The sequence below is a fragment of the Colwellia sp. BRX10-3 genome (assembly GCF_014077505.1).
In the GTDB taxonomy this organism is placed as follows: Bacteria; Pseudomonadota; Gammaproteobacteria; order Enterobacterales; family Alteromonadaceae; genus Cognaticolwellia.
In genome coordinates this window covers 1-42803 of record NZ_JACGWA010000015.1, presented here as the reverse complement: position 1 = coordinate 42803, position 42803 = coordinate 1, and the positions used below count along the sequence as shown (strand labels likewise).

Genomic DNA, 42803 nt, shown 5'->3' with positions numbered 1-42803 from the left:
CCAATACCAATACCAATACCAATACCAATACCAATACCAACACCTTTAATCTTGTAAGCTTTTAATTATTAGGGTGATTTAGTGTTGATTCGTTTTTTTAAGTGCTATTAATACTCAGCTTGAGGTAATTCATAATGCGCTTTAATACTTGAACGCTCTCAGCAATCTCATCAAAGGCTTACTGATAGGTTTGTATTACTTCATCGGGTGTATACTGCTCAAATGGTTACAACGTAAGTTTGGCCTTAGCGGGTAAAGTTGACGACATAAATCGACTTGCCAGTGCTATTATGCTTTGAAACTGACTTTTTAATACAATTGCATCAACACGTTAACTTATCTTAACTTAACTTTAATTTAGCTTTAACTTAGTTATAGGCACAAAAAAGCCAGCTAATGCTGGCTTCTCAATTATAGTTTAGCTTTTTATCGAAAAATTAGTCTTCTAATTCAGCTAAGCAAAGTTCGTCGTAAATTTGTTTAACCCAAGTATCAACACGCTCATCGGTTAATTCAGGTTGACGGTCTTCATCAATACATAAACCGATAAAGGTTTTTTCATCAATTAAGGCTTTAGAAGCTTCAAACTCATAACTTTCTGTCGACCAGTTGCCGACAACAATAGCGCCTTTTGATTCAACGATATCACGTAATGGTTCCATCGCATCACAGAAGTATTCAGCGTAATCTTCTTGATCGCCTAAACCAAAAATAGCCACTAGTTTATCGGTGAAATCAATTTCTTCTAATTCAGGTAAAAAATCATCCCAGTCACATTGGTTTTCACCGTAGTACCAAGTAGGAATACCTAAGATTAATAAATCGAACTCAGCGATTTCTTCTTTAGTACTTTTGGCGATATCTTTAACATCGACAAATTTCTTACCCAATTTTTTTTGGATCATTTTGCCTACGGCTTCGGTGTTACCTGTGTCACTTCCGAAAAATAAACCTACAATTGCCATGAATCTAACCTTTTATATCTAACTAAACTTTAATATCGTTGGCATCAAGCGACTGAACTAATAATATTTCTATTAGTTCACCGCGGCTAACACCTTTATCTTTTGCTAAAGCGTCTAAACGTTCAAATACATCTTGATGTAATTTAAACTCTACTCGCTTTAAGCCATTGTTCTTATCACGCTTAACTTGATTACGTTTGTTAATTTTAACTTGCACGCTGCGTGAATGAGGATTCGTTTTTGGTCGCCCCGGACGCTTTTCATCGCTAAATAAGTCAATGGTGGTTAAATCTGCTACTTCTTTTGCCATTTTAATTACTTACTTATCCGACACCTTGGCTTTCGAAAATAAACTGAATTACGCCTTTGGCAATAAATCCAGCACATCCTAAAAATAATACAAAATAAACAACCATCTTTCCCATTTTAGGGACATCGTTCTTATTCATTACATCATGGATTGATAACCCGATGAAAATAAAGATAAAAGCAAAGAACAAATTCAATCCAATGGTTTCAATTAATTCAAAGTGTTCAGCTAACATAATTGGCCCTAAAATTTTCAGGGCACACTATAGCATATCGTTGCTTTTAAACACATTGATTTTGTTAGCTTAGCCACTATTTTGTCAGTAATATTCTACTAACTGGGCGTTTATCAGACCGAGCACAAGATGATTTTATTGCATTGATTATACAAACTAATATTGCAAAGTTATAACTACAACAACTAGTTTGCTAAAAAACCTTCAACACTACGATTAAAGGCGATAGTTTTTTCAGCATGTAGCCAATGACCGGCCCCTTGTATAACGCGAGCTCGACTTTGGGGAAATAAACGTAATATTTCTGTGCGGTGTTCAGGCAGTATATAGTCAGAATTAGCCCCTTTGATAAACAACGTTGGGCCTTGATAACTATTACTGCCTTGGTAAGTTTTCATTATTTGTGGATAATTTTTAGCAATATTGTCAATGCTACATTTAAAGGTAAGTTGACCATTTTCAGTGCTTAAATTTCGTAATAAAAATTGCCGAACGCCTACGTCATCTACATATTTAGCTAGTTGTTTGTCAGCGTCTTTACGTTGCATTATTACTGAAAAGTCTAGTGATTTTAAACCCGCAATTATTTGGCTGTGGTGCGGTGGATATTCAACAGGTGCAATATCGGCAACAATTAATTTCTCCACTAGCTCTGGCGTTGTTAGGGCTAATTCCATGGCTATTTTTCCACCCATAGAATGCCCGAGCACCACGGCACTATTTATGGCTAAGTGTTGCATAACATCAGCAATGTCTTGCGCCATGGCTGGGTAGTTCATAACACTATGGTGAAATGAATTGCCATGGTTACGTACATCGACACTGGTAACTCGGAAGTTTTCAGCTAATGCTTTCGCCACCATATTGAGGTTTTCTAAGCGGCCAAATAAACCATGTATAAGAATAATGTCTTTACCGCTGCCAGATTGTTGATAGTTTAAAAGCTTCGCCATTATTGTCTCTTATAAGTATTATCTAATAGGGATAATTGTCCTTGTTTTAGCATTTTGATGCAATGAAAACCCAGGTAAATATCACTGTGCGCTACATGATATGAGATTAAAAACCTTACTTTTATATTGGTAATATTTGGTTTGAATAGACTATAAACTCACTTTTTGAAAAATATTTTCATCATTTGTTAATCCTCTATAGAGACTTCTTATTAACGTAAGTATAATCTTGCCGCGATCTATAATAATTTTCCTAGGGTCATTAATGAAAAACATCGAAATAGATGAAGAGCTATATCAACACATTGCGTCAAATACCCAGTATATTGGCGAAAGTGCATCGTCGATATTACGTCGTCTAATTAAGTTACCAACTGAACAAAATGATGAAGTTGTAAGCGCAGAAGCACCAGAATTTGTTGAAGAAATTGTCGAAGAAATTGTCGAAGAAATTGTCGAAGAGGTAGTTGAAAAGCAAGCAGTTACAACAACACTTGACGTTAATGGCACAGTATTTAACTATATTAATAGAGAAGAATTGGCTATGCAACGCGGTGCTGTTGGTCGATTTTTATTAATTCTCGCGGCATTATACCGAGTACATAATCAGCAGTTCTCTACTGTTTGCAATATAAGAGGCCGTGACCGTTTATATTTTGCTGCCAGCGAAGCTGAGTTAGCAGCTAGTGGTAGCAGTACAAAGCCACGCCAGATCCCAGACAGTCCATTTTGGGTAATTACCAACTCAAATACCACCCGCAAGAAGATGATGCTAACAGAAGTAGGCCGTGCGTTAGGTTATAACGAGCAAGATATAGAAGATATTCGCGACTTACTTTAGTTATTTGAGTTACTTTAGCTATATCAACTAACTTGGATACATGGGTTATATCAGCTAAATTAGTTATGTGACTATTTATTGCGCAAAAGAGCTGGCTTAAGTTTTTATAAAGGATAAGGAATTTAAATGACAATTCATCACCATGCTGGCAAACCGGCAAGACCGAAAGATAGAATTAACATTGGCCGTTTGGTCAGTGATTATTTTTTACTGGCTCCCAATGTTAATATTGCTGAGCAAAAAGTTACTTTTGGTACGTCTGGGCATCGTGGTAATGCGAGTAAATTAAGCTTTAATGAGCAGCATATTGAAGCTATTTGTCAGGCTGTAGCTGAATATCGTCAAGCGCAAGGATTTAAAGGGCCACTTTATTTAGGCAAAGACACTCATGCTTTATCAGAACCTGCTTTTGCTTCTGCTATTTCAGTATTAATTGCTAATAATGTTCCTGTTGTTATTCAAGACGATGAAGGTTTTACTCCAACACCGGTTATTTCACGTTTAATTATTGTTCATAATAAAACCCAATCAAGCCAAGCCGATGGTTTGATCATAACTCCTTCGCACAATCCTCCAACCGATGGTGGCATTAAATATAATCCTCCTCATGGTGGCCCAGCTGAAGGGGAAATAACGAAAGTTATTGAGCAACGCGCTAACGAAATTATTGCCAATAAGCTGGTTGATGTTAAACGCCTTGATTATGCTCAAGCACTAAATTGTGCATTACTGACTCGTGAAGATTTTATCAACTTTTATGTTGAGCAATTAAGTCAGGTTGTTGATATGGAAGCGATTGCAAAAGCGGGTGTACATATTGGTGTTGATCCATTAGGTGGTTCAGGTATTCATTATTGGCCCGTTATCGCTAAAAAATATGGTTTGAAATTAGATGTGGTAAATCCGGTGGTTGACGCCAGTTTTGCCTTTATGCCACTGGACAAAGATGGCAAAATTCGCATGGATTGTTCATCACCATATGCGATGTCGGGCTTAATTGCTTTAAAAGATAAGTTTGATCTTGCTGTGGGTAACGATCCTGATTTTGATCGCCATGGCATTGTTACTAAAACCGGCGGTTTGATGAATCCAAATCATTATTTAGCGGTTTCTATTCACTATTTAATGACCCATAGAAATTGGCCAAAAACCTGCAAAATAGGCAAAACATTAGTTTCTAGTTCGCTAATTGATCGTGTCGCCAAACTTATTGACCGGCCACTTTCAGAAGTTCCCGTTGGTTTTAAATGGTTTGTTGATGGCTTGCACGATTCAAGCTACGCCTTCGGTGGTGAAGAAAGCGCCGGTGCGACATTTCTTTCACTAGATGGCAGTTGTTGGACAACCGACAAAGACGGTTTTGTCATGACCTTATTAGCCGCTGAAATGCTAGCGGTAACCGGTAAAGACCCTTATCAATTATATCAAGCATTAGCTCAGCAATTAGGCGAACCTTGTTATGGGCGTGTTGAAGCTGTTGCAAACTTACAGCAAAAGCAGGTACTAACTTCGCTAACCCCTGATGCTATTACGACTGATGTTTTAGCGGGTGAAAAAATCACGCAAATACTGTCACATGCACCGGGTAATAATGCAGCCATTGGTGGGATTAAAGTCTGTACTGAAAACGGTTGGTTTGCTGCCCGTCCGTCAGGTACAGAAGATATATATAAAATATATGCAGAAAGCTTTATTGATGAAGCACATTTACAGCTAATTATTAGTCATGCACAAAAACTTGTTAGCGCTGCTTTCATAGCGGCAGATTTGTAGTGTTAAGTTAATATAATACCAGTGAAAAATTGTTAAAGATAAGGTGCTAATAGGCACCTTTATTTTTTACATTCTTAATAAGTGCCTAGCTCGGATTGATGGTGGTGATTCTGTTCAAGCAATGGCTTTTCAAGAATGAAAGGGCAATGAATAATAGGATTTAATATTATCATGTATAAGAGAAAGCCAAACGCCAAGCCACAAGTTATTTCTTATGAGCGTGTGAAATCATACATGCAGTGGATGATCGAGCGATATGGTGATTACTCGTCTAAAGCATTGCTGCAAAAAGCGAATTTATTATTTAAGGACGATACACAATTTAATCAACCCGCATTAGAATATCTTATTGAGCGAGACATTATTAATGATCTTCGTTATGCACAACGCTTGACGCTTAGTCTTTCAGAAAAAAATATCGGCCCAAATAAAATAAAAGAAAAACTCTATGCAAAAGGTTTTCCATCACAAATAATTAATGAGTGTATTAGTGCCATAGAGACAACAGATGAAGACTATTTTGATAAAGCACTGACACTAAAAATAAGAAAGTTTGGTGAAGCGCCAATTGAAGAACTGAAGTTAAAACAGAAAGCGTTACGTCATTTGATATCAAAGGGTTTTTCATATTCAATAGCCAATCAAGTTGTTGGCTATTCAGAAGATGAGGAATAATACCTCACCGCTTTAATTTAAACACTATGACGACGGTTAAAAATCTACTTCCAAAACACAAGCTGATGCAATCAAACGATGATAAGGTCTAGTGAGTAAAGTGATGACCTGAGTGACTGGAATGACTTTAACTCGCAAAAACAAGTCATTTCAGTATTTCAAATTTAAGACTCTGTTACTGCTATCACTTTATCCTCGACTTGTTTACTTTGGTTTATTCGCAAGGCTAAATACAAGTCAGAATGAACATAAATACCATCGATACCTGATTTAATATCTGCTTTTTCAAACCATCCAAGAAGTTGACGTTTTCTGCCGGCAAGTTCAAGGCGAACCCCGCGTTTTCTAAATATAATTTCTAAATCGGCCAGCATTGCCATTACACTTAAATCTAAGTGGGTGAAGCAGGGAACCGCATCAATAATTACGCACTCAATGTCATCTTTTTGTCTTGCATATTGCTCTAATAATCGACGTTTAAAAAAACTAGAGTTAAAGTAAGTTAATGGCGAATTAAAGCGATAGATAAAAATACCATCTACCGCTTTTGCTTTGTCACTGGCGTCTAAACTTCTCACCACACCGTTGATATCAACACCGAGTATATGGTCGGTTGGGCGCATAACTGTGCGGATAAATTGAAATAAACCCAGTAATACCGCCAGCGTTATGCCCGGAATAACACCGATAAATAGCACAGCAAATAAGGTGGTTAAGGTTAAGTAAAATGCTTGTCGGTCTTTTAATCTTAGTTGCCATACGACTTTCAAATCTAGCAAGTGAACAGAAGCAATAATTAACACAATACCCAATGCAGCACTGGGAATAAATTCAAGGGGTGCGGTGAAATAAAGCGCAATAACGGCAATGATGCCCGCAGCTATTATGGAGACTAATTGTGTTTTACCGCCATTGGCGTCATTCACTGCGGTGCGAGATGATGCACCACTGACCGCAAAACCTTGAGATAAAGCAGACGCCAAGTTAGCAATACCTAAAGCCATAAACTCTTTGTCGGCATCAATATCATAGCCATTTTTTGCTGCAAAACTGCGGGCAGTTAGCATCATACTGACAAAGCTTATTATTGCTAAGTTAAGTGCCGGCACAACTAGCTCACGAATAATACCAACATTAAAATAAGGGGTTTGAAATAAAGGTAGCCCGCCGTCGACAATACCAATGGTTTTTATGCCAAATTGCTCTAAATTTAATAGCCATACTAAGGTCGCCCCCAAAGCGATGGCGAACATAGAAGCTGGCCAAGAGGGCTTTAGGCGTTTAACAGCAAAATAAATACCTAGGGTAAGTAAGGCTATTGCTAAGGTTGGAAAGTGGGTTTGTTCTAGGTAAGTGGGCACGCCTCCTAAACGCTCAAGTAGATACCTTTCATCAAAGGTAAAGCCAAAAATTTTAGAGAATTGACCGACAATAACGGTAATCGCAACACCATTTAATAGGCCCATTAAAATAGGCTTGGACAAAAAGTCAGCCAATACTCCAAGCTTAAATCTACTGGCAATTATGCACCAAAAACCCGTCATGGCTGTCATGGTAATCACTAATTGCCAATGCTTAATGCTGTCACCCGCGGCCAATGGCGTTATAAGTGCCGCAATAACGGCACAAGTCGCGGCATCAGGGCCAACAATTAACTGTTTAGAGGTACCAAATAAAGCATATACCAACATAGGTAGTACGCAGGAATATAGGCCCACAGCTGCATTAACACCAGTGAGTTGGGCATAAGCTATGGCAACAGGTAACGCAACTGCGGCAACGGACAATGCAGCTTTAACATCATCAGCAAACCATTGTTTTTCATAGTTGCACAAGGTGTTTAAACCCGGCATGAAGTTATACAAACGTGACAACACTGTAGATCCCTACCGTTAATTCATCCTAAGTGACGCTATTCGTTTTGCTAATGGTGGATGACTTGAAAAAAGCGCATTCATTTTACCCGAGCTAATGGCTAAAGCTGACATTTCTGTAGGTAACTGTGGTGCGTTTTGTAGTTGCTCTAGTTTACTCAGTGCGGCAATCATATTTTGCCGACCTGCAAGACTGGCTCCGCCTTCATCCGCTCTAAATTCTCTATACCGAGAAAACCACATCATGATCATTGTTGCCAATAAACCTAATACCATTTGCGCCACAATTGAAACAATCCAATATGCAGGCCCGTGACCACTCTTTACGTTGAATACTGCACGGTCTACCACATGGCCAATAATGCGTGATAAGAAAACAACAAAAGTATTTAAAACACCTTGAAGCAGTGTCATGGTGACCATATCACCATTGGCTACATGGCTTACTTCATGAGCAAGTACTGCTTCTACTTCATTTTTATTCATGTGACTTAGCAAGCCAGTACTAACGGCTACGAGTGCATTATTTCTATTCCAACCAGTGGCAAAAGCGTTGGGTGAAGGATGATTAAATATTCCCACTTCAGGCATACCAATATTCGCTTTCTTGGCTTGTTCTTGCACTGTATTGAGCAACCAACGTTGTGTCTCATCACTTGGTGTATCAATTATTTGCACACCCATACTTCTTTTTGCCATAAACTTAGAGATAAACAAGGATATAAAAGAGCCGCTAAAGCCAATAACTGCGGCATAAATAAGTAGCGATTGTAGATTCAAATCGACACCATTTTCCGCTAATACCCCTTCAAGACCCAATAAGCTAAATGTAATACTTAAAATTGCCATAATGGCAATGTTAGTGGCTAAAAACAGTAAAATTCTCATCGTTCATACCTTAATTTTATAAATAATAACTTTATAGACAAGGCCGTTAAGCAAATAGTCACAAAGTAATTTAAACAAATAGCCATAAAGTAATCAAAGCATTTAATTTTTGATAAGCAAAGTATAAAAATAACCTTGTTCTTTCTATTTATTGTAAACCCTATATAAGGGAATAAAGCGATTAAAAATGAGTGGGATATACTCAAGTAATGTTTACATTATAGCGTTTCTGCCTTTGCTGCTCTAGAGATATTCTGTGCAACAGGGCAAATCGAGTCAGCTAAAATTAAACAGATCAACATTGAGACTAATCGTGAGGGTGTGTGAAAAATATCACGTTATGTTCAAAGATTGTTTTATTATTTTTGATTGTTAGAAGAAGCCATTAGCATCTTCAATAATTGAGCTTACATTCAGATTTTTGATGTTATGATTGAGGTTAGTTTAGTTACAGGTTACACAATGAAAACAATAGGGAAAATAGCGAAAGAGCTCAACTTAAGTGTTGAGACAATTCGTTTTTATGAGCGAGAAGGTATTATTCAACAACCACAGAAACCTCTCAACGGTTATCGATTATATGATGATTCTATTAGCAAACAATTACAGTTTATCTGCAAAGCGAAAGCCCTTGGTTTTTCGCTTAAAGAAGTTTCATCATTAATGTCAATGGATAGTAATTGTTCTCAAGTTGAGTCACTAGGATTGCAAAAATTAAATATTATCCAGAATAAAATATCTGACCTGCAACGGCTAGAGAAAGTCATCAAGGAAATGACGAACTCATGTCAATCTAATAACGACCAAGCAAACTGTCCGCTAATAGATTCTCTAAAATGGTCTTGACTCTGTACCCATGTACAGAGTTTATACTTATTTAATCTTTTCATAACTAGAAGTGTAAAATGATTAATAAAATTTTAGATAAGGTTGGCTCAGGTGGTGTTTGGGTTGCAGCCTTAAGTTGTACTGCATGTTTTCCTGCCCTTGGCTCACTAGCATCAGCTTTTGGGTTAGGCTTTCTATCGCACTTTGAAGGTATAGCTATAAATATCTTGTTACCCATATTTGCAACACTGGCTTTGGTAGTGAACTTATATAATTGGTATAAAAACCAAAATTATACCAGAGGTATACTGAGTGTTATTGGTCCGATAATAGTCTTGCTAACACTTTACCCATTGTGGCAATACAATTGGAGTACCTATTTATTTTATGTTGGTATCTGTCTTATGGTTATAGTGTCAATACTAGATATCGTTAAACCTGTTGAGGAGCCAATATGCAAAATATAGAGCCTAATTCAACCATAACTTGTCCAGAGTGTGGTCATAGTAAGATAGAAGTAATGCCGACTAATGCTTGTCAGTGGTTTTATGAATGTGAATCTTGCAAAACACTTCTTAAGCCTTTGAAAGGAGATTGCTGTGTTTATTGCTCCTATGGAACAGTAAAGTGTCCACCAATACAAGAGGGGGAAAGTTGTTGTAATGGTTAAGTCGTGACTTGTTAATTTATAAAAAAACGATTAAAAAATTTTTAGCCTGTAATTATTTATAACTAATAGCGCTGTTTTACGTTTTATCAATGGCTTAGTAATAGCTATTGTTGATGAATAAATGGCCACTTATTTTTGTATTAACTTTGTTCAAGTGGCAATTATTATAGGGTTAATAACGACGTTAATTTAAGTAACGAATCTTTGTTGGTTAAGGTCGATTGCCCCTATACCCAATAGGTTTGATTACGCCCGTTTTCTTTTGCTTTATACATTGCCATATCTGCTCTATTGAGGAATACCCTGACATCATCCGTTTTTGTTAATTGAGTGGCACCTATACTTACTGTAATTTTAACTTTATTGGGGCCCACTATAAGAGAGGAACTATCTACGGCAGCGCGTATGCGCTCAGCAACAATTAATGCAGAATCAATATTGCTAGCGGGCAAAACAAAGGCAAATTCTTCTCCACCAATCCGTCCCATTAAGTCATTTTCTCTGAGTGCCAATTGACTAACTTTACAAATAGTCTTTAAAACTTCATCGCCAATGCAATGGCCATAAGTATCATTAAATACCTTAAAATTATCTACATCTAACATTAATAAACTCAAGGGCAGTTGATAACGATGGGCACGTTCTAATTCAAGCTCTAAAGACTTAATAAAGGCTCGTCGGTTGCTGATGCCGACTAACTCATCAGTTGCTGCCAGTTGCTTAAATTTGTCAATATCTTGCTCAATATGGTTGGCCATTTCATTTAGACTTTGGCTGAGTGAGCCTATTTCATTTTTTACGTCTACTTTACTGCGAGCTTTATAATTTCCCTTGGTGATTATATGAGCCTCTTTATTGAGTAAAAGTATGGGTAAAACAATTTTATTTCTTACATAAATAGCAGCAATTAGTGCCAAGAACGTTGAAATAAGGAGCAGTAAAATAGCGTACCATAAATATTGCTGCTGCTTAGTTTGGAACACGTCAGACTCATGAATTAATCTATTTTCAACCGCTTCGATGAATTCTTGAATAGGTGTCATAATTTCTATTTTTGCCTCATTGTATCTAGGGCTAAATAATAGTTGGATTGCAAGCTCCCTGTCTGACTGTCCTTTAATTGTATATTTCCCCTCGCCATCAGCATAGAGCCCTTTCATGACCGCGAAAGCTTGTTTCTCTATCTTCATTAGACTGTCTGAACGATCTTGTGATTGTTGGAGAAGTAACAACTCACTCGGGGTGAATCCCATTTCACGCATTAGTGTCTGTAATGGGATCGATTTACCTAGGCTAGTTAAATCTGATCTGTCAGAAGCAAAGTCGGTATACCAATAGGTTGGCGGATATTTTTTTGGTCGAGGAGAAATTCCATTGCGTATGGCTATTATCTCAAAATAGTACTGTGCATATATTTCGTCACCAGTGACTACAAATGTGCGTGCCATTCGGGTCAAATCATCAGAACTCTGGCGTAACTCATTAGCAATATTTAGAGAGCGTACATGGTATTTTTTATCCTTAATTGATCTCTGATCAAAAGTGCCCATTATCTGACAAACGACATAAGCCCAAATGCCTAATATTAGTAAAAAGCCTAATAATCCAATTTTATTTCCAGTAGAAATAGTCATCCATAACCTATTGAGTTGGTGTTAGCCATCAAATATTGCCTAGCTATATACGCTATTGTCTCTAAGTAAACAGTAAACTTATTAAATGTATAGGTCAACTTAGCTCAATGGTGAATTTAAACTCAGTGCTTTAGCGGCTAATGACCTACTATTATTTGTCGTTTACTCTGATAATAATGGCGTTAGCCTCAATGAGTGTTTTTTTACTTTTGCTCGCAAAACTTACGTTTTTAGAAACAGTGAAAACACTAATTACTACCACAGAGGAAACTTTTAGCATGAGATCATAAACAGAGATAGGGATTAGATTTCGTATCGATAATGCCACCAGCAAGAGTAACTGTGAGGAAGTTGCTCAGGCTGGCATCATTAAGTTTTAATTATAACTGAGCATAATCTAAAAATTGCTAATTAATCTGTAATTTATATCAGTATTAGTCGCACTTACAACCTCGATACTTACATTTTTAAAATTAACTATCTGTGATTGTGATATGTCATATTCTAGCTCTTGAAAGAAAATAGGTTTTACTAGGCTTTCAGACAGCTCTCTATAAACAAACTTCACATTATTACCTGAACGACCATTGTAAATAATTTCCTGTACAAAATTATCTTTTCCTTTTATTACCATCTTTGAAAACTTAATATTTTCAAAATCTTGTTTCAAATATGTTTTATGGCTAGCAATAGCTAGAAATATCTTTCCATCTTGCTCTTTACAAATATCACCTATAATAAGAGGGTTCCCTGGGCAGTTCCAGTTTGTATTCCCATCAGCAAGAGTACGTCTAAAAAGGACGGGGCCATAGCAATCTGCTGATGTACTTTTTGTTTCATACACTCCTCGCATATATGCAGTGTCAGGGACCACACTTAGGGCACAGGTCATCATGGATGATTCACCATCTTTTTTATTAAATTGAGTTTCTGCTATGACTTTAGCTGCCTCTCCAAATGTTTGAATTCCCTTAGCTAAAATTACATCACCAATTTTTTTGGATACCACTTCTCCAACTTGTGGGTAATTAATTAATTTTTGCTCGGATTGATCCAATACTCGAATAGGGCTGCTACATCCAGCCACTAATATAATAAAAAAAGCTAACATAAAATTTTTATACATTTTTGAATTTCCTACTTCCTGTAAGTTAAAGTTGTTAGGCTAAAAACAATAAAGCCTAAGGTCAAATATGAGTTGCGATTTAGTAATATCCCATAATATCAATGCATAAGAAAGCTATGGAATATCTCTCGTAGACAAAAGTTTGATTTAACTAGGGCGTTTGTTCAATGCTATTAAACAGAATAGAGGCTAATTAAAGACATTTAAATTAGGTCGTAAAGAGCGTACTTGTTTGTCTTTATTACTGATGGGCTTTAGAAAGCCAGTAGGTATGATTCACCTGCAACCATATGGCAACCAAAATGACACTTTGAACTGCCTTTATATCAGTAGTTATTTACACTGATTTTGGCAATTGATAGTAAATAGACATTAACTCACCATGAGCACTTTAAAAAAAGCTACAAAAAAGTTAGGGAATGCTAAAGACAGCATTCAAAGAGTACTCATTTATAAGATTTAATTTTCATCACAAGGACGTATCTCTTTAAATCTTGTATAATAGCGCGCAATAATTAATGAGTGCTGGCGTAATGCAATCTAAGCTTCTCAAATAAATTCTACTATGACTATAGGTGAAACCGCGTGAGTGATTTTCCAAGCACAACCAATGCCTTCGCATCAACTTTACAAAAAAGTGGTGATTTTTTATCAATGACCCGAGCCCATGAATGGTCTTTACCCTGTGGTGCTTTCAGTTTTGATGTCACTCATCAAGCATCGCAAACTAAAAGTAAAGTAACCGTTTTGGAAACAGGGCTAATTACTTTTGAGCCAGTTGATCGTGACAGCAGTCACGATATCGTTTTATCAAGCGCAGTGCATGGTAATGAAACTGCTCCAATTGAGATTTGTAGTGATATTATTGGCCAATTAATTCGTGGCGAATTGCCGTTAGCGGAACGGGTGTTATTTATTTTTGGTAACCCTGCATCAATGAATATTGCAGAGCGTTTTGTTGAAGAAAACATGAATCGTTTGTTTTCTGGTGGTCATTCACAAGACCAAGGGCAAGGCGCAGGCTTAATTAACAAAGAACGTCATCGTGCTTTGTTATTAGAAAATACGGTCCGAAATTTTTTTCAAGCAGGTAGCCAATTGCTATGTGCTAATGGCGGCGAACGCAGTCGTTGTCATTATGATTTACATACTGCAATACGTGGTTCAAAATGTGATAAATTTGCTGTTTATCCTTTTTTACATGGTGCGCCACGTAAAAAGAGTCAGCTGCAGTTTCTTAATGCTTGTGGTGTTAGTACTGTTTTGTTGTCACATTCTCCGACCACGACCTTTAGCTATTTTTCGTCAAATGAATTTGGCGCTGATGCTTTTACTGTAGAGCTAGGTAAAGTTCGTCCATTTGGTGAAAATGATATGAGCAAGTTTGTGCAGGTTCGTGAAACTTTAACCAAGTTTGTTTCAGGCCAAGACCTTGAATTACCGCCATATCAAGATAGCGATTTTAATCTTTATGAAATATCACAAGTTATTGATCGTCACCATGAAGACTTTTCATTAACTTTTGCTGACGACGTTGAAAACTTTACTGACTTTCCACAAGGTCATGTACTAGCGATGGATGGGGGTAAAGCAGTGAAAACTCTGCAGGACGGTGAAGCTATTATTTTCCCTAATGCGAATGTCGCTATTGGCCAACGCGCTTTATTGACAGTGACCCCCACAAAAATTGCCTAGATAGACCTAAGTACTTAGCTTATGTCTGGAACTAATAACCTGCGTCTAACTAAGCCACTGGCCTACCATTTAGCAGCGAGTATAACTGTAAAGAATTATGCTCGCTGTACAGTAAATAAAAGCGTTAACTTTACTCACTAAACTTGTTTTTCAGTTTACGTAAAGGTAAAGTGCTTGCGATTATTACAACCAACAATTCATAACAACGATATTAATATTCACCTTGCGCTGAAAGCTTCTATACTTTCAATGATTAAAGCAAAGGTGAAATAGGCAATGTCACCTTGCATCCAAGGTTAATAAAAAAAGAGAAGGCTATGAACACTGACATATATAGCGAAAGCCCGGTCGTACATGAACCCGCTTTTATTGATGGTCATTCAGTTGAAATTCCAATCCTTAAAATATTGAAACAAGATGGTAGCATTTATAAAAATGCTGCTATGCCAAATATTGATCAAGAACTTGCGACTAAAACCTATAAAACGCTCGCTTTTCATCGTGTTTTAGATGAGCGTATGGTAGCTGCACAGCGCCAAGGCCGCATCAGTTTTTATATGGCAGCACTCGGTGAAGAAGCCGCTAGTGTTGGTGGTGCTGCAGGCCTGAAAGATCAAGATATGATCATGGCGCAGTACCGTGAACAAGGTGCATTAATGTTTCGAGGTTTTAGCCTTGAAAACTTTATGAACCAAATGTTCAGCAATGAAAAAGATTTAGGTAAAGGTCGTCAAATGCCAATTCATTACGGTAGTCGTGAATTGAACTATATGACGATTTCATCACCGTTAGGCACGCAAATTCCACAAGCAGCTGGCTACGCATACGGTCAAAAAATGCAAGGTTTAGATGCGGTCACTATCTGTTACTTTGGAGAAGGCGCTGCGTCTGAAGGCGACTTTCATGCAGGTTTAAACATGGCTGCTGTGCATCAAGCACCGGTTATTTTCTTCTGTCGTAATAATGGTTATGCTATTTCAACACCATCTGAAGAGCAATATGTAGGTAATGGTATTGCCTCACGCGGTGTTGGGTACGGTATGAAAACAATACGTATCGATGGTAATGATATTTTAGCCGTCATTGCCGCTGTACAATTGTCGCGTGAGTATGCGATAAAAGAAGGCAAGCCAGTATTAATTGAAGCCATGTCTTACCGTTTAGGTGCTCATTCAACTTCGGACGATCCTTCAGGTTACCGAACACGTGAAGAAGAAGCCAAATGGCAAGAACATGATCCTATTCTTCGCATGAAGAACTGGATGCTCGCACAAGGTTGGTGGGACGAAGCACAAGAAACTGCTTTGTTTGAAAAACTACGTGATGAAGTTTTAGCCGCGGTTAAAGTTGCTGAAAAAATTGCTAAGCCGCCTGTTGAAGATTTAATTACTGATGTTTATGACCAAGTACCGCCTTTGTTACAAAGTCAGTTTGATGAACTTAAAGTTCATATTAAAAAATATCCCCAAGCTTATCCGTTTACTGCAGGGAGAATTAAGTAATGGCGCAAATGAATTTATTACAAGCGATTAATAGCGCGCTTGATACCGTAATGGCAGAAAATGATCGTGCGGTGTGTTTTGGTGAAGACGTTGGCCACTTTGGCGGCGTTTTCCGTGCAACCAGTGGTTTACAAGAAAAATACGGTAAAAGCCGTTGTTTCAACACCCCGTTGGTTGAGCAAGGTGTTATTGGTTTTGCTAATGGTTTAGCTGCTCAAGGCAGTACAGCCATTGCTGAAATTCAATTTGCGGATTATATTTTTCCAGCCTTTGATCAAATCGTAAATGAATCAGCTAAATTTCGTTACCGCAGTGGTAACGAGTTTAATGTCGGTAAATTAACTATTCGTACGCCATACGGCGGCGGTATTGCGGGTGGTTTATATCATAGCCAATCGCCTGAAGCTTATTTTGCTCATACACCTGGTTTAAAAGTGGTTGTGCCACGTAACCCTTATCAAGCAAAAGGTTTATTACTTGCGTCAATTCGTGATGATAATCCAGTAATATTTTTCGAGCCAAAACGCTTATACCGTGCATCGGTTGGCGAAGTGCCAGCAGAAGATTACGAATTACCTTTAGGTAAAGCAGAAGTTGTGCAAAAAGGGTCTGATATCACCTTGCTAGCTTGGGGCGCACAAGTAGAAATCGTTGAAAAAGCGGCTGCATTAGCTGCTGCTGACGGTATTTCATGTGAAATTATTGACTTACGTACTATTTTGCCTTGGGATATTGAAACAGTAGCAAACTCTGTGACTAAAACCGGCCGTTTTGTGGTCAGTCAAGAAGCGCCGTTAACCGCTGGTTTTGCCAGTGAAATTGCCGCAACCATTCAACAAGAATGTTTCTTGCACTTAGAAGCACCAATTGCCCGAGTTTGTGGCATGGATACACCTTATCCATTGGCACTTGAAAAAGAATACGCTGCAGATCATTTAAAGATCTACGAAGCAATTAAAAACAGTATGACTTACTAGGATTTATTAGCATGAGCATTGATTTTATACTACCAGATATTGGCGAAGGTATCGTTGAATGTGAACTGGTTGAATGGCTAGTAGCAGAAGGCGATGTAATTGCAGAAGATCAGCCCGTTGCTGATGTAATGACAGATAAAGCCTTGGTTCAAATTCCCGCAATGTATTCTGGTGTAGTAGACAAGCTTTACTACGCAAAAGGTGAAATTGCGAAAGTTCATCAACCTTTATTTGCGATGACACCAGAAGACAGTGCACAAACTCAAAGCTCTGCTGAGCCTTTAGTTGCAGAAGCTGTCGCTGAAATACCAGCTGTTCCAGCAGCAACTAGCAATGCCGGTACACAAGTAGAAGACTTTATTTTGCCCGACATTGGTGAAGGTATTGTTGAATGTGAATTGGTTGAGTGGCTAGTAGCTGAAGGTGATTTGATTGAAGAAGATCAACCAATAGCTGACGTAATGACCGATAAAGCTTTGGTACAAATTCCGGCTATGCATAAAGGTAAAGTGGTTAAACTTTATTATGCTAAAGGTGAAATTGCTAAAGTACATGCGCCATTATTTGCCATTGAAATTGCCGCCACTGGACAAACACCTGCTGCTGCGCCTGTAGTTGAAGCGCCAAAAGTCGCTACTACTAATGTTGAGACTAAAGCTCCTGTTGCTGAAACTAAAATGGTTTCAACAAAAGTAGTAAATGAAAAAGCAGTCGCTAGTCCTGCTGTGCGCCGTGTTGCTCGTGAATTAAATGTTAATATTCATCAAGTGCCGGGCAGTGGTAAAAAAGGTCGAGTATATAAAGACGATGTTGTAGCTTTTAATCAAGCACCGCAGGTATCTGCTAATACTACCGTTGCTGCAGTTGGCAATGTAGCTGGTGGAACACGTGTTGAACCTATTCGCGGCATAAAAGCTGTTATGGCAAAAGCTATGGTTAGATCAGTATCGACTATTCCTCACTTTACCTACTGTGAAGAAATCGATATGACCAATTTGATCAAATTGCGCGGCGAACTAAAAGAAGTTTATGCTAAGCAAGATATCAAATTAACTATGATGCCATTCTTTATGAAAGCTATGTCGTTAGCGTTGAAGCAATTTCCGTTAGTGAATACGCAAGTCAATGAAGATTGCACCGAGCTGACTTATTTTGACGATCATAATATTGGTATGGCTGTTGACTCAAAGGTAGGTTTGTTAGTACCAAATGTTAAACAAGTACAAACAAAATCTATCTTAGATTTAGCTGCTGATATTACGCGATTAACCAACGACGCACGTTCAGGCCGAGTGCCTGCAGCTGATTTGAAAGGTGGCACTATCACCATTTCAAATATCGGCGCTATTGGCGGTACGGTGGCAACACCTATTATCAATAAACCTGAGTCTGCCATTGTTGCACTTGGTAAGTTACAAAAATTACCACGCTTTAACGACAAAGGTGAAGTTGAAGCACGTTCAATTATGCAAGTGAGTTGGTCTGGTGATCACCGTACTATTGATGGCGGCACCATAGCTCGTTTTTGTAATTTGTGGAAGTCATTCCTTGAAGAGCCAAGTAACATGCTAGTACATATGTCTTAGTTTTTTACGAGATAATTGAAATTTTAAAGCCTGCATTTTAGCAGGCTTTTTTATGTTCAAAATGAAGGGTATGTCGAGAGTCTATAGCCGCTCTAGGCCATCCATGACTCCAAGGCATTAGTAAAGTCGTGTACCTCGATGTGATGGAGCGACGATGCTCAGGCATTTCTCAGGCAACTCTCAGACTGAGACATTAGTAGATAACTGTAAGTAGCTTCTCCCCGGTATCTTGTTTTTCTAAGCAGTCGCTAAACAGATAAGAAAGTATAAATGGCGATGCTATTTTCCGAATTAGGATAATTACCTGAAGATGAGTTTGTAGAGCTAAACTTCCACCAAGGTTGTTGACGTAAATCTTGCGTTATTTTATCCCAACCACCATCAGTATGTTGGATGATTAAAAGTTCACATTTTTGTTGCTTACATAAAACAGAGACTAAGTTGATTTCATCAGCATTATAGTGGGTCAGAATAAAGTCACTCAGATAATTCTGCATATTATAACCCCAATCTAGATCCTCTTCTGTTTGGTGAAAATTATAAATTTCATCCTTATTAGCACCGGTAAAATTCGCCATTAAATCTTTAAATGGTGCTTCGACTAAGTCTTCCATTTGGGTTGTGGATATTTCACTTTCATCCATTTCCGTTAATATTCGCTTTAACGAGGCGATTTTATTTTCTGAAGCTTGTTGATCTTTATTCAGCTGTTGATATTTTTTCTCAAGCTCTTGATATGTAGAGTTTTTAGCAAGCATGATTTCTGGGCTAGTTTGTTGTGACTCCTCAGTAATAATCTCTGTAGGTTGAGTATCCATTACGTCGATATCTTCAGGTGTTTTTTGCCCAAGGTTAGCTGGAGTTTTGGGCGTTAATTTTTTTTCAACTAGGGTTATATTACTATCTTCATGCTGATCAATTGTCGTTATTGACGCCAAAACATAACCGATAAATATACCTACAAAGAGGGTTGCTAATAGTTTAATTTGACTCATATTATCCTTTATATTTAGGTATTCTTTAAAGTAGCGTAATCATTGCATATTGATTTTTAAAGGTGAAGTATTTAAGGCATAAAAAAAACCTTACTTAATTTAATTAAAAATCGAATAAGGGCAAAAGCGAAGTGCTAAAGTATGACTGTTCACCAAGAGAGTAAAACATACTACGAGGAAGTATTTGTTAGTAATGAAAAGAATAACGGACTTTTATGACAAAGTGGTGACAGAACTATGACTAAGTGATGACCAAGCGATGCTTTATCGACATTTTTAAATAGGCTAAGATAAGCCATATCAATTTAGCGTAAATTCAAAGATTATTTATGTTAATTGATATTCATTCAGGTATTTTCTGTTAAGGAAATCTAGTGGTAGAAAAGAAACTCCAGCATTTTTATATTGCTGAAGAGCAGTCTATTTATTTATTAAATCACGAAGATGCAACCAAATTAAAACAATGGGTTGAGCTTTGTCAGCAACAGCTAACCTTGTTAGGCTATCAAAATATCGCTTTAATTGGCAAAGGTGCCTATGGCTTTGTTTTTGGTGGAGAAGACGAATATGGGCAGTCTCAAGTATTTAAATTTTCCCGTATTAATTTGCCTCTGCATGTACAAGATCGTTTAGCAGAAGAAGCCGATATTCAACGGCAATTATCACACCGACGCATTCCTAAAATTATTGGTTATTACAAGATTAAACGCCAATCGATTGTGCATATGCAGCGCGCACCGGGCATAGACCTAGAGCAACTGTCTTATCAAAAAGGGCCTTTACCCAGTGAATTGGTAGTGAAAATTGCGATACAACTTGCCGAAATTCTTTGTTATTTACGTGACGTAAGTCAACACGACAAAGCTATGCCTTATGTTCATGGTGATATAAAACCTTCAAATGTTGTTTTTGATCCTGAAACTGAGAAAGTTTATTTAGTTGATTGGGGATCTGCTGTAATCGCCCAACTTGATGCTCATGGTCAAACAACCGCTAATAACATTATGGATTTAATGAGCAGCGATTTACAAAATAGTAATGCACGCTTGGGTGATGTTTACTTTATTGGTGATGAGCAAATCAGCGGAGAAATGTCATCGCCCCGTTTTGATGAACAGGGACTGGCAGCCACTTTATATGCCTTAGCTTCAGGGCAGTCTTGCCGTTATGGTAGTGCGGTGATCACGCCTTCATCATTAGGCTTACCTAAATTGCTGGCACAAATTTTATCAGGCATGCTCAGTAAAGAAAGAAGCAAACGCAATAAAGCGGGAGACTACTTATTTAAGCACTTAGACTTGTTAAAAAATACTGTAATGGCCGAACCGCCTTTGCCTATTGAAATTAAGCCTTTAGTACCCGTTTGGTGTAAAAATTATCAAAAAAATATGGATACTGTGGTTTATGGCTCACGTAAATCTTTTCTACGAGAGTCAGCAGATACCGATGAACTAAGCGATATAGACGATGTACAATTAGAAAAATACTTTAAAAATTTCTTAATGGGGATGGGCGATACAGAAAAAGCCTTTATTGCTGCCGTTAGCCGTTTAGCTAATTTTCCTGTTGTAGGTGGTTTAGCGGTTCGGTGGGAAAAAAATGGTGTGTATATTGACTCAAACTTATCGTTATTTGATCCTAAACTGAAAACATCATTCCAAAGTGCAGTGAACAATATGGTGCGCCTAGCTCAAGGTATATTTCGAGTAGGGGTGTTTAAGAGTTGTTTATTTAATGCCCGTAATACTTTACATGTTGAGCGTGAAAATGAAGAAGAGCCGTTTCAAGCCTTATCTAATCAAGTGATTAATTATGATGTTAGTGACGTTGCCGACATTGACGACATAACGCGTTTACATTCTTACTTTGAAGATGGTGTAGACCCTGACGAATACTTATATTTACCTGAAGAAATTATGGCGGTGTTAGCGCGCTTAAATCAGATTCACCATACGGGTTGTATTATTTTCGAAGTTTTGCCACGACATTTGAAAATTCACAGTTATCTCATGTTACTTAATCACGATAAAGAAGCAGAGTTTAAACAATGCTTGTCAGAAATTTTACCCTTGCTACCCACCATTACCGGTATAGGTATTTCTGGCTTTATGAAGCTACCTTACAAAGATACGCGATTTTTTGAACATATAAATTGTCTACCCGATAAGTTCTATCCAAGAAACCCAAAACAACAAACGGAGCGTTAAACAATGAGCGATAACGAAATAGGCAAAATGGCCTGGCTTGATTTATCAGTAGACAATGCTACCGAGGTAAAGTCATTCTATGAGGATGTCATTGGTTGGAAGAGCGAAAATATTGCTATGGGCGATTATGATGACTATGCCATGCTGGAGCCAAACAACAACGAAGCTGTTGCTGGTGTTTGTCATGCTCAAGGAGTAAATAAAGATTTACCACCGGCTTGGTTACCGTATTTTTTAGTGGCGGATATTGAAGCCTCATTGAATGCCGTGCTAGCTAATGGAGGTAAGTTAGTTACAGAAATTAAATTTATGGGTAGTGATAAATATGCGGTGATTAAAGATCCCGCAGGGGCAGCTTGTGCTATCTATCAAAAAATAGCACAGTGATAACCGCTAGAAATTATCTTCAGGTTATAAATCCGCTATCTTAAGGTGTTTTTACTCAACAGCATTCTATTGGTTTAATATTTTTCGTATTAACTGTCGAAATACGTTGTGCAAATTCATCAGCCAAGAATTCTGATTCTTTTAACACAGTTTGCCAATATTTCAGTCGTGTTGCGGGGGCTAAATCAATAAAATCTTTACGGTCAGGAATTTTCCCGTAAGGCAGGCGAGCAATAAATTCGGCAGAGGGTACTAACATTACAGTGTTCTTATAATATTGGGTGTTAACTTTACGGGCTAAATTTTTATCAAACCAACCCGCTTTTGGCGTTGGCGAAAAATGCGGGTAAAGCGTAAGCCCTGATGTTGGTTTAATATCTACATCAAAGTGATAATCAATAATCCCACCATCACGATACATACCTTTTGGCGAGCCGATAATATCTTTTATACCTTCCATAACAACAGGTATAGAGCCTGAAGCGAGTAAACTCGATGTTAGGTTTTCATGATTTAGCGCTTGATGCTGAGTATTAAAATTAAAACTGTCGTTAATGGTTAACTGGCTTTTAGGGTGATGGTAAACATAGCGTTGGTACTGTTTTGCCAACAAACCTCGATTGACTTGATTAAGCGCCATACTCGATATTAAACCAAACATTAACGGTAATTTTTGTTCAAAAGAGGTTAAACCACGGCACTTTGCGACAATAAAGTGGGCTTTAAATACTGGGTTGTTGATGATTTCATTACTACCGTTAGCTCCTAAAACTTCTTTAAGTAACTTCATCGCCTTTGCGGTGATTTCTTTCTTATTAGCTTTGTCAGAATAAGTCGTTTCTGAATATAGTGTCGCTAAACGGGTAATAGCGGCAACGGGATCTTGTTGGCTAAGCGCGGCAAAACGAAATGCCCCTGCTGAAGAACCGACTAAGTTTAATTCAGTACTGCGGTCTTTAAAATATTCACCAAAAAGATACTTATCTAAACCAAATAAGCTAAACCATTTTGGCCCGCCACTTGCACCTAGCATAGTGGTAAATAGTTCTTGCTTAAAGCCTTGTTGTTGAATTGTTTTTAAAGCATCGCTGCCGCAATAAATATCTAGCATATTAGCCATGGTTAGATAACGTCTCTATTGGTTGTTGGTTGTTGGTTGCTGGTGTATTCACTTTATTCGTTAATAATCGTGTTTACCAAAGCCCGTTTGCCCGATGGGTAAAAACAAGGTTTGATAAAGCCTAGTGGCATACTCATCGGTCATGCCGGCGACGTAATCAGCGATAACTCGGTGTTGATTTTGATTGTTTTCTTTGGCCATTTGCCAACGTATTACTGTGCTTTTAGGTAGTAAGCGCTCAGGATCAGAAGATAAGGCCTCAAATAACTCCATCACTATTTGTTGACCACGATATTCTAACTGCTGAATTGACGTTTGCTTAATGACATATTGATAAACAAAGTCTTTAAAAATTTGTAACGCTTGAGCTGCAATCAATGGATGCACCGTATTAAATCGTAAAAGTTGCTCTTGAAAATTACAGCCTTTGGTTTGATTAATATCGACCAATTCAATTGCAGTTATTAAGTAATTGACTAAACCGCCAATCGCTTCTTTTTGTTTATAGCGTTGGCTGCTAAAAAGATTATCCGCTAAACTTTTGCTGTACTCTTGTAACCATTCATCGTCAATTTTTAACAGTTTTTGAATCACATTTTGGTCAAAGTCTTGTTGATTTACCACACCGGTGACAATAGCATCTTCTAAATCATGAATACCGTAGGCAATATCATCTGCTAGTTCCATCATTGAACAATCTAAGGATTTATATACCGTTTTACTGTGGTTATTGCTTTTAGTTTTAAATTGTTGGAAAAGTTCTTTGTCTTGCTGACATAACGGCGATAATACCCAATTGATCATCTCAATATCGTCAAGATATAACCCCTTTGGCGGATGCCATTTAGATGCTTCTAGTTGACGAAAAGAGGCCGGTAATACTTGTGGAATATCTTGCTGTAAATTTCCCAGTGTTTGAGGGTATTTTATTAAGCCTAATAATGTTCTTCGGGTTAAGTTCATACCGAAGTGTTCACTAAAAGGTTCTAGGTGAGCAACAATACGAAAGGTTTGCCCGTTACCCTCAAAACCACCATGATCTCGCATCATATAATGTAAGGCAACTTCACCACCATGGCCAAACGGTGGGTGCCCAATATCATGCGCTAAACATAATGACTCAATTAAACTGTCGTCGGAAGGTAGTAGGGCTGCACTTTGCTCTGGGTATTTACTGCGAATTTGCGCGATAATGCCACTACCAATTTGTGCAGCTTCTAAAGAATGGGTTAATCGGGTACGATGAAAGTCGCTTTGGCCACTGCCCATAACTTGGGTTTTTGATTGCAGTCGGCGAAATGCGGCGGAATGGAGAATACGTGCTCGGTCACGTTGAAAAGGGCTACGGTGGTCTTGATGTCTTTTCGCTACGCGCTCTAACCGTCTTTCTAGCCAAGGATTTTCCATGATACCTCTATTTCAAAGTGAATTAACCGTACGATATAAATAGTATATTATTCTTTAAAGGAAGGTAATACCAAATCCATTAAGTTAGTTCTTACTTAGATATTTCCTGCAGTTTTTGAACGGGTTTTTAGTATTTTACCGGGAGGAAAGAATGAGAAAAAAATGAGTAAAGACTTAATAAATTTAATATTGAGTAAGCTCTTACTTTAATGTTTTTTCTCTTCTCGGTGGAAAAATTATTTTGTTTTTAGTGGCCGTCAACGAATTACGCTAATAACACTAATTAGGGATAACAATTTAAAGAACTCAATGCTATTTATTGGCAATAAAAATCGCACGTTTTGGCGCTGGGTAGCCTTCGATAGTTTTGCTTTTATCATTAGGATCAAGAAAGTCTTGTAATGATTCAGTATCTATCCAGTCAGTTTTACGTTGTTCGTCAAGGGCGGTTATGTCGGTATTAACCACGCGAATATTTTTAAAACCACAGCGTTCAAGCCAAGCGCACATTGCGTCACAACTGGGCAAAAACCAAACATTACGCATTTTTGCATAACGTTCGCCCGGTACTAACACAGTATTTTCGTCGCCATCAACCACTAAGGTTTCGAGTACTAATTCGCCGCCTTTCACTAACTGTGCTTTTAGCTGGTAAATAAAATCTATCGGTGAGCGGCGATGATATAAAACCCCCATAGCAAATACTGTATCGAAAGCATTCAGTTCAGGTAATTGTTCAACACCTAAGGGCAAAAGGTTAACGTTATCATCTTGAACAAAGTGTTGTATGGCTTGAAATTGCGATAAAAACAATTGTGTTGGGTCAATACCCACCACAAATTCGGCACCTGCACCGCGCATACGCCACAAATGATAACCACTGCCACAACCAATATCTAAAACATAACGATTACGTAAATCACTAATATGTGGCGCTAAGCGATCCCATTTAAAGTCGGAACGCCATTCGGTATCTATATGTAGCCCATGAATATGATATGGGCCTTTGCGCCAAGGTTTGAATTTTTTAAGTAAATTTTCTAGGCGCTTGTATTCACCGTCATTAATATCTGCGCGTTCACCTGCACGTACGGTGGTACTAATATCAATGCTCGATGGTGATGTTTTCGGGAGTGCTAAAATGGTTTTCTGCCATTGGGCAAATTCACCATGTAAATGTTGCTCACGCCATTGAGTTAACTGAGCAGGTAAAGTATTTAGCCAGTGGTTTAACCGATTGCCTGCTATTTTTTGATAAAAATTGTTAAATGAAATCATTTGTTTATTTAATCGCGATTAGAGAAAAGAAGTTAAAACATTGAAACCAAGGAGCGTTATGGTTAAATCCAGCCAGTTTCAAGCGAGTTAAATGCGTGTCTAAATTATCAGTAAGCATGACATTTTCTAGCGCGGTACGTTTTTGGGCTATTTCTAATTCGCTATAACCATTAGCACGTTTAAAGTCATGATGTAGATCAACGAGTAACTCATTGCAAACGCTATCGGTATGGGCAATTTTTTCTGATAATAACAATAAACCACCGGGGTTAAGCCCTTGTGCTATTTTATTTAACAATAACTGGCGCTGTTCTGGGGCGATAAATTGCAAGGTGAAATTAAGCACGACCATAGAGGCATTTTTAATCTCAATATTAAGAATATTATCTTCTATTATCTCAACCGGCGTTTCACCTTTAAAAGCACTAACATGCATTTTACAGCGTTCAACCATGGCGCTAGAGCTATCAATCCCGATAATTTTACAGTTTTTTGCTGTGATACCTTTACGCATAGCTAATGTTGCAGCGCCGAGCGAACAACCCAGATCATAGATTTGGCTGTTATCGGTAACATAGCGCTGACTTAGTCGACCTATGGTATCGATAATAGTACTATAACCAGGCACTGAACGGCTGATCATATCAGGAAAAACTTCAACGACTTGCGCGTCGAAAGCAAAGTCTTTGATTTTACTTTGTTTATTAGAAAAAATTAAATCGGTATCTGATGCTTTCATGATATTAAAACTATACTAACGTTAGGTGAAAAAAAGAGTATTTTACCTGATATTTTCCACGATAAACAAGATAATGTGCTTTTATGTTATTCATTGCTGGTTATAACCTATTTACTGCAGCGATTAGTGGGCAGAAATAACTAAAATAATAAAAATAACAACATTGAGAAATTAAATTGGCTTTTAGATATTTTACGCAAATTTCAATAGGTTTTACCCTAATAACAATGTTTCTAGCATTGTCTGTTTCTGCGCAAGATATTAAGCAGACTTATCAAGTGGCCATTAACAAAACCTCTTACCCTTATCATTTTGTTAATAATAAACAAAATCCTAATGGCATGATGGTAGAACTTTGGCAGTTATGGGCAGAAAAGCAAGATGTTAAAGTAGAGTTTGTAACGCTTAATTGGCAGCAAACAATCAAGCAGGTGCAAGAGGGGGAAGTAGATATTCATGCTGGCTTATCTAAAAACTCAAGCAGAGCTGAGATACTCGATTTTAGCTCAGCTTTTTTTCGCCAAGACAGACACCTTTTTCTACATCGTTCAATTGCACAAATTAAAAATATTTTACAACTTACACCCTATACCGTGGGGGTTGTTGATGGTTCTAGCCATGAAATTTCTCTTAAGAATAAGTACCCTAACTTAACGCTAAGATCCTTTCCTAATCGCAATGCTTTATATCGTGCGGCAATTGCAGGTGACATTTTAATCATGGCGGGTGTTGAGAATCTGTCGAAAAATTTTTCTGATTATAATTTGCTTAGCAAGCAGTACCCTACGTTTGCCAGAATTATTTATGAAAGTGGCGATTATAGTGCTGCTGTAGCTAAGGGACAAAAACAACTGCTAGATTTTATAGAGCAAGGCATGGAGAAAATTTCTGACTCAGAGAAATCAGCCATCAAAAGAAAATGGTTAATAATCGACAAGTCAGAAAATGCGATTACGTTTTCATATTCAAATAATCAAATGCCTTTTTCAGGAACTTCTAGTGCTGGCAATGCTCAAGGTTTTTTTATTGAACTGTGGAAAATGTGGGCAAAATCCAGTGGTTTAGAGGCTGAATTTATTGTTGGTAATTCAAATGAGTTTAATCAGACTAATAAAAATATGGCTGACATTCATATTACGAGTGTGACTAATGAGAATAATATTGCGGACAGTACTTTAGGCCCTATTATTTATAGTATTGATTACGGCTTATTTTTTTCGAACGACATTGATAAGGTGCTACATCTATCTGAGATTAAAAATAAAAGTATTGGGGTGGTACCAACGCCGAGTTTTATCAAAGATATCCAAAATAAAGTGTTAAGTACCCCGATTATTTATTTTGATAATTATGCAGCAATGTTTGAAGCTGTAGAACGCGGCGAACTAGATGTTATTGGAGGCCAAAGTGACATTATTGAAAATTATTTAATTGAATATAAATTACAGTCAATTTACTCAAAATTTAATGGCTATATTTTTAAGCGTGATGTTCATGCAATTTTAAATAAAGTAAACCCTAAATTAAGCCAATTAATAGCAGAAGGCTTTGAGGCAACTGCCTTAGAAGATTTAGTCACTTTAGAGAAAAAATGGCATTTGGATCAGTCATCGGGCTTTTTCAAAGCTCAATTAGCTGTATTGGCATTAACAGAACAAGAAGCCCTTTGGGTAAAAGAAAATAATGTCGTTAAATTTGGTATAACTAAAAATTGGATCCCTGTTGAATTTATTGATAAATATGGTGAGGTTAAGGGGATAAATCCAGATATATTTCAGCTGATGAGTAAACGACTTAATATAAAAATTGACTATGTTGTCCATGACAATTTCAACGAGCTTTATCAAGCACTGTTAGCAGGTGATGTTGATGTTATTGGCAGTGTTGTAGCAACCGAAAAACGTAAAGAAGAAGTGTTATTTACTCATTCTTATTGGAGTATGCCGTGGGTTATTTTACACCCACGCGAACTGGGTAAACAATTAAACTTAGACGACTTTAGTGGTAAAACATTAGCTATTGCCAAAGGTTACTATTTAATTTCTATTATCAGGAAAAATTTCCCATTGATTGATTTGCGCTTAGTCGATGACAGTGAAGAGGGTTTATTAGCGATACAAAAAGGTATAGTTGATGGTTTTATTGATAGCTTATCATCAGGTACAGAGTTGCTTAAAAGAGAAAGCTTAGTCAGTTTGTCAGTGTCAGTACTCGAAGAAGTGGATAAAAATAGTAACCATTTAGCGGTCAACAAATCATTACCAATGCTGGTCAATGTACTTAATAAGGCGGTTTTAAGTATTTCAGACCTTGATAGTCAGCAAATATATGAGAAGTGGTTTGATATTAATATTGAAACAGGCTTAGATAAAAGTGTTGTGTTACGTGTGGCGTTACAAGTCGGTGTACTTACCATCATGATTATCATCATTATTATGGTGTGGAATCGCCGTTTATATCGAGAAATTAAAAACCGCAAAAAATTAGAAGAAAAAATGCAATACATGGCCACACATGATGACCTAACTGGCCTTGCTAACCGTGTTTTATTAAAAGACCGGCTCAATAAGGCTATTACTTTTCACCAAAGGCAAAAATTACTAGTCGCGGTACTCTTTATTGACCTCGATGGTTTTAAAGACATTAATGACAACCATGGTCATGATATTGGCGACGAGTTATTAATTGAAGTGGCAGCGCGCTTATTAGGCTGTGTACGGGAGTCTGACACGGTTGTTCGTTTTGGTGGCGATGAATTTGTGCTGTTACTTACGGGTTTGCATAATCATGATGAGGCGGCTTATGTCGCTGATAAAGTGTTAAAGCTTATTCAACAACCGATACAGTTATCAGAATTAAGTGCGAATATAGGCTGCAGTATTGGTATTGCCATGTTTCCTGACGATGGTGATTCTGATAACGAGCTTTTAAAAGTTGCTGATTCATTAATGTATGACGTTAAAGCCGCCGGTAAAAACCATTACGCCTTTAATCGTAAAACTATCTCCAAAGCTTAATTTTTGTATAACTCATACTATTCATTGAATGTCGGGTGACTTTACCTCGCATTGCTTTATAATGTCGGCAATTTTTTATCATAACAAGTTATCTCGTTAAGGCTTTCTTTGCCTAACATCAGTGGCTTATTTATGACTTATTTATAGCTTATTCGAATTTTCAGGGTAAATACATGCGTAGTCTTTATTGTGGTGAGGTTAATGAATCTCATGTGGGTCAGGAAATCACACTTTGTGGTTGGGTTAATCGTCGTCGTGACTTAGGTGCGGTAATTTTCTTAGATTTACGAGATCGTGAAGGTATTGTGCAAGTTGTTTACGATCCAGACTTTCCTGATGTGCTTGAAAAAGCCAATACGTTGCGCAATGAGTTTTGTGTGCAAATAAAAGGTAAAGTGCGCGCTCGTCCTGATGGCCAAGTGAATAAAGATATGGCGACCGGCGCTATTGAAGTTTTAGGCTTAGAGCTTACTATTTTAAATAAGTCTGCCCCTTTACCTTTAGATTCAAATCAGAAGAACTCTGAAGAACTACGGTTAAAATATCGTTACCTTGATTTACGTCGTCCAGAAATGACTGAACGTATGCGTTTTCGCGCTAAAGTTACTTCAGCTGTGCGTTCATCACTTGAATCACAAGGCTTTTTGGATATAGAAACGCCCATTCTAACCGCCGCTACTCCTGAAGGCGCGCGAGATTATTTAGTTCCAAGTCGTACCCATAAAGGGCAATTCTTTGCCTTACCACAATCACCACAGTTATTTAAGCAATTGCTGATGATGTCAGGTATGGAGCGTTACTATCAAATCGTTAAGTGTTTCCGTGATGAAGACTTACGTGCTGACAGACAACCAGAATTTACTCAAATTGATATTGAAACCTCATTTATGAGTTCAGATCAAGTGATGGAAGTTACTGAAACTATGATCCGTGGGTTATTCCAAGAGCTGCTTAACGTAGACTTAGGTGAGTTTCCACGTATGGCATATTCAGAGGCGATGACTCGCTTTGGCTCTGATAAACCTGATTTACGTAATCCACTTGAAATTGTTGACGTTGCTGACATCTTAAAAGATGTTGAGTTTAAAGTGTTCTCTGGTCCAGCTAACGACGAAAAAGGTCGGGTTGCGGTAATTTGTGTACCTGGTGGCGCGGCTAAATTTTCTCGTAAAGGTATTGACGAATTAACTAAATTTGTTGGTATTTATGGCGCGAAGGGCATGCCATGGTTGAAAGTTAATGACCGTGATGCTGGCCTTGAAGGTTTGCAATCACCTATCTTAAAATTCTTAACTGAAGATGCGGTTAATACCTTATTAGATCGTACTAATGCTAAAACTGGCGATATTATTTTCTTCGGTTCAGACACTTATAATGTAGTAACTGAATCATTAGGTGCACTTCGCCTTAAAATTGGTGAAGACCTTGAATTATTGCAAGGTGAATGGAAGCCATTATGGGTTGTTGACTTCCCAATGTTTGAAGAAGCTGATGGTCACATGCATGCTATTCATCATCCGTTTACCGCGCCTACTAACTTAACTGCGGCAGAATTAGAAGCTAACCCTGTTGGCGCATTATCTGATGCTTACGACATGGTACTTAATGGCTGTGAATTAGGCGGTGGCTCTGTACGTATTCATAACCAAGATATGCAAGCAGCAGTGTTTCGTATTTTGGGTATTAGTGATGAAGAAGCGCAAGAAAAATTTGGCTTCTTACTCGAAGCATTACAATACGGCGCGCCACCACATGCAGGTTTAGCATTTGGTTTAGACCGTTTAGTGATGTTGATGACAGGTGCAAGTTCAATTCGTGATGTTATGGCATTTCCGAAAACAACGACTGCCGCTTGTCCATTAACTAATGCCCCAGGTTATGCAAACCCTGTACAGCTAAAAGAATTAGGCATTGCTTGTTTAGAAAAAGAAACTGATACTGACGAAAAAGCAGAATAACTTTCGTTTCATAATTTTTAACATTGGCTAATTACTGGTGTTAAAACAATAAAACGCACGAATGAATGCTACTTAGGCTTTATTCGTGCGTTTTTTTTCAATCGCACTTAAATGATTATTAAAGGTACTTTTTAGTGAGTATTATTTTAGGCATAGATCCCGGATCACGTTTAACGGGTTACGGTGTTATTAAACAGCAGGGACGAAATTTCATCTATTTAGGCAGCGGCTGTATTAAAGCAACGGCTGCAGGTGAAGATTTAGGCATGCGCTTGCAAACCATTTTTGCTGGCGTAAGTGAGATTATCTTACAATTTCAGCCGGATATGTTTGCTATTGAACAAGTTTTTATGGCGAAAAATCCTGACTCAGCGTTAAAGCTAGGGCAAGCCCGAGGCGCAGCAATTGTTGCAGCCACTAACAATGGTTTAACGATAGCAGAATACTCTGCCAGACAAATTAAGCAATCAGTTGTTGGCACCGGCGCAGCAGATAAAACGCAGGTGCAGCATATGGTAAAAACTATTTTGAAATTACCAGGCACACCACAAGCAGACGCGGCAGACGCATTGGCCGTTGCACTTTGTCATGCTCATAGCCACGATTCGATCAGTAAATTGTCAGGCCAAGCGAGTAAAACAGTGCGAGGACGTTTACGTTAGAGACTAACTGTATTTACCTTGTTGAAAATTTTTCCTGATTCAAATAATTCATGGCTTAAACTTTACTGTATAAATATCTAGTGGTATGGTGACGTCATATATCATATCAAGTAGAAAGGTTAAGCCGTGATTGGACGTTTACGTGGCATATTAATAGAAAAAATGGCCCCCGAAATTTTAATCGAATGTCATGGTGTGGGCTATGAAGTTACCATGCCAATGACCAGTATTTATGCGCTCGGCGAAGTTAACCAAGAAGCAACCTTATATACTCACTTTGTTGTTCGAGAAGATGCTCAACTGCTCTATGGTTTTGCTAATAAAGTTGAGCGTAAGCTTTTCCGTTTACTGATCAAAGTTAATGGTGTTGGACCAAAATTAGCCTTAGCTATTTTATCCGGCATGTCTGCCGATCAATTTGTTAGTTGTGTAATACATGACGACTTAACCACTATCGTGAAAATTCCCGGTGTTGGCAAGAAAACAGCAGAACGTTTGCTGATTGAAATGCGTGATAGATTAAAAGATTGGCAAACGGACAGTAGTGATGCACTCGTTCGTATGATGCCAACTGATGTTAACCAAGCAAATGCCTTTGTTAGTGATAACAGAGGTGATGCTATTAACGCTTTAGTATCTTTAGGGTATAGTCAACAACAAGCAGACAAAGCCGTTAAGTCAGTATTTGAAGCCGATAAAAGTAGCGAAGACTTGATCCGCAATGCCTTAAAAGCGATGTTGTAGGCTTAGCTAAGTTAAGCAATATGACTATGATTTATTTGTAAATAGTGGCGTTTAGCGCGTAAACCGTAATTTTCCCAAAGAGTAATACATGATAGAAGCAGATCGATTAATTGAACCAATAGCTAGCCGTGAAGATGAAACGGTTGACCGAGCTATTAGGCCAAAAATGCTGTCAGATTATACTGGGCAGGAACACGTAAAGTCTCAAATGAATATTTTCATTGCTGCGGCATTGAAAAGACAAGAGCCGCTTGATCATTTATTGATATTTGGCCCACCAGGTTTAGGTAAAACCACCTTAGCTAACATTGTGGCTAATGAAATGGGTGTGAGTATTCGCACGACCTCAGGACCCGTTTTGGAAAAAGCAGGCGACTTGGCGGCATTACTGACTAATCTTGAAGAAAATGACGTGCTGTTCATCGATGAAATTCATCGTTTAAGCCCTGTGGTAGAAGAAATTCTTTACCCGGCTATGGAAGATTATCAGTTAGATATTATGATAGGCGAGGGACCAGCAGCACGCTCCATAAAGCTTGATTTACCCGCTTTTACATTAATTGGGGCTACAACGCGAGCAGGGGCGTTAACCTCTCCGCTGCGTGATCGTTTTGGCATAGTACAACGACTAGAATTTTATAACACCCAAGAATTAACCGAAATTGTAATGCGCTCAGCACATTTCTTAAATTTAGACATTGCGCAAGCGGGTGCATTTGAAGTGGCAAGGCGATCTCGTGGTACACCACGTATTGCCAATCGTTTATTACGCAGAGTAAGAGATTATGCTGACGTAAAAACCGACGGTATAGTGAGTAAAGCAACCGCTGCCAGTGCTTTAGATATGTTAGAAGTAGACAATGAAGGTTTCGACTTAATGGACCGAAAACTACTAGAAGCGATAATTGATAAATTTGGCGGAGGCCCGGTTGGGCTAGATAACATTGCTGCAGCCATTGGTGAAGAACGTGAAACCATTGAAGATGTGCTAGAGCCTTTTTTAATCCAACAAGGTTTTTTACAACGAACACCACGCGGGCGCATTGCCACTAGTCGAGCTTATTTACATTTTGGCTTAGATTTTCCAACCTAATTCTTGAATTTAGTCTTCTTTAAAAAGCACCTAAGGGTGCTTTTTATGTTTTAGGAAGAACGATGATGCTAAAGGGAAAAGTCAGTTTGATATACTAAGGCATTAGCAAAGCAAGCTGAAGTGCTGCAAATCTCTAAATATTATTTCGTTGAATTTCAAACAAAAAAAAGCCCACATAAAAATATGTGGGCCAACTTAGAATTTAAGTTGATAAAAGGAAATGGGGTTCCTAGAAAATATCAGGGAGAAAGGCAACAACACCAATCAAAACATTTACGGGCTACAGCGAATATTTGTCAGCGAAACAAAATTCGTGCGCTAGCTCAGAAAACAGGGCTATTCTAGTGGGATGAGTTAACCAAAGCAAACGAAAATATTTTATCTTAATCATTAGAAAAACTAATGCAAAATTAGTCAGTGTTCTGGTGGGCTAGATAGTGAGTTTTTGTCGCTAATGAGTGACAACTTTAGAAAGTATTCTAATAGATGAAAGTTAATTCAACTTTTTGCTGAAATAATTACAAAGAATGAGTCTTAGCCCTTGTCGGGCGTGAGCTTTATCTATTAAGATAAGCACTTGAAATTTTATATTAAGATAAATTGAAAAATTAAATGTCATTAAGCAGTTATCAACACAAGGTTCGCGTTTATTATGAAGATACCGATGCCGGTGGTATTGTTTATTATGCTAACTATTTAAAATTTTTTGAACGTGCCCGAACAGAATGGTTACGTGAACTTGGTATTAATCAATCAATATTTTTAGAACAAAACATAGGCTTTGTGGTCACAAAGGTTGCGATGGACAATAAGGCGTCTGCAAAACTTGATGATTTGTTAACAATTACGACTACAATAAGCCGTTTAAAGTCTGCCAGCTTGGTGTTTTCACAGCAGCTTGTGAATCAAAACCAGTTAACATTATGTACGGCTGAAATTAAAGTCGCTTGTGTTCAATTGTCTATCGCTAAACCTTGTATTATTCCCAACAGCATTTTAGGAGCATTAAAACGTGTCAGCTGAAATTTCATTTTTTGACTTATTTTTAGACGCCAGTTTATTAGTTCAACTGGTTATGTTGACGTTATTAGGATTTTCAATTGCCTGTTGGACCATGATTTTTCAACGTCGTAAAGTGTTGACCGCCGCTCGTATACAGTTACAAAGCTTTGAAGATAAGTTTTGGAGTGGTGCCGATTTAAGTAAACTCTACAGTGAAGTTTCTGCAAAAGAACATATCGATGGCATTGAGAACCTTTTTGTTTCAGGTTTTCGAGAATTTGCCCGTTTACGTAAATCTCATGCTTATGCGCCGCAAGTCATTGTTGATGGTACACATAGAGCAATGCGCGTTGCACTGTCAAGAGAAGTAGATAGTTTAGAAACGCATTTGCCGTTTATGGCCACTGTCGGCTCAATAAGTCCATATATTGGTTTGTTCGGCACGGTTTGGGGGATCATGAATTCATTTATTGCCTTAGGTGCAGTTGAGCAAGCAACACTTGCCATGGTTGCGCCAGGCATTGCTGAGGCACTAATCGCAACAGCAATGGGTTTGTTTGCTGCTATTCCTGCCGTAATGGCATTTAACCGTTTTAGTCACAATGTTGAAAAACTTGAAAATAGTTACGGTAACTTTATGGAAGAGTTTTCAAGTATTTTACAGAGACAAACAGCAACAGAACAACACGGCTAAGGTAGATATTAACTATGTATAATCGAGTTAGACGCCGGAAGGTTGCTGAGATAAATGTAGTGCCCTATATTGACGTAATGTTAGTGTTGCTGATTATTTTTATGGTAACAGCACCCTTGATAACACAAGGCGTTAAAGTAGATTTGCCGCAGGCTGATGCTGAACCGCTAAGTAAAGATATGAAACCACCTTTAGTTGCTTCAGTTGATGCAAAGGGTAATTATTATTTGGCCGTTGGTACCAGTAAAAATGAACCTATGTCGGCAGAAGAAGTTGCGACTTTGGTCAAGGCGCATTTAAAGTTAGCGCCTGATACGCCAGTGGTTGTCAATGGTGATGGTGCAGTATCTTATGATGCTGTTATTCAATTAATGGTGATGTTACAAAAAATAGCAGGTGTGCCATCTGTAGGTTTAATGACTGATACCCCGGAGAGTAAGTAGTGTCACCGAAGTATTCGATTCCACTAGCGTTAAGTTTTGCTATACACACAGTGCTGGCAGTAGTTTTGTTGTGGGGTGATTTTTCATCGCCACCAAAACCGACGCCTACGTCAGTACAAATGGAGCCAATTCAAGCGGTTGTTGTAGAAAGAAGTAAAGTAGAAGCACAAATTAATAAAATTAAAAAGCAAAAGGCTGATGACGCTAAAAAGCTTAAAGATCTAGAAAATAGTATTGCGGCAGCAAAAACGAAACGATTAAACGAAGAAAAACGCATTAAAAATCTTGAACGTCAGCGTAAGAAAAAAGAACAAGAAAAAAAAGCAGCGGATAGTGCGGCTAAAATATCTAAAGCTAAGGCAAACGCTGCAGATAAAATACGTAAGCAAAAAGAACGGGAAAGAGAAGAAGCAGACAAAGCCGCGGCAGATGCGAAAGCTAAACGTATAAAGGAAGAGCAAGCCACTAAAGAAGCGGAAGATTTACGTAAAAAGAAAGCGGCCGAACTTAAGCGCAAACAGCAAGAAGATCTAGAACGTGCAGCGCAGCAAAAATTATTAGAGCAACAAATGGCAGAAGAAATGGAGAGCCGCCAACAAGCTCGTCGTCAACAAATGATGACTGAAATTGGTCGATTCACGGCATTAATTACCCAAACGATAAAACGTAACTTGATCACCGACCGAAGCACTATGGAAGGTAAATCTTGTAAATTGACCATAAGTCTTGCACCATCAGGTTTTGTTACTAATGTTGTTACTGGTCAGGGTGATAGAAGGGTTTGTGAAGCAGCAAAAACTGCGGTTTATAAAGCAGGTACTTTACCTGTTTCTAAAGACCCTGAGATATTTAGAGAAATGAGAACGATCAGTTTAACGGTAGCACCTGACAAATTTAATTAAGTTTTGTATATATTAGGAAAAAAAATCAACTCTATGAAAAATATAATTTTATTTTTACTACTCTTTACAGTCGTGTTTTCAAATCAGGCCATGGCAACGTTAGAAATTGTTATTACCGAAGGTGTTGATAGTGCACGACCAATTGCTGTCGTACCTTTCAAGTGGACAGGTACCGGTGTTATGCCAGAGCGTCTATCTAAAGTGATCAGTGATGATTTATTGCGTAGTGGTAAATTTAGTCCAATTAATGAATCACGTTACCCTCAGACTCCATACAGTGATAGCGAAATTGATTACACCGCTTGGGCAAGTGAGGGCGTTGAAGCCGTTATTATTGGTGAAGTTAGTGAAACATCAATTGGGCGTTATCAAATTACATATCAGCTTGTTGATGTAATTCGTGGCCAAGTTACTGGTGGTGAAACCCAGATGTTAAGTAATGGTGAGTTAGTTCGTACCTCAGACCATATTCTTGATGAAAGTACTGTTGAGGTGGGTGCCGATCAATTTCGACGCTACGCTCATAGTATTAGTGATGCTGTTTATGAAAAACTTACCGGAACACGTGGTGCATTTTTAACAAAAATTGCTTATGTTATTGTACGCGATCAAGGAGAATATCCTTATCAATTAGTTGTTGCCGATTATGATGGTTTTAACGAACATGTTTTATTAAGTTCCAAAGAGCCATTAATGTCACCAGCGTGGCATCCAAGTGGTAACCAGTTAGCTTATGTAACATTTGAAAATCGACAAGCACAAATTCATGTCATCGATATTTATTCGGGAGAACGTAACTTAATCAGCTCTTTTAAAGGCATAAATAGTGCACCTAAGTGGTCACCAGATGGTAAAAAGCTTGCCATGGTATTGTCTAAAGATGGTAATCCAGAGCTTTATGTGATGAATATTGCAACGAAAAAATTACGAAGAATAACCCGTCATCGCGCAATTGATACTGAACCAAGTTGGACGCCAGATGGCACATCATTGATATTTAGTTCAGAACGAGGTGGAAAAGCGCAGTTATATCGCGTAAATTTAGTTAACGGTAAGATCAGAAGGCTAACTTTTGATGGCGAAATGAACTTAGGTGGCTCATTAACACCTGATGGTCGTCAATTAGTGATGGTAAATCGTACACGTGGCAAGTATCATTTAGCCAAGCAAGAATTTGATTCAGGGATTTTCCAAGTGTTAACAACGACGCGTTTGGACGAATCCCCAAGCATCTCACCTAATGGCGGGATGATTATTTATAGTACTTTACATAATAACCGTCAGGTACTAAGTTTAGTTTCCGTAGATGGAAGGTTTAAGGCAAGATTGCCAGCACTCAATGGCGAAGTGAAGTCTCCTTCATGGTCACCATTTTTATAATAATTATAGTAATTTAATTTGTAGATAATAAGGACACATAAAATGCGTTTTAATAAAACAGTAAAAGCCTTAGCGGTTGTTTTACCTATCATGGCTTTGTCGGCCTGTAGTTCATCTGATACAGCTAGTGAAGACGCTAGTGCTATGCAGAAAAACCAAGCTGCAATGGCAGAGCAACAAGCTCGTGAAGATGCAGAACGTGTAAAAGTTGAAGCAATGCAACGTGCAGACGCTATTGAAGCTAAAAAGCGTCAAGAATTCGAAAAATTACGTTCAGAGCATATCGTTTATTTTGATTTTGATAAATCAACAGTAAGTGGTGATTTTGCAGCTATTCTAGATGCACATGCGAAGTTTCTTAACGAAAACTCAAATGTAAACGTGTTAATTGAAGGTCATGCCGATGAACGTGGTACACCTGAATACAACATTGCACTAGGCGAACGTCGTGCAAAATCTATCGAAACATTTTTAGAGAACATGGGTGTTTCAGCTTCACAACTTAGTACAGTAAGCTACGGTGAAGAAAAGCCAATGATTAAAGATCGTAGCGAAGGCGCGTTTGCTAAAAACCGTCGTGCAGTCTTGGTCTACTAATCAGGTAATTTAATGAAACCCAATAGTATTCTATTCGGGATGTCGTTTGCTGTTGCTGCCAATTTGGCAGTAGCAGCTGAACCTGCTCCTGTTATTGAAGTAACCGCTGGCATGCCTTCAAACGCTGCCAAATCAAGTTTAAGTGAACAGCTCGTTAGCCTCGAAGGTAAACTTGATGCTCGTAATCGTGCACAAGTTAACGTGCAGCGACAACTTGACGAGTTACAAAATGAAGTTAATGAACTCCGTGGCATCACTGAACTACACACTTATCAACTGAGCCAAGTACTTGACCGTCAACGTGAGTTGTATCAAGAGCTTGACCGTCGAGTATCAGAAGCGTTAAAACCAGCCAATCAAATACCCGCGGCAATTATTGCACCTACAGATAACGCAGGTAAGGTTAATTACAGTAATAATTTAACTGAAAATGAAGCCTATGATCGTGCTGTGAATATGGTGCTAAAAGATAAGCGTTATGAACAAGCTATTCCTGAGTTTGAAGCGTTCAATCAAAGATACCCTAATTCGAGTTATGCAGCGAATGCCCATTATTGGTTAGGTCAGTTATTGTTTAACAAAGGTGAGTTAACTAAAGCACGTCAAGAATTTGATATAGTGGTCAATAATCACCCTGACTCTAGCAAACGCAGTGACGCAATGTTAAAGCTTGCAATGGTTGAGCAAAAAGAAAATAACCAGGCTAAAGCTATTGCGGTATATAAAAAACTGATAGCTGAATATCCTAATTCAAGTGCGGCTAAATTAGCGCAACCTAGATTAAATAATTTAAAATCATAATTATTGCTGATAACTTGCACGCTTTGCTGACTTTTTGTTCGAACAAGCGATAAAGTTCAAAAAAGCGGAAGATTGTTGTTGCACTTAAAAAAATTATGAGTATTATATGCCCCGCGTTGACCGAGTAGGACAACGCAAAACAAATGCCGGTCGTTAGCTCAGTTGGTAGAGCAGTTGGCTTTTAACCAATTTGTCGAAGGTTCAAATCCTTCACGACCGACCACTTTTTACCAAAAAAAGTGTTTGGCATTTGTTTTTGAAGTATATATCGGTCGTTAGCTCAGTTGGTAGAGCAGTTGGCTTTTAACCAATTTGTCGAAGGTTCAAATCCTTCACGACCGACCACTTTTCTTAGTTTTAAAAATTAAGAGTAAGTGAATTTGAAATTAGCATCTCGCAATTTCGTCTTAAAAAATTAAAAGTAGTTTATCGGTCGTTAGCTCAGTTGGTAGAGCAGTTGGCTTTTAACCAATTTGTCGAAGGTTCAAATCCTTCACGACCGACCACTTTTAATCTTTAAACTTTCTTAATTCTTTGAAATGCATTATTCCTGTTAGATTGTTAAATAACTCCTCCATTTGTTTCTTTATCATTATTGCTTATCCTAATCTGATCTTAACTAGGGTATATTCTTAGTACACTTTTATTCTTCTATACCTTATAATTCTCGCGATTTTTAAGGTACTCATTGAGAATATATATGACCCAAGCAAATTTAGCCGTTGATTTTGACTTTCAATTTCCGCAAAAGGCTACTCCATTAAGTGATGTAGAGCGTGAAGAATATAAAGCACGCATCAAAATATTATTGAAAGAAAAAAACGCTGTGCTTGTAGCGCATTATTATACCGATCCTGAAATCCAGGCATTAGCTGAAGAGACAGGCGGTTGTGTTGCAGACTCACTAGAAATGGCAAGATTTGGTAATAATCATCCTGCAGACACCTTAATAGTAGCCGGTGTTCGTTTCATGGGGGAGACTGCCAAAGTACTCACACCAGAAAAAACAGTGGTAATGCCTACATTGGAAGCTACATGTTCTTTAGATTTGGGTTGCCCAATTGAAGAATTTAATGCTTTTTGTGATCTTCACCCTGACAGAACAGTTGTCGTATATGCGAATACATCTACCGCGGTAAAAGCTCGTGCTGATTGGATCGTCACTTCATCATGTGCTTTAGAGATTGTTGAACATCTTGATGATCTGGGTGAGAAAATAATCTGGGGTCCGGATCGTCATCTAGGTGCGTACATTGAAAAACAAACCGGTGCTGACATGCTAATGTGGCAAGGTGCTTGTATTGTACATGATGAGTTTAAAACAAAAGCGCTAATTGATATGAAGGCGCTTCATCCAGACGCCGCTATTCTTGTCCATCCTGAATCACCAGCAGAAATAATTGACCTTGCCGATTCGGTAGGATCAACAAGCCAACTAATTAAAGCGGCTCAAGCGCTACCGAATAAAAAATTCATTGTTGCTACCGATCGCGGTATTTTTTATAAAATGCAGCAATTATGCCCAGATAAAGAGTTTTTTGAAGCACCAACTGCAGGCGAAGGCGCTACATGTCGTAGTTGCGCACATTGTCCTTGGATGGCAATGAATGGCTTAAAGGAAATTGAACAAGCACTTTTAAACCCTGAGGGTAGAGAAGTCTTTGTCGATATGAAGTTACGCACAGGTGCACTTAAATCCTTAGATCGTATGTTAAATTTTAATGCCGAGATGAATAGAAATAAGTAAAATTATTAATCGTTGCCTGTTAAATAAGCAACTGTTTTAACTTTGTCTGAATTAAGTTGCGTTACGAAGCTTATTTTCCTAACATAGCGCAGCGCAGTACAGGAACTCAGTACATAGTGATTAAATGGTGAGGTCCGAGTGGCCGCCAAGGTTGAATTGACACGCCCCGCGTGCTCATCGGCTGAAAACCAAATCGTGTAGAAAGCACGTTAACAATTCAAGTTTTAAATGGTGAGGTGTCCGAGTGGCCGCCAAGGTTAAATTGACACGCCCCGCGTGCTCATCGGCTAAAAACCAAATCGTGTAGAAAGCACGTTAACAATTCAAGTTTTAAATGGTGAGGTGTCCGAGTGGCCGAAGGAGCACGCCTGGAAAGTGTGTAAGGCGCAAGCCTTCGAGGGTTCGAATCCCTCCCTCACCGCCATCTGCAAGCAATATATGTATTGCCAAGTAAAGCCGCTAGTTATCTAGCGGCTTTTTTTGTGGCTAAATTTAACTTTGCTGAGTATAGCTTAAGTAGTATATAAGTATTTCATTTAGGATTATGCACTACGCATTAAAATAGGCTCGCCGTAGTGAAATGCTAGAAGCAAGTAAAGCGTTTGCATAAAGTAAAAGTATATTTCGATAAATAAGAGCAGTTAGAAGTCACGTTTTAAACATTTTACTTAAGTAAAATGCTTAGTAAAAATATCATTATATAACACGACTTATACTTTTTATTGCTGGTATGGTGCCTATTTACACATATTGTTTAAATAAAAAGCAAACAAACACATTTTCGTAATTAAATGCATTTTAGGTGTTGACGTGAGGTCAAAAATCTCTAAAATGCGCTCCAGTTCCAAGGGGTAACCCCAACGAGCTGTTTTAATAAGTTATCTAACGCGGTTCAGGCCAAATTAGTTAACGTAAGGTTTTAAAGTAGGGTTTTGAATCTTCTGAAAAGAAAGTTTAAAAAAACGAAATAAAGCGTTGACATTAAAACTCAGGTGCGTAGAATGCGCATCTCGCTTCAGGCAAGGCCTGCAGCAACGAAGCAAAGCGAATGAGATTTTGTTTCGGTTAGTTAATTACTTCGAGTATCAACTAACGTTC

The 42803-nt window shown here is 38.1% G+C and carries 38 protein-coding genes and 4 tRNA genes; 29 read left to right on the top strand and 13 right to left on the bottom strand.

The window, feature by feature from the left end; all coding sequences use genetic code 11:
• Positions 1-437: 437 nt before the first annotated feature.
• From fldA to H4J38_RS15495, 4 genes are all read right to left on the bottom strand, one after another.
• The gene (fldA, locus tag H4J38_RS15510) at positions 438-965 is read right to left on the bottom strand and encodes a flavodoxin FldA (protein WP_182133153.1); all 528 of its coding nucleotides are present in this window, start codon (positions 963-965) and stop codon (positions 438-440) included.
• A 22-nt stretch (positions 966-987) separates the two neighbouring features.
• Positions 988-1275: a LexA regulated protein gene (gene ybfE, locus H4J38_RS15505; protein WP_182133152.1), complete on the bottom strand. Its 288-nt coding sequence runs from the start codon at positions 1273-1275 to the stop codon at positions 988-990.
• Positions 1276-1288: 13 nt separating this feature from the next.
• A complete protein-coding gene (locus tag H4J38_RS15500) occupies positions 1289-1510 on the bottom strand; it encodes a DUF2788 domain-containing protein (protein WP_182133151.1) in 222 nt (73 codons plus the stop codon).
• Positions 1511-1695: 185 nt separating this feature from the next.
• Positions 1696-2463 carry an alpha/beta fold hydrolase gene (locus H4J38_RS15495; protein WP_182133150.1) on the bottom strand — a complete coding sequence of 256 codons (768 nt, stop codon included), beginning with the start codon at positions 2461-2463 and terminating at the stop codon, positions 1696-1698.
• 265 nt (positions 2464-2728) lie between these two features.
• Between H4J38_RS15495 and seqA the strand changes: the two genes are divergently transcribed.
• The 3 genes from seqA to H4J38_RS15480 all read left to right on the top strand — a co-directional run bounded on the left by seqA (position 2729) and on the right by H4J38_RS15480 (position 5752).
• Positions 2729-3304: a replication initiation negative regulator SeqA gene (gene seqA / locus H4J38_RS15490; RefSeq protein ID WP_182133148.1), complete on the top strand. Its 576-nt coding sequence runs from the start codon at positions 2729-2731 to the stop codon at positions 3302-3304.
• Between the two features lie 126 nt (positions 3305-3430).
• Positions 3431-5077: a phosphoglucomutase (alpha-D-glucose-1,6-bisphosphate-dependent) gene (gene pgm, locus H4J38_RS15485; RefSeq protein ID WP_182133146.1), complete on the top strand. Its 1647-nt coding sequence runs from the start codon at positions 3431-3433 to the stop codon at positions 5075-5077.
• Between the two features lie 171 nt (positions 5078-5248).
• Complete coding sequence (locus H4J38_RS15480; protein ID WP_182133144.1) at positions 5249-5752, top strand: regulatory protein RecX; 504 nt, start codon at positions 5249-5251, stop codon at positions 5750-5752.
• Positions 5753-5916: 164 nt separating this feature from the next.
• Here the strand turns inward: H4J38_RS15480 and H4J38_RS15475 are convergent, their stop codons facing one another.
• Complete coding sequence (locus H4J38_RS15475) at positions 5917-7629, bottom strand: SulP family inorganic anion transporter (protein WP_182133142.1); 1713 nt, start codon at positions 7627-7629, stop codon at positions 5917-5919.
• A gap of 15 nt (positions 7630-7644) precedes the next feature.
• Complete coding sequence (htpX, locus tag H4J38_RS15470) at positions 7645-8514, bottom strand: protease HtpX (RefSeq protein ID WP_182133140.1); 870 nt, start codon at positions 8512-8514, stop codon at positions 7645-7647.
• A 462-nt stretch (positions 8515-8976) separates the two neighbouring features.
• Between htpX and H4J38_RS15465 the strand changes: the two genes are divergently transcribed.
• From H4J38_RS15465 to H4J38_RS17290, 3 genes are read left to right on the top strand one after another with little or no spacing between them, the layout of a single operon-like run.
• Positions 8977-9360 carry a MerR family transcriptional regulator gene (locus H4J38_RS15465; RefSeq protein WP_182133138.1) on the top strand — a complete coding sequence of 128 codons (384 nt, stop codon included), beginning with the start codon at positions 8977-8979 and terminating at the stop codon, positions 9358-9360.
• 59 nt (positions 9361-9419) lie between these two features.
• On the top strand, positions 9420-9809 hold the full coding sequence (gene merC, locus H4J38_RS15460; protein WP_182133136.1) for an organomercurial transporter MerC: 390 nt from the start codon (positions 9420-9422) through the stop codon (positions 9807-9809).
• Positions 9797-10012, top strand: a complete 216-nt coding sequence (locus H4J38_RS17290; protein ID WP_259365533.1) for a GDCCVxC domain-containing (seleno)protein — start codon at positions 9797-9799, stop codon at positions 10010-10012. The genes merC and H4J38_RS17290 overlap by 13 nt, the downstream gene beginning before the upstream one ends.
• Before the next feature lie 227 nt (positions 10013-10239).
• On the opposite strand, the gene H4J38_RS15455 is transcribed toward H4J38_RS17290, so the two are convergent.
• Positions 10240-11646 (bottom strand): sensor domain-containing diguanylate cyclase, encoded by a 1407-nt coding sequence (locus tag H4J38_RS15455; protein ID WP_182133134.1) that lies wholly within the window; start codon positions 11644-11646, stop codon positions 10240-10242.
• Positions 11647-12043: 397 nt separating this feature from the next.
• Positions 12044-12772: a hypothetical protein gene (locus H4J38_RS15450; protein ID WP_182133132.1), complete on the bottom strand. Its 729-nt coding sequence runs from the start codon at positions 12770-12772 to the stop codon at positions 12044-12046.
• A gap of 585 nt (positions 12773-13357) precedes the next feature.
• Here H4J38_RS15450 and astE point away from each other — a divergent pair.
• The 4 genes from astE to H4J38_RS15430 all read left to right on the top strand — a co-directional run bounded on the left by astE (position 13358) and on the right by H4J38_RS15430 (position 18532).
• Positions 13358-14467 carry a succinylglutamate desuccinylase gene (gene astE, locus H4J38_RS15445; RefSeq protein ID WP_310733487.1) on the top strand — a complete coding sequence of 370 codons (1110 nt, stop codon included), beginning with the start codon at positions 13358-13360 and terminating at the stop codon, positions 14465-14467.
• 317 nt (positions 14468-14784) lie between these two features.
• Positions 14785-15969: a thiamine pyrophosphate-dependent dehydrogenase E1 component subunit alpha gene (locus tag H4J38_RS15440; protein WP_182133130.1), complete on the top strand. Its 1185-nt coding sequence runs from the start codon at positions 14785-14787 to the stop codon at positions 15967-15969.
• On the top strand, positions 15969-16946 hold the full coding sequence (locus H4J38_RS15435) for an alpha-ketoacid dehydrogenase subunit beta (protein ID WP_182133128.1): 978 nt from the start codon (positions 15969-15971) through the stop codon (positions 16944-16946). The genes H4J38_RS15440 and H4J38_RS15435 overlap by 1 nt, the downstream gene beginning before the upstream one ends.
• An 11-nt stretch (positions 16947-16957) precedes the next feature.
• Positions 16958-18532 (top strand): dihydrolipoyllysine-residue acetyltransferase, encoded by a 1575-nt coding sequence (locus H4J38_RS15430; RefSeq protein ID WP_182133126.1) that lies wholly within the window; start codon positions 16958-16960, stop codon positions 18530-18532.
• A gap of 248 nt (positions 18533-18780) precedes the next feature.
• Here the strand turns inward: H4J38_RS15430 and H4J38_RS15425 are convergent, their stop codons facing one another.
• Positions 18781-19527, bottom strand: a complete 747-nt coding sequence (locus tag H4J38_RS15425; RefSeq protein WP_182133124.1) for a hypothetical protein — start codon at positions 19525-19527, stop codon at positions 18781-18783.
• Positions 19528-19901: 374 nt separating this feature from the next.
• On the opposite strand from H4J38_RS15425, the gene H4J38_RS15420 reads away from it, so the two are divergent.
• Complete coding sequence (locus H4J38_RS15420) at positions 19902-21734, top strand: protein kinase domain-containing protein (protein ID WP_182133122.1); 1833 nt, start codon at positions 19902-19904, stop codon at positions 21732-21734.
• Positions 21735-21737: 3 nt separating this feature from the next.
• The gene (locus tag H4J38_RS15415) at positions 21738-22121 is read left to right on the top strand and encodes a VOC family protein (protein ID WP_182133120.1); all 384 of its coding nucleotides are present in this window, start codon (positions 21738-21740) and stop codon (positions 22119-22121) included.
• Between the two features lie 55 nt (positions 22122-22176).
• Here H4J38_RS15415 and H4J38_RS15410 read toward each other — a convergent pair whose 3' ends face one another.
• From H4J38_RS15410 to cmoA, 4 genes are all read right to left on the bottom strand, one after another.
• Positions 22177-23232, bottom strand: a complete 1056-nt coding sequence (locus tag H4J38_RS15410) for a patatin-like phospholipase family protein (RefSeq protein WP_182133154.1) — start codon at positions 23230-23232, stop codon at positions 22177-22179.
• A 69-nt stretch (positions 23233-23301) separates the two neighbouring features.
• Positions 23302-24648, bottom strand: a complete 1347-nt coding sequence (locus H4J38_RS15405; RefSeq protein WP_182133118.1) for an anti-phage deoxyguanosine triphosphatase — start codon at positions 24646-24648, stop codon at positions 23302-23304.
• 312 nt (positions 24649-24960) lie between these two features.
• Positions 24961-25926, bottom strand: a complete 966-nt coding sequence (gene cmoB / locus H4J38_RS15400) for a tRNA 5-methoxyuridine(34)/uridine 5-oxyacetic acid(34) synthase CmoB (RefSeq protein WP_182133116.1) — start codon at positions 25924-25926, stop codon at positions 24961-24963.
• 4 nt (positions 25927-25930) lie between these two features.
• A complete protein-coding gene (gene cmoA / locus H4J38_RS15395; RefSeq protein WP_182133114.1) occupies positions 25931-26665 on the bottom strand; it encodes a carboxy-S-adenosyl-L-methionine synthase CmoA in 735 nt (244 codons plus the stop codon).
• Positions 26666-26892: 227 nt separating this feature from the next.
• On the opposite strand from cmoA, the gene H4J38_RS15390 reads away from it, so the two are divergent.
• From H4J38_RS15390 to H4J38_RS15310, 17 genes are all read left to right on the top strand, one after another.
• Positions 26893-29682, top strand: coding sequence for a transporter substrate-binding domain-containing protein (locus H4J38_RS15390; RefSeq protein ID WP_182133112.1), 2790 nt, complete (start codon positions 26893-26895; stop codon positions 29680-29682).
• Positions 29683-29855: 173 nt separating this feature from the next.
• Positions 29856-31640: an aspartate--tRNA ligase gene (gene aspS / locus H4J38_RS15385; RefSeq protein ID WP_182133110.1), complete on the top strand. Its 1785-nt coding sequence runs from the start codon at positions 29856-29858 to the stop codon at positions 31638-31640.
• Positions 31641-31774: 134 nt separating this feature from the next.
• Positions 31775-32302: a crossover junction endodeoxyribonuclease RuvC gene (ruvC, locus tag H4J38_RS15380; protein WP_081180430.1), complete on the top strand. Its 528-nt coding sequence runs from the start codon at positions 31775-31777 to the stop codon at positions 32300-32302.
• Between the two features lie 126 nt (positions 32303-32428).
• Positions 32429-33046: a Holliday junction branch migration protein RuvA gene (gene ruvA / locus H4J38_RS15375; protein ID WP_182133108.1), complete on the top strand. Its 618-nt coding sequence runs from the start codon at positions 32429-32431 to the stop codon at positions 33044-33046.
• 88 nt (positions 33047-33134) lie between these two features.
• A complete protein-coding gene (gene ruvB, locus H4J38_RS15370) occupies positions 33135-34139 on the top strand; it encodes a Holliday junction branch migration DNA helicase RuvB (protein WP_182133106.1) in 1005 nt (334 codons plus the stop codon).
• Positions 34140-34751: 612 nt separating this feature from the next.
• On the top strand, positions 34752-35162 hold the full coding sequence (gene ybgC / locus H4J38_RS15365) for a tol-pal system-associated acyl-CoA thioesterase (protein WP_182133104.1): 411 nt from the start codon (positions 34752-34754) through the stop codon (positions 35160-35162).
• Positions 35152-35835, top strand: coding sequence for a protein TolQ (gene tolQ, locus H4J38_RS15360; protein ID WP_182133102.1), 684 nt, complete (start codon positions 35152-35154; stop codon positions 35833-35835). Before ybgC ends, tolQ begins: the two co-directional genes overlap by 11 nt.
• Positions 35836-35849: 14 nt before the next feature.
• Positions 35850-36278 carry a protein TolR gene (gene tolR, locus H4J38_RS15355; protein WP_182133100.1) on the top strand — a complete coding sequence of 143 codons (429 nt, stop codon included), beginning with the start codon at positions 35850-35852 and terminating at the stop codon, positions 36276-36278.
• On the top strand, positions 36278-37180 hold the full coding sequence (gene tolA / locus H4J38_RS17385) for a cell envelope integrity protein TolA (protein ID WP_182133098.1): 903 nt from the start codon (positions 36278-36280) through the stop codon (positions 37178-37180). Before tolR ends, tolA begins: the two co-directional genes overlap by 1 nt.
• 33 nt (positions 37181-37213) lie before the next feature.
• On the top strand, positions 37214-38560 hold the full coding sequence (gene tolB / locus H4J38_RS15345) for a Tol-Pal system beta propeller repeat protein TolB (protein ID WP_182133096.1): 1347 nt from the start codon (positions 37214-37216) through the stop codon (positions 38558-38560).
• A gap of 42 nt (positions 38561-38602) precedes the next feature.
• The gene (gene pal, locus H4J38_RS15340) at positions 38603-39157 is read left to right on the top strand and encodes a peptidoglycan-associated lipoprotein Pal (RefSeq protein ID WP_182133094.1); all 555 of its coding nucleotides are present in this window, start codon (positions 38603-38605) and stop codon (positions 39155-39157) included.
• Between the two features lie 12 nt (positions 39158-39169).
• The gene (gene ybgF, locus H4J38_RS15335; protein WP_182133092.1) at positions 39170-39958 is read left to right on the top strand and encodes a tol-pal system protein YbgF; all 789 of its coding nucleotides are present in this window, start codon (positions 39170-39172) and stop codon (positions 39956-39958) included.
• Between the two features lie 147 nt (positions 39959-40105).
• Positions 40106-40181, top strand: a tRNA-Lys gene (locus H4J38_RS15330).
• Between the two features lie 46 nt (positions 40182-40227).
• Positions 40228-40303: transfer RNA gene (locus tag H4J38_RS15325), tRNA-Lys, on the top strand.
• Between the two features lie 85 nt (positions 40304-40388).
• Positions 40389-40464, top strand: a tRNA-Lys gene (locus H4J38_RS15320).
• Between the two features lie 194 nt (positions 40465-40658).
• Positions 40659-41705, top strand: a complete 1047-nt coding sequence (gene nadA / locus H4J38_RS15315) for a quinolinate synthase NadA (RefSeq protein WP_182133090.1) — start codon at positions 40659-40661, stop codon at positions 41703-41705.
• 336 nt (positions 41706-42041) lie between these two features.
• Positions 42042-42129, top strand: a tRNA-Ser gene (locus H4J38_RS15310).
• The last annotated feature ends 674 nt before the right edge of the window (positions 42130-42803 follow it).

What these genes read in the sequence shown, in the direction of transcription:
- merC (WP_182133136.1), top strand. Translation starts at nt 9,420, where the DNA reads ATGATTAATAAAATTTTAGATAAGGTTGGCTCAGGTGGTGTTTGGGTT.
- pgm (WP_182133146.1), top strand. Translation starts at nt 3,431, where the DNA reads ATGACAATTCATCACCATGCTGGCAAACCGGCAAGACCGAAAGATAGA.
- H4J38_RS15405 (WP_182133118.1), bottom strand. Translation starts at nt 24,648, where the DNA reads ATGGAAAATCCTTGGCTAGAAAGACGGTTAGAGCGCGTAGCGAAAAGA.
- aspS (WP_182133110.1), top strand. Translation starts at nt 29,856, where the DNA reads ATGCGTAGTCTTTATTGTGGTGAGGTTAATGAATCTCATGTGGGTCAG.
- H4J38_RS15495 (WP_182133150.1), bottom strand. Translation starts at nt 2,463, where the DNA reads ATGGCGAAGCTTTTAAACTATCAACAATCTGGCAGCGGTAAAGACATT.
- H4J38_RS15465 (WP_182133138.1), top strand. Translation starts at nt 8,977, where the DNA reads ATGAAAACAATAGGGAAAATAGCGAAAGAGCTCAACTTAAGTGTTGAG.
- H4J38_RS17290 (WP_259365533.1), top strand. Translation starts at nt 9,797, where the DNA reads ATGCAAAATATAGAGCCTAATTCAACCATAACTTGTCCAGAGTGTGGT.
- H4J38_RS15440 (WP_182133130.1), top strand. Translation starts at nt 14,785, where the DNA reads ATGAACACTGACATATATAGCGAAAGCCCGGTCGTACATGAACCCGCT.
- pal (WP_182133094.1), top strand. Translation starts at nt 38,603, where the DNA reads ATGCGTTTTAATAAAACAGTAAAAGCCTTAGCGGTTGTTTTACCTATC.
- H4J38_RS15500 (WP_182133151.1), bottom strand. Translation starts at nt 1,510, where the DNA reads ATGTTAGCTGAACACTTTGAATTAATTGAAACCATTGGATTGAATTTG.
- H4J38_RS15480 (WP_182133144.1), top strand. Translation starts at nt 5,249, where the DNA reads ATGTATAAGAGAAAGCCAAACGCCAAGCCACAAGTTATTTCTTATGAG.
- ybgC (WP_182133104.1), top strand. Translation starts at nt 34,752, where the DNA reads ATGTCATTAAGCAGTTATCAACACAAGGTTCGCGTTTATTATGAAGAT.
- ruvB (WP_182133106.1), top strand. Translation starts at nt 33,135, where the DNA reads ATGATAGAAGCAGATCGATTAATTGAACCAATAGCTAGCCGTGAAGAT.
- nadA (WP_182133090.1), top strand. Translation starts at nt 40,659, where the DNA reads ATGACCCAAGCAAATTTAGCCGTTGATTTTGACTTTCAATTTCCGCAA.
- H4J38_RS15390 (WP_182133112.1), top strand. Translation starts at nt 26,893, where the DNA reads ATGTTTCTAGCATTGTCTGTTTCTGCGCAAGATATTAAGCAGACTTAT.
- H4J38_RS15430 (WP_182133126.1), top strand. Translation starts at nt 16,958, where the DNA reads ATGAGCATTGATTTTATACTACCAGATATTGGCGAAGGTATCGTTGAA.
- fldA (WP_182133153.1), bottom strand. Translation starts at nt 965, where the DNA reads ATGGCAATTGTAGGTTTATTTTTCGGAAGTGACACAGGTAACACCGAA.
- H4J38_RS15410 (WP_182133154.1), bottom strand. Translation starts at nt 23,232, where the DNA reads ATGCTAGATATTTATTGCGGCAGCGATGCTTTAAAAACAATTCAACAA.
- seqA (WP_182133148.1), top strand. Translation starts at nt 2,729, where the DNA reads ATGAAAAACATCGAAATAGATGAAGAGCTATATCAACACATTGCGTCA.
- tolB (WP_182133096.1), top strand. Translation starts at nt 37,214, where the DNA reads ATGAAAAATATAATTTTATTTTTACTACTCTTTACAGTCGTGTTTTCA.
- ybgF (WP_182133092.1), top strand. Translation starts at nt 39,170, where the DNA reads ATGAAACCCAATAGTATTCTATTCGGGATGTCGTTTGCTGTTGCTGCC.
- tolR (WP_182133100.1), top strand. Translation starts at nt 35,850, where the DNA reads ATGTATAATCGAGTTAGACGCCGGAAGGTTGCTGAGATAAATGTAGTG.
- ybfE (WP_182133152.1), bottom strand. Translation starts at nt 1,275, where the DNA reads ATGGCAAAAGAAGTAGCAGATTTAACCACCATTGACTTATTTAGCGAT.
- cmoB (WP_182133116.1), bottom strand. Translation starts at nt 25,926, where the DNA reads ATGATTTCATTTAACAATTTTTATCAAAAAATAGCAGGCAATCGGTTA.
- H4J38_RS15455 (WP_182133134.1), bottom strand. Translation starts at nt 11,646, where the DNA reads ATGACTATTTCTACTGGAAATAAAATTGGATTATTAGGCTTTTTACTA.
- htpX (WP_182133140.1), bottom strand. Translation starts at nt 8,514, where the DNA reads ATGAGAATTTTACTGTTTTTAGCCACTAACATTGCCATTATGGCAATT.
- H4J38_RS15425 (WP_182133124.1), bottom strand. Translation starts at nt 19,527, where the DNA reads ATGAGTCAAATTAAACTATTAGCAACCCTCTTTGTAGGTATATTTATC.
- H4J38_RS15415 (WP_182133120.1), top strand. Translation starts at nt 21,738, where the DNA reads ATGAGCGATAACGAAATAGGCAAAATGGCCTGGCTTGATTTATCAGTA.
- cmoA (WP_182133114.1), bottom strand. Translation starts at nt 26,665, where the DNA reads ATGAAAGCATCAGATACCGATTTAATTTTTTCTAATAAACAAAGTAAA.
- H4J38_RS15450 (WP_182133132.1), bottom strand. Translation starts at nt 12,772, where the DNA reads ATGTATAAAAATTTTATGTTAGCTTTTTTTATTATATTAGTGGCTGGA.
- H4J38_RS15435 (WP_182133128.1), top strand. Translation starts at nt 15,969, where the DNA reads ATGGCGCAAATGAATTTATTACAAGCGATTAATAGCGCGCTTGATACC.